Source organism: Microbacterium sp. NPDC078814, from assembly GCF_040702645.1.
Lineage (GTDB): Bacteria > Actinomycetota > Actinomycetes > Actinomycetales > Microbacteriaceae > Microbacterium.
Window position 1 is genome coordinate 1 of record NZ_JBFBLT010000002.1, and the last position, 57009, is coordinate 57009.

General features: G+C 69.5%; 52 protein-coding genes (1 of these 52 only partly in view). 35 read left to right on the plus strand and 17 right to left on the minus strand.

Translation table 11 applies throughout. The features are described 5' to 3' along the window. The first annotated feature begins 96 nt into the window (after positions 1-96). Positions 97-441: a hypothetical protein gene (locus AB0300_RS03230; protein WP_366215459.1), complete on the plus strand. Its 345-nt coding sequence runs from the start codon at positions 97-99 to the stop codon at positions 439-441. 267 nt (positions 442-708) lie between these two features. On the opposite strand, the gene AB0300_RS03235 is transcribed toward AB0300_RS03230, so the two are convergent. The 3 genes from AB0300_RS03235 to AB0300_RS03245 form a co-directional block, all read right to left on the minus strand. Further along, positions 709-1278 (minus strand): hypothetical protein, encoded by a 570-nt coding sequence (locus tag AB0300_RS03235; RefSeq protein ID WP_105950079.1) that lies wholly within the window; start codon positions 1276-1278, stop codon positions 709-711. A gap of 163 nt (positions 1279-1441) precedes the next feature. Continuing rightward, on the minus strand, positions 1442-1924 hold the full coding sequence (locus tag AB0300_RS03240; RefSeq protein WP_105950078.1) for a hypothetical protein: 483 nt from the start codon (positions 1922-1924) through the stop codon (positions 1442-1444). Continuing rightward, a complete protein-coding gene (locus AB0300_RS03245; RefSeq protein ID WP_105950077.1) occupies positions 1924-2433 on the minus strand; it encodes a hypothetical protein in 510 nt (169 codons plus the stop codon). The genes AB0300_RS03240 and AB0300_RS03245 overlap by 1 nt, the downstream gene beginning before the upstream one ends. A gap of 281 nt (positions 2434-2714) precedes the next feature. Here AB0300_RS03245 and AB0300_RS03250 point away from each other — a divergent pair, with 281 nt between their 5' ends. The 3 genes from AB0300_RS03250 to AB0300_RS03260 all read left to right on the plus strand — a co-directional run bounded on the left by AB0300_RS03250 (position 2715) and on the right by AB0300_RS03260 (position 9837). After that, positions 2715-8102 (plus strand): DUF3320 domain-containing protein, encoded by a 5388-nt coding sequence (locus tag AB0300_RS03250; protein ID WP_126892907.1) that lies wholly within the window; start codon positions 2715-2717, stop codon positions 8100-8102. Positions 8103-8188: 86 nt separating this feature from the next. Then, positions 8189-9190 (plus strand): CFI-box-CTERM domain-containing protein, encoded by a 1002-nt coding sequence (locus AB0300_RS03255; protein ID WP_126892908.1) that lies wholly within the window; start codon positions 8189-8191, stop codon positions 9188-9190. Positions 9191-9192: 2 nt separating this feature from the next. After that, complete coding sequence (locus tag AB0300_RS03260; protein WP_149085713.1) at positions 9193-9837, plus strand: hypothetical protein; 645 nt, start codon at positions 9193-9195, stop codon at positions 9835-9837. A gap of 319 nt (positions 9838-10156) precedes the next feature. Here AB0300_RS03260 and AB0300_RS03265 read toward each other — a convergent pair whose 3' ends face one another. Beyond that, complete coding sequence (locus AB0300_RS03265; RefSeq protein WP_366215460.1) at positions 10157-10795, minus strand: TetR family transcriptional regulator C-terminal domain-containing protein; 639 nt, start codon at positions 10793-10795, stop codon at positions 10157-10159. Positions 10796-10867: 72 nt separating this feature from the next. Here AB0300_RS03265 and AB0300_RS03270 point away from each other — a divergent pair, with 72 nt between their 5' ends. From AB0300_RS03270 to AB0300_RS03310, 9 genes are all read left to right on the plus strand, one after another. Continuing rightward, the gene (locus AB0300_RS03270) at positions 10868-11911 is read left to right on the plus strand and encodes an agmatine deiminase family protein (RefSeq protein ID WP_366215461.1); all 1044 of its coding nucleotides are present in this window, start codon (positions 10868-10870) and stop codon (positions 11909-11911) included. Beyond that, positions 11908-13629, plus strand: a complete 1722-nt coding sequence (locus tag AB0300_RS03275; protein WP_366215462.1) for an amidase — start codon at positions 11908-11910, stop codon at positions 13627-13629. The genes AB0300_RS03270 and AB0300_RS03275 overlap by 4 nt, the downstream gene beginning before the upstream one ends. Further along, positions 13626-14729: a C45 family peptidase gene (locus AB0300_RS03280; protein WP_366215463.1), complete on the plus strand. Its 1104-nt coding sequence runs from the start codon at positions 13626-13628 to the stop codon at positions 14727-14729. Before AB0300_RS03275 ends, AB0300_RS03280 begins: the two co-directional genes overlap by 4 nt. 19 nt (positions 14730-14748) lie before the next feature. Next, positions 14749-16392, plus strand: coding sequence for an amidohydrolase (locus tag AB0300_RS03285; protein ID WP_303708937.1), 1644 nt, complete (start codon positions 14749-14751; stop codon positions 16390-16392). 69 nt (positions 16393-16461) lie between these two features. Then, complete coding sequence (locus AB0300_RS03290) at positions 16462-17925, plus strand: cytosine permease (RefSeq protein WP_366215464.1); 1464 nt, start codon at positions 16462-16464, stop codon at positions 17923-17925. Between the two features lie 85 nt (positions 17926-18010). After that, positions 18011-18361 carry a hypothetical protein gene (locus AB0300_RS03295; RefSeq protein ID WP_303708935.1) on the plus strand — a complete coding sequence of 117 codons (351 nt, stop codon included), beginning with the start codon at positions 18011-18013 and terminating at the stop codon, positions 18359-18361. An 8-nt stretch (positions 18362-18369) separates the two neighbouring features. After that, positions 18370-18825, plus strand: coding sequence for a DUF6389 family protein (locus tag AB0300_RS03300; protein ID WP_366215465.1), 456 nt, complete (start codon positions 18370-18372; stop codon positions 18823-18825). Between the two features lie 120 nt (positions 18826-18945). Next, entirely contained in the window at positions 18946-19263 is a 318-nt protein-coding gene (locus AB0300_RS03305) for a hypothetical protein (RefSeq protein ID WP_062764545.1), read from the plus strand. Continuing rightward, positions 19263-19475, plus strand: coding sequence for a DUF2188 domain-containing protein (locus tag AB0300_RS03310; protein ID WP_029989879.1), 213 nt, complete (start codon positions 19263-19265; stop codon positions 19473-19475). The genes AB0300_RS03305 and AB0300_RS03310 overlap by 1 nt, the downstream gene beginning before the upstream one ends. 3 nt (positions 19476-19478) lie before the next feature. On the opposite strand, the gene AB0300_RS03315 is transcribed toward AB0300_RS03310, so the two are convergent. Together AB0300_RS03315 and helR are read right to left on the minus strand one after the other, a co-directional pair. Next, positions 19479-19637 carry a hypothetical protein gene (locus AB0300_RS03315; protein WP_153244972.1) on the minus strand — a complete coding sequence of 53 codons (159 nt, stop codon included), beginning with the start codon at positions 19635-19637 and terminating at the stop codon, positions 19479-19481. 43 nt (positions 19638-19680) lie between these two features. Beyond that, positions 19681-21810, minus strand: a complete 2130-nt coding sequence (gene helR, locus AB0300_RS03320) for an RNA polymerase recycling motor ATPase HelR (protein WP_366215466.1) — start codon at positions 21808-21810, stop codon at positions 19681-19683. Between the two features lie 128 nt (positions 21811-21938). Between helR and AB0300_RS03325 the strand changes: the two genes are divergently transcribed. Beyond that, entirely contained in the window at positions 21939-22520 is a 582-nt protein-coding gene (locus AB0300_RS03325; protein ID WP_338566346.1) for an NADPH-dependent FMN reductase, read from the plus strand. Between the two features lie 17 nt (positions 22521-22537). On the opposite strand, the gene AB0300_RS03330 is transcribed toward AB0300_RS03325, so the two are convergent. Next, a complete protein-coding gene (locus AB0300_RS03330) occupies positions 22538-23401 on the minus strand; it encodes a DUF72 domain-containing protein (RefSeq protein ID WP_366215467.1) in 864 nt (287 codons plus the stop codon). An 84-nt stretch (positions 23402-23485) separates the two neighbouring features. Here AB0300_RS03330 and AB0300_RS03335 point away from each other — a divergent pair, with 84 nt between their 5' ends. Both AB0300_RS03335 and AB0300_RS03340 read left to right on the plus strand, forming a co-directional pair. Further along, the gene (locus AB0300_RS03335) at positions 23486-23701 is read left to right on the plus strand and encodes a hypothetical protein (RefSeq protein ID WP_366215468.1); all 216 of its coding nucleotides are present in this window, start codon (positions 23486-23488) and stop codon (positions 23699-23701) included. 389 nt (positions 23702-24090) lie between these two features. Next, entirely contained in the window at positions 24091-24471 is a 381-nt protein-coding gene (locus AB0300_RS03340) for a hypothetical protein (protein WP_366215469.1), read from the plus strand. 33 nt (positions 24472-24504) lie between these two features. On the opposite strand, the gene AB0300_RS03345 is transcribed toward AB0300_RS03340, so the two are convergent. The 3 genes from AB0300_RS03345 to AB0300_RS03355 are packed head-to-tail and all read right to left on the minus strand — an operon-like array spanning position 24505 to position 30295. Next, positions 24505-27960 (minus strand): error-prone DNA polymerase, encoded by a 3456-nt coding sequence (locus tag AB0300_RS03345; protein WP_366215470.1) that lies wholly within the window; start codon positions 27958-27960, stop codon positions 24505-24507. Next, the gene (locus tag AB0300_RS03350; protein WP_025105118.1) at positions 27960-29495 is read right to left on the minus strand and encodes a DNA polymerase Y family protein; all 1536 of its coding nucleotides are present in this window, start codon (positions 29493-29495) and stop codon (positions 27960-27962) included. The genes AB0300_RS03345 and AB0300_RS03350 overlap by 1 nt, the downstream gene beginning before the upstream one ends. Next, a complete protein-coding gene (locus AB0300_RS03355) occupies positions 29492-30295 on the minus strand; it encodes a hypothetical protein (protein WP_062764527.1) in 804 nt (267 codons plus the stop codon). Before AB0300_RS03355 ends, AB0300_RS03350 begins: the two co-directional genes overlap by 4 nt. A gap of 130 nt (positions 30296-30425) precedes the next feature. Here AB0300_RS03355 and AB0300_RS03360 point away from each other — a divergent pair, with 130 nt between their 5' ends. The 6 genes from AB0300_RS03360 (at position 30426) to AB0300_RS03385 (ending at position 34813) form a co-directional block, all read left to right on the plus strand. Then, positions 30426-30896 (plus strand): A24 family peptidase, encoded by a 471-nt coding sequence (locus AB0300_RS03360; protein WP_025105116.1) that lies wholly within the window; start codon positions 30426-30428, stop codon positions 30894-30896. 47 nt (positions 30897-30943) lie between these two features. Next, positions 30944-31159 (plus strand): hypothetical protein, encoded by a 216-nt coding sequence (locus AB0300_RS03365; RefSeq protein WP_025105115.1) that lies wholly within the window; start codon positions 30944-30946, stop codon positions 31157-31159. Next, positions 31152-31763, plus strand: a complete 612-nt coding sequence (locus AB0300_RS03370) for a CYTH domain-containing protein (RefSeq protein ID WP_062764524.1) — start codon at positions 31152-31154, stop codon at positions 31761-31763. Before AB0300_RS03365 ends, AB0300_RS03370 begins: the two co-directional genes overlap by 8 nt. Positions 31764-31825: 62 nt before the next feature. Then, the gene (locus tag AB0300_RS03375) at positions 31826-32983 is read left to right on the plus strand and encodes a type III polyketide synthase (protein ID WP_062764521.1); all 1158 of its coding nucleotides are present in this window, start codon (positions 31826-31828) and stop codon (positions 32981-32983) included. After that, a complete protein-coding gene (locus AB0300_RS03380) occupies positions 32980-33705 on the plus strand; it encodes a methyltransferase domain-containing protein (protein ID WP_025105112.1) in 726 nt (241 codons plus the stop codon). The genes AB0300_RS03375 and AB0300_RS03380 overlap by 4 nt, the downstream gene beginning before the upstream one ends. Further along, entirely contained in the window at positions 33692-34813 is a 1122-nt protein-coding gene (locus AB0300_RS03385) for an NAD(P)/FAD-dependent oxidoreductase (protein WP_366215471.1), read from the plus strand. Before AB0300_RS03380 ends, AB0300_RS03385 begins: the two co-directional genes overlap by 14 nt. Positions 34814-34866: 53 nt before the next feature. Here the strand turns inward: AB0300_RS03385 and lpdA are convergent, their stop codons facing one another. Both lpdA and AB0300_RS03395 read right to left on the minus strand, forming a co-directional pair. Beyond that, positions 34867-36264 carry a dihydrolipoyl dehydrogenase gene (lpdA, locus tag AB0300_RS03390; protein WP_025105110.1) on the minus strand — a complete coding sequence of 466 codons (1398 nt, stop codon included), beginning with the start codon at positions 36262-36264 and terminating at the stop codon, positions 34867-34869. Positions 36265-36273: 9 nt separating this feature from the next. After that, a complete protein-coding gene (locus AB0300_RS03395) occupies positions 36274-36927 on the minus strand; it encodes a copper resistance CopC family protein (RefSeq protein WP_025105109.1) in 654 nt (217 codons plus the stop codon). 100 nt (positions 36928-37027) lie between these two features. Between AB0300_RS03395 and AB0300_RS03400 the strand changes: the two genes are divergently transcribed. From AB0300_RS03400 to AB0300_RS03410, 3 genes are all read left to right on the plus strand, one after another. Then, positions 37028-37510, plus strand: a complete 483-nt coding sequence (locus AB0300_RS03400; protein WP_025105108.1) for an FHA domain-containing protein — start codon at positions 37028-37030, stop codon at positions 37508-37510. Then, a complete protein-coding gene (locus tag AB0300_RS03405) occupies positions 37510-38196 on the plus strand; it encodes a MerR family transcriptional regulator (RefSeq protein ID WP_062633956.1) in 687 nt (228 codons plus the stop codon). The genes AB0300_RS03400 and AB0300_RS03405 overlap by 1 nt, the downstream gene beginning before the upstream one ends. A gap of 99 nt (positions 38197-38295) precedes the next feature. Continuing rightward, positions 38296-38841, plus strand: a complete 546-nt coding sequence (locus AB0300_RS03410; RefSeq protein WP_025105106.1) for a MerR family transcriptional regulator — start codon at positions 38296-38298, stop codon at positions 38839-38841. A gap of 69 nt (positions 38842-38910) precedes the next feature. Here the strand turns inward: AB0300_RS03410 and AB0300_RS03415 are convergent, their stop codons facing one another. Continuing rightward, positions 38911-39723 carry a ParA family protein gene (locus AB0300_RS03415; RefSeq protein ID WP_025105105.1) on the minus strand — a complete coding sequence of 271 codons (813 nt, stop codon included), beginning with the start codon at positions 39721-39723 and terminating at the stop codon, positions 38911-38913. 92 nt (positions 39724-39815) lie between these two features. On the opposite strand from AB0300_RS03415, the gene AB0300_RS03420 reads away from it, so the two are divergent. The 3 genes from AB0300_RS03420 to def all read left to right on the plus strand — a co-directional run bounded on the left by AB0300_RS03420 (position 39816) and on the right by def (position 45264). After that, a complete protein-coding gene (locus AB0300_RS03420) occupies positions 39816-43223 on the plus strand; it encodes a pyruvate carboxylase (RefSeq protein ID WP_062766917.1) in 3408 nt (1135 codons plus the stop codon). A 65-nt stretch (positions 43224-43288) separates the two neighbouring features. Continuing rightward, positions 43289-44773: a MinD/ParA family protein gene (locus tag AB0300_RS03425; protein WP_366215472.1), complete on the plus strand. Its 1485-nt coding sequence runs from the start codon at positions 43289-43291 to the stop codon at positions 44771-44773. After that, on the plus strand, positions 44773-45264 hold the full coding sequence (def, locus tag AB0300_RS03430) for a peptide deformylase (RefSeq protein WP_085607896.1): 492 nt from the start codon (positions 44773-44775) through the stop codon (positions 45262-45264). The genes AB0300_RS03425 and def overlap by 1 nt, the downstream gene beginning before the upstream one ends. A gap of 92 nt (positions 45265-45356) precedes the next feature. On the opposite strand, the gene AB0300_RS03435 is transcribed toward def, so the two are convergent. Further along, positions 45357-47189, minus strand: coding sequence for a long-chain fatty acid--CoA ligase (locus AB0300_RS03435; RefSeq protein WP_025105101.1), 1833 nt, complete (start codon positions 47187-47189; stop codon positions 45357-45359). A gap of 151 nt (positions 47190-47340) precedes the next feature. Between AB0300_RS03435 and AB0300_RS03440 the strand changes: the two genes are divergently transcribed. Together AB0300_RS03440 and AB0300_RS03445 are read left to right on the plus strand one after the other, a co-directional pair. Next, complete coding sequence (locus AB0300_RS03440; protein ID WP_029989867.1) at positions 47341-48030, plus strand: lysophospholipid acyltransferase family protein; 690 nt, start codon at positions 47341-47343, stop codon at positions 48028-48030. A 47-nt stretch (positions 48031-48077) separates the two neighbouring features. Beyond that, positions 48078-49418: a class II 3-deoxy-7-phosphoheptulonate synthase gene (locus AB0300_RS03445; RefSeq protein ID WP_029989865.1), complete on the plus strand. Its 1341-nt coding sequence runs from the start codon at positions 48078-48080 to the stop codon at positions 49416-49418. A 61-nt stretch (positions 49419-49479) separates the two neighbouring features. Here AB0300_RS03445 and pknB read toward each other — a convergent pair whose 3' ends face one another. After that, the gene (gene pknB / locus AB0300_RS03450; protein WP_366215473.1) at positions 49480-51435 is read right to left on the minus strand and encodes a Stk1 family PASTA domain-containing Ser/Thr kinase; all 1956 of its coding nucleotides are present in this window, start codon (positions 51433-51435) and stop codon (positions 49480-49482) included. A gap of 76 nt (positions 51436-51511) precedes the next feature. Further along, positions 51512-52648, minus strand: a complete 1137-nt coding sequence (locus AB0300_RS03455; RefSeq protein ID WP_366215474.1) for a LysM peptidoglycan-binding domain-containing protein — start codon at positions 52646-52648, stop codon at positions 51512-51514. 130 nt (positions 52649-52778) lie between these two features. On the opposite strand from AB0300_RS03455, the gene AB0300_RS03460 reads away from it, so the two are divergent. Then, positions 52779-53135, plus strand: a complete 357-nt coding sequence (locus tag AB0300_RS03460) for an Rv2175c family DNA-binding protein (protein WP_025105098.1) — start codon at positions 52779-52781, stop codon at positions 53133-53135. Between the two features lie 6 nt (positions 53136-53141). Here the strand turns inward: AB0300_RS03460 and AB0300_RS03465 are convergent, their stop codons facing one another. Further along, a complete protein-coding gene (locus AB0300_RS03465) occupies positions 53142-54245 on the minus strand; it encodes a polyprenyl synthetase family protein (protein ID WP_062766903.1) in 1104 nt (367 codons plus the stop codon). An 84-nt stretch (positions 54246-54329) separates the two neighbouring features. Between AB0300_RS03465 and AB0300_RS03470 the strand changes: the two genes are divergently transcribed. From AB0300_RS03470 to AB0300_RS03485, 4 genes are all read left to right on the plus strand, one after another. Beyond that, positions 54330-54704 carry a DUF3040 domain-containing protein gene (locus tag AB0300_RS03470; RefSeq protein ID WP_062766900.1) on the plus strand — a complete coding sequence of 125 codons (375 nt, stop codon included), beginning with the start codon at positions 54330-54332 and terminating at the stop codon, positions 54702-54704. A 263-nt stretch (positions 54705-54967) separates the two neighbouring features. Next, complete coding sequence (gene mraZ / locus AB0300_RS03475) at positions 54968-55399, plus strand: division/cell wall cluster transcriptional repressor MraZ (RefSeq protein WP_025105095.1); 432 nt, start codon at positions 54968-54970, stop codon at positions 55397-55399. Positions 55400-55502: 103 nt separating this feature from the next. Next, positions 55503-56441: a 16S rRNA (cytosine(1402)-N(4))-methyltransferase RsmH gene (gene rsmH, locus AB0300_RS03480; RefSeq protein ID WP_062766897.1), complete on the plus strand. Its 939-nt coding sequence runs from the start codon at positions 55503-55505 to the stop codon at positions 56439-56441. Further along, positions 56438-57009, plus strand: partial view of a hypothetical protein gene (locus tag AB0300_RS03485; protein WP_025105093.1) — the 5' portion only. It continues 1 nt past the right edge of the window; only the first 572 of its 573 coding nucleotides appear in the window; it begins with the start codon at positions 56438-56440; the stop codon is cut by the window's right edge — 2 of its three bases fall inside, at positions 57008-57009. The genes rsmH and AB0300_RS03485 overlap by 4 nt, the downstream gene beginning before the upstream one ends.

Genomic DNA, 57009 nt, shown 5'->3' on the forward strand with positions numbered 1-57009 from the left:
AGCTGCCCGAGGCCGCCTGGATCAACCAGCCCTCACAGGAGGCCCTCATACAGACCGCCTGACGGAATCTGTCTCACCCGCCTTGACACTTTCCGCATGGGCGCCGTGCTCGTGAAGCTGTCAGACTTCGGACTGCACAAGCATCGGGACTCTGAGTTCACGCGGACGGAGACGGAGATGAAGGGATCGATCATCGACCCGCTCCTGGAATCCTTCAGAGACTTCAAGCCCACAAACGACATCTACGCCGCAGGGGTAATCATCTCGTTCATCTTCACTGGCAAGACCCGACTGGGTGTCGCCAGCGGCCCGGTCGGTGACATTGTGAACCGCGCGACCAGTCTCGACGAGTCCGCGCGGTTTGGCTCCATCGCCGACATGATCTCAGCCGTTGAGGCTCTGGAGGCGCCTCTCTCTGCGTCCGCCGAAGCCAGCGTCTAGCATCGCCCGTCCGCAGTGCAGTGGGCTTTCGGAAGGGATGATCTCTGCCGGTCGGCGAAAAACGGTGACATCGCATCTCGGGTTCGCTTCGACTTCGCGCAGTGGCGGGAGAAGCGCACGTAAGTACGCGTTGCTCAGGGCGCGCGTCAGGCAGGCGAACAGACTGAAAGCCCGCCACCCGGAACAACCTTGATGATCTCCCGAACCTGGAGGTATCAGCGGGTGTGACGAGTTGGAGCTCGCCCGTCGACGCCTCCGGCCCGAACACTAACCCGTGGCGGCCTCTTGGATCGCCGCCGCGAGGCCGTCGTAACCGACGACCGCGGTAGCGAGCTGTTGCGCTCGCACCCAGGTGAGAGTTGACTGCCCAGTTGCCTCTAGCGCAACGCGCGAGACCACGGCGAATCGCCAATTCCCGATGTCGAGTTGATCGAACTGCTCTCGCCCGGCGAGATTCGCGGCGAGAACGTACACGTCGGCGTTGTAGGTCGACTCGGCGGCGTATGTGTTCGTCACAGGGTCGAGGAGCTTTCCACGAAGACCTGAGAATGCGAGCGTGGACGGTTGGCGCTGCGCCCACCGCTGCACGAATGCGCTGGACTTCACCTCGATGCGGATGTCGCCCCACAGGACGTCGAACGCGTCCCACTCGACGCGCACCGGCCGCTCGACCCCGGTGGCACGCCACACAAGGTACTCGGCCAGCCACCCACGGACATTGTTCGTCGTCACGTCGGGCAACGCGAACCGCCAGAAGTCAGACACCGACGCGTCAAGTCCGAGTAACTTCTCGTCTCCGGTCAGCGGATCCAGAGGAGGCGGCTCGACCATCGTCATGCCGTGAGCCTATCCGTCGTAGAGCTCCATCGGGACTGGGGTCGGAGCGCCCTCGTCAGTGAGGTGACGGCCACGTTCGACGACGACGACGAGCGCGGCGCTGCGCTATTTGCCGGGGGCATGCATGCGTGCTGTGGGGCCGTACGCGGCACCACCATCTGCTTCACATGTGCTGGTCCGACTCGGCGATTGCTTCGCCGATCTCGCGCATGCGCTCCTCGATCCGGAGTCGCGCGACGACCGATGTGGAGTGCTCGCTGCAAAGCCACTGGCCATCGAAGTTCTCGCCCGTCCGCGTCCGACACCGGTCCCCGAGGCTGACGTGCTCACACCGCGCACTTGGTGCTGGACGGAGACGGTCGGGGGCATTCGCGGCGTACGGCGAACTCTCCCATCTGTACGGGTGCTTTGAGCAACGCCATTCGAACCAGCCGCCATTGGCGAGCCCGTCGAGGTCGGGGGCCCAGACGCTGCGTTCACGCCAGCGACGGACCACGACGATGTCCTGCGTGCTGTGGTTCCGTCCCCACTCTTCGCGGCGACAGTAGGTGCATTCGCTTGTCAGTGGATCCTTGTCATCGCCGCGGTCTTCGATGTCGAGGATCGGGTAGGGCGTGTCGATGAGCATGTCTTTGAAGAGGACCATTAGGACTCCTTACCAGCGAAGAGGCTCGTTCTCTCGATTTCGCCGCGCAATCGCGTCCACTGCTCGGCGCATGCGGGGCTGATGCGGTAGTAGACCTCGCGTCCTCGGGCCGGGCGGAGGTCTTGGCCGGTTGCCCTCGTGAACGGCGCGAGTGTTCCCTCTGGCAGGTGCGCGTTGATGTAGCGGTAGAGGTGTGTGCGGAAAGTCGAGATCACCGATGGCGTCTGTCCGGTCCACTCCGCCAGTTCAGCGATGCTGAGCCACTGGCCCGCCGCGCCGTGCTCTACGACGGCATCCATGATCTTGACGTAAACACGCGCTGTCGTCGTGGGGGCTGATGCGAACCGCTCGACTTGTTCGTCAGGCCATAGCGGATAGTCGGGAATCCCGTCGTCCGGAACGGCTGTTCGTGGGAGGCGGTTCGGCTGGTCGGTGATGAGAAAAGCCGCGAACCTTCGCACTTCGTCGGCGATTTCCGACGGTACGTCGATGGTGATGAGGTTGCTCATGTTGCAGATCCTACTTCAAGTGCTGTACTCCACCAACATACAGTGCACCATACGGTGTGAAACCTTCGTGGGGTCGCTGCTTCGACGCTTGTTGCGCGTTGTGCGTGGGTGAGCTCAGCGCCTGGAGGTGGAATCTGGCATCACGCAGTGTGCGTCTGCCGGGCGACGGGGTGAGCGGAGAAGCTTCTTCTCCGGGTGAGGCGGCCGCGTCGATACGATGTGGGGAAGCATCGCGTCGGGTGAGGGTTCACCGTCGGCCGACGGCACACTGGAGGGGCGACATGGGCACTACCACCGAGACTCGTGCTGCGTTGAAGACATGGCGCGAGGGGCTCATCGGACTGGATCGACGAAGCCGTCTCCTTCGGTTCAAGGCTCCCAGGACATCCTCGCTGAGCTTCGATGCTCCCTCCGCGGACGCCATCCTCGAACTGCTCCGTTCCGGAAAGCTGCAGAGCTTCGTCGGCGACATCATCGACGCGAACAGCGGCGAAGCGCGCCCGGCACGCTCCGGGCCGCTTCTTCACGTTCCTCGCGCAGACGCGGAGATCGGTCCTGTGGTCCGCACTCTGATGCGCCGCGCGAACGAAGAGTTCCTCGACCGCGGCCTCTCCGTGCTCTACGTCGCTTTCGGCATGCTGAAGTGGCAAGACGTAGACAAGACGGACATGACCAGTCCGCTCTACCTGCTCCCCGTTGAGTTGGTCCCGGAAGGGCCTCGAGCTACCCCGAGGATCAAGGGCGGTGAGGACGACGCCGTCCTCAACCCTGCCCTTCCGCTGCGCCTCAACGAGTTCGGGATCACTCTTCCGACGTACGAAGAGGTCGAGGGGCTGACCGTCTCGGAGATCCTGTCCCGCTTCACCGCAGAACTCGGCAAGGCGAAGGATTTCAAGGACTGGAGCTTGGAGCCGGAAGTTCATCTCGCCACATTCTCCTTCGCCAAGGAGGCCATGTATAAGGACCTCCTCGACAACGAAGCGACCATCCTCGAACACCCGGTGGTCCGTGCACTGGCGAACGGCGGTCCCACGAGTCAGAGCGATGAGTTCCAGTTCGACCCTGTTGATCCCGCCGACATCGACGAGGTCGCCCCGCCGGAGCGCACACCGCTCGTGCTCGACGCGGACTCCTCTCAACGTGCCGCTGTCGCAGCCGCCTTGGCCGGACGCAGCTTCGTGATGGACGGACCGCCAGGAACGGGGAAGTCTCAAACCATCGCCAACATGATCGGCGCGCTCATGCACGCCGGCAAGTCGGTGCTCTTCGTCTCGGAGAAAATCGCCGCACTCGATGTGGTGAAGAACCGCCTCAAAGACAGCGGTCTCGAGAGTTACCTGCTCGAGCTGCACTCTCACAAGACAAACCGCAAAGACGTCGCATCCGAACTCCTTCGCACCCTCGACAACGTCGCCCAACCGCCCCACGCGATGAGCGCCCCATCTCGCTCAGCCCTTGAAGACCGTCGCCGCCGACTCAACTCCTACGCGCTGGCGATGAACGAGCTTCGCTCACCACTGCAGGCATCGCTTCACGATGTCCTTGGTGAACTCGCCGAGCTCGTCCACGTGCCCGTTGCTCCCGCTCCGGGTCGCCCACCTCTCCAACTGTCAGAAGAGGGGCGCGCAGCACTCGGCGACACTCTCAGTCGCCTTGAACGAACATGGCGCCCCGCTGCGCAAGGCTCGACTTTCCTTTGGCGCGCTGTCACGGATCCCTCCTCGCTCGAATCTCGCCTCTATTCCGCAGTCAGCGCCCTGGAAGAGCTCCAAGGCACGATTCGCCTCAATGACGATGTCGTCGATTCGTTCGGACTGCGCACGCCTCGCCAAACGACGACGTTGATGGAGTTGCTGGATCTCCAACACGTTCACCGTCCCGGCTTCGTCAACGATGCATGGCTGACCGCAGTCGACCAGACTTCCATCCACGCAGATCGTCAACGCCTAGGCGATCTGGTCACCACGTACCAGCGCGCTGCTGACCTCGTTCTCGAACTGGCGGGTGTCGGCCACGAGCAGCTGCCCATCGACTTCCCCGCGCACTCGGAGGCCATCGCCGTTCGCGGGGCAGTTGACCTCGCCGGGCTCACCGCGCAGACGCTGAGAGGCACCGCAGACTCCTTCGCAGCCAGGGCGGTATCGCTCACAGCCGCGATCAACGCCGTCGGCAACCTCGCGCACCTCGTCGGGGTGGGCACCCCTCTTTCCTTCGCTGACGCAGACCGTGTCGTGCGCATCACTGAAATACATCGCGAGTTCCCCGGCATCGAAGCCGCTTGGCTCACAGCCTCCGGTCTCCACGCAGCCCGCGAAGCCGCAAACACTCTTCGTCTCGAAGCTCTCGCGCTCGAGCGAAGCGAATCACAAGCGAGCGGACTTTTCACCCCGAGCGCTCTCACGGCACCGCTGCGGGATCTCCAGGAGCGCTTCGCCAACCTCCACACCGGACTCCGAAAACTGTCCGGCGCGTACCGTACCGACAAGAAGGCGCTCGGAGCGCTCCTCGCCGACGCGAAGGAGGTGAAGTCAGGCATCGCCCACCTTTCGGATGCCATCGCCTGGTCCGATGCCGTCGGAAAGTTCGAGGCCGCCGGCGTCGCCTCCGGGCATCTGCTCGGGCGATGGTGGCAGGGACGGTCCACCGACTGGGAAGCGGTCGACCGATACCTCGGAGCGGCCGAGGAAGCCATAACTCTCAGCGGTGACATGGTCTCTCGCTCGACGGTCGCCTACCTGGCTTCCGCGACGGTTGACCCCGCTGAGGCGGCAGTTGCGGAGTCCGTGCGTCTCGAGCTCGTCAACTGGCGAGCAACTGTTGCATCGCCTCCTGCTCTGGCCGGGCGACCGGAACTGCTCGTCGAGCAACCGGCGACTTCGGTCGCGTGGCTGTCCACGCACGTCGCCCCCATGAGGAGCGCCGCTGAGCGGATCGAGTCGGTGTCAGCCCACACCGGCAGAGAGCACACTCTTGAAGATGCTGACGCGGTCATCGCTGCAGTCCAGGATGTGCGCGCTTGTACGCGAGAGCTGGACTTGGCGACGACCGACCTGAGCGCCCAGTTCGGAGACCTTTACCAAGGCGCCCGCACCGACCTCACCGTCGTGGACGTGGCCCTGGGATGGGCGGGGAGAGTTCGCGAGCTTGCGGGCGCTGCGCTATCGCCCCACCAAGTTTCTGCTCTGGTCCAGTCCTCTCCCGTAGGCAGCCTTGAGTCTGTCCTCCGCAAGTGGGAGAGCGCGCGCGACGAGATCCTCAACGCGTTCGACTCGTCGCGGACGGACGAGCTGAGGGAGGACTTCGGCGACTTCGTGACTGCCTTCGAGCTTCTGAGCGACTTCCAGTCCGACACCATCGGTCAACAGGAGTGGTTCGACTATCAGGCAATCCGCGCCGAGCTTCGCGAACTCGACCTCGATGAGACCGTCAACTTCTGTATCGAGCAGCGCTTGCAGGCTGCGGACGTTCCGAAAGTCATCGAGCGTGCATTGCTGCGCGCGTGGGCGGACGAGCACATTCGAACTGACACCCGCTTGCATCCACTACTCGCCGCAGACCGAGAAGCCCTCGTCGCCGAGTTCCAGAAGCTCGACCGAGAGATCGTCGCAGCAGCCACCAGCGACATCATCCAGTCCGCGAACACGCGGCGGCCCGCGAACACCTCGCTGGGAGAGCCCGCCCTCATCCGGCGGGAGGGCATGAAGCAGAAACGCCACATGGCGGTTCGCAACCTCATCACCCAGGCGCGCACCGCGATTCAAGCCATCAAGCCCGTTTTCATGATGTCTCCACTGGCGGTCTCGCAGTACCTTCCGCACGACCTGAAGTTCGACGTCGTCATCTTCGACGAGGCATCCCAGGTCACCCCGGGCGACTCCATCAACTGCATCTACCGCGGCAGATCCTTCATCCTCGCCGGCGACGACAAGCAGCTTCCACCGTCGCAATTCTTCGAACGGGCGGTGGAATCCGACGACTCCGACGAAGAGGACTCGGACGTCAAAGACTTCACCTCGATCCTCGAACTCGCCAAGTCCTCCGGTGCCTTCCGAAACCTGGGCCTCAGATGGCACTACAGGTCACGTCACGAAGCCCTCATCGCCTTCTCGAACTACCGGTTCTACGAGGGGCACCTCGTCACCTACCCGTCCGCGCAGGACGAAGGACCAGACGTCGGAGTCGAGTTCTTCCACGTAGACGGGATGTATCGCCGAGGCGGGGGAGCAGACAACCCGAAGGAAGCCAAAGCCGTCGCCGAAAGAGTCATTCAGCACTACCGGACAAGACCCGGGCTCTCCCTCGGCGTCGTCACCTTCTCCGTCGCGCAGGCCGACGCCGTCGTGGCCGCGGTCGACGAGCTTCGTGGGCAGCACAGAGATCTCGATCCTCATTTCGACAAGAGCGACCGACTCAATGGATTCTTCGTCAGGTCGCTCGAGTCGGTTCAAGGTGACGAACGCGACGTCATCGTCTTCTCCATCGGGTACGGCCCAGACGAAGCGGGCAAGATCTCCACCAACTTCGGTGTCCTCAATAAAGACAGGGGATGGCGTCGCCTCAACGTGGGAGTCACACGCGCAAGGCAACGCATCGAGGTCGTCGCATCCATAGACGCAGGCGATATCCCACAATCCACGAATGAGAACGTTGAAGCCCTGCGCTCGTATCTAGACTTCGCACGCAGAGGCATCTCTGTACTCGGCACGCAAGCCTCAGTGACGGGGCTCATGCCGGACTCCCCGTTCGAAGAATCCGTAATCCGGGCGATACAGTCCTGGGGCTATGTCGTGGAGCCCCAAGTGGGGGCCGCAGGCTTCCGCATCGACATCGGTGTGCGACACCCCGCCAAGCCCGGCTCCTTCGCCCTCGGCGTCGAGTGCGACGGCTACCAGTACCACTCGGCACCCGCCGCACGTGACCGGGATCGGCTCAGGGACCAAGTGCTCTCAGGCCTCGGGTGGACCCTCCACCGGATCTGGGGCACCGGATGGTACCGAGACCGTCATCAGGAAGAAGAACGCCTCCGGGCGGCCATCGAAGCCGCGGTCACGGGAACTGCGACCCGTAAGCGGAACTTCACAATTCCGCGCGCGACGGTTGAGACGACCGCGGCGGAAGTCGAAGTGCCCTTCACCTGGGCTGTCGACTACATCGAGGCGGAACCGGTCGCGTTGCCCTACTGGGTTCAGCCAGCAGAGCCCGGCAACCATCTCCACCTGGTTGAACCCCTCAGGGCGCTCGTCCTGGTTGAAGGCCCTGTGCACCTCGACACCGTCAGCGAGCGGATCCGAGAATGGTGGTCCGTCGGGCGAGTCACCGCTCGACTCAAGGAAAACATCGACCTAGCCATCACCAAAGCGGGCCTCGCCCGAGAAGGCGATTTCGTCGATGTGAAAGACCGCGCGGTAACCAAGGTGCGGTCACGCGACCACAACCGCAAGCCAGACCAGGTCCACCTCGACGAGTTCGCGCTCGCCGCCGAGATGCTCGTACGAGACGTCGGTGGAGCGTCACGTTCAGAGGTGGTGAACGCCATCGCGCGCCAGTTCGGCTGGACGCGGACGGGCGCCATCGTAGACCAGCGCGTGAATGCAGCTGTCGACCGCGCCGTTGCCCGCGGGGTTCTCGCCGAATCCGGCGATACCTTGTCGGCACCACCAGCTAAGTGACGCAGTCGGCCATCGGCCTACGGACTTCGATGATGATGGCAGCAGCTCGAGGCAAAGTTCTCGCGCGAGTAGGAAAGGAATAGGCGATGGTGTACGACAGCACACAGGTCGAGAAGCTCAAGGCCCTCGTGAGTGCATTCGCAACTGAGCTGGATACAGCCGCAATGCCCTACATCAACGAAGGCTTGACTGAGACGGTCACGCTCACACAGATGTCCGATGCTGACAGAGCATCGGGAAAGCTCGGGTGGGGACTTGCGGCTTCGTCTGGCGCTGAGCCGAGCATGCTCTTCACTTACTCCGATCCTGCGGCTCTCCGGCTCGAAGCCACAGCTATGAAGCGCAGAGGTGAGTACCTCGCGTCCGCAGAGAAGCTCATCGAGTCCTTTCGGCTAGAAGGCCACTTTGACCTCGGCAACCTCAGGAACTTGTGGAAAACAACTCTCTGCGGCGGTGATGCCCGAGGGGCGGTCGCCCTCATTAGGGCCGCCGTTTCTGTCTACGAGCGTTACGACGCAGCGAGGCTGTACGAGCAGTTGCCATACCCGCCGCAAGACGATCTGGCAGACGTTCTCGGCGCTTTGCAGACAGAGGAGTCGTGCGCATCGCGGCTTCGCGACTTTTCAGGGAACCCCAACTACGTGCTTCCTAGGCCATATCGGCAAATCGTTGCCGACCTTCGCGCAACCAACGTGCGAGAAACAGTTGATACGTCTGCAGCGACCCCGAAGTCGACAGGCGGGTGCTACATCGCTACGGCCGTCTACGGAAGCTACGACGCGCCTGAGGTGATGGTGCTTCGTGAGTTCCGAGACGAACGCCTTCGGCGCACGGCGCTTGGCCGAACTTTCATCGCAACGTACTACGCGCTTAGCCCCTCGCTAGCTAGACGACTGCCAAGGCACAAGAGACTGAGTGCTCGGATTCGAGGAATGCTCGACTTTGTGGTGGACCGTCTTCGTTCCAATGACGGAGGCAGGGATGATGAGGTCACCCGCGCTACCGATGGACTCGCAGCACCGAGGAGAACATGCATTCGCTCAGGCGTCGAACGGACGTTCGCGAAGAATGGTGTTGGCAGACTGTGACCGTGATCTTCGGCCCTTTTCCTTCTCCTACTAGCGCTCCGTTCGCGATGGCGGCGCCGCCCGTTCAAGTGGAGGTGGTGGGCGACGAGTTCCTCGCAATACTGGGGCTGGCAGTGTCTGTAATTGCCGCCGTCGTCGGCCTCTTCGCCGCTGTCGCCGCGTGGCGTGCCGCTACCGCCGCTCGAGACGCAGCGCGGGTCGGCGAGAAATCGGCCGAGCATGCGGCCAACGCTGCCGACGCAGCACAGAAGACCGCGGAGTATGAGCGAGCGACCTTCGAACTAGCCCACCAGCGAGATGTCATGAGGCAGGCTCTCGCGGTAGTCGTGTCGTGGCGGGGTGAGTTCAGCGGTGGCTTGACCCACGGAGCGACGGTGGAAGTTCAGAACACCAGCGGGCTGCTCATCTCCCAGCTCGAGGTGTGGGCTGTCAAGAACGGTGAGCGTGTCACAGAGGTGAAGAGCATGCAGGACCTCGGAAGCGTGTCCCAGACTTTCTCGCTAGCGGCGACGGTTCCCTTCGTCGACTTCTTCGCTCCCGCCGAGAGTAAAGGTGTTGTCCGGTTCACTGACTCCGTAGGACTGCGCTGGGAGCGTCGAAGCTATGAGGCTCCCATCAGTGTGGACGAGATCTCGAAGCATTCCTAGCCAGCGGCATCCGTCGTCTGCGTGACCGCGTAGGCAGACCTATGGTCAACCGGCGCGGGAGCTGTGACCAGGCCGTAGTCTGACTGCCCAGGAGCGGGACTGGTCCCCGTGCCCGGACGATGCTGCGGAGGCTGGCGGCACCACAGGAAAATGGTGAGGGGTTCATGGGAAAGTGGCCTCACGTTCGACGTACGTAGCCTTGCCACAGCGGGTTGTGCCAACAGCCCACCATTTCGGGGCCGGAATCTCGCACGAGGTTCCGGCCCTTCTGCATTCCTGGGATCGCCGAGGGCACGAAGAGGGCACGCCTCCGCGACCGTCAGCGCGTGGGAAGGAGCTCCGCGATCGTCCCCTGGGGCGCGCCGACCAGCGTCTCGCAGGCCTGTGCCAGCCGAGCGGCGAACAGCGCCGCGTCGGTACGGCGCGTCAGCGCATGCGCTGCGATGCCGTCGATCATGGCGAGGATCTGCCAGGCCACGGCATCCGTGTCGTCGGTGCGGAACACGCCGGAGCGCCGGCCCTCCTCGATGAGCTGCGCGATGAACGACTGCCAGGCGCCCATTTGCTCGTCGATGGCCACCGACAGCGCCGCGCTGCCGCGGCCGAGGGACCAGGCATCCACCCACACGAGCGTGATGTCGTCGTGGTCGCTGCTGAGCACCGTGGAGATCATCCGCGCCATCCGTGCCGCCGGCTCGCTCTCGGTCTCGGCCTGGGTGCGGACGTCGTCCAGTTCGGATGCCGTCAGCTCGCGGAAGGTGCGCGCGACCAACTCGTCCATGCTGGATGCGTAGTGCGAGACGAGCCCCGGCGCCACCCCTGCCCTGCTGGCGACCGCCCGCAGCGTCAGTGCGGACAGTCCCTTCTCCCCGGCGATCGCGATCGCGGCGTCGTAGATCTCGCCGGCGCGCTGCTCCGGCGTCTTCCTGGTTCGTGGACGCGTATCGGATGTTGACATGGTGCCTCCAGTGTAGGAACATTCCTGTATTGGTCACGTGACCAACAACCCGTTGTCGGCAAAGGAGATGACATGGGCTGGCGGATGCCGCACGAGGGCGATCGGCACGAACGCACCTGGATGGCGTTTCCGCGCGTGGGCGTCACCCTGGGCGACGGTGCTGCTTGGCGCGACACCGCGTACCGCGCGTGGACCGACGTCGCCCTGGCGATCGCCGAGTTCGAACCGGTGACGATGGTCGTGGACCCGACCGAGATGGCGCGGGCGCGGGACATGCTCGGCTCGGCCGTCGAGATCGTCGAGTCGCCGCTGGACGAGTTCTGGGCGCGCGACTTCGGCCCCACCTTCGTCCTCGACGACGATCGGCCAGGCGTCCTCGGCGCGGTCGACTGGATCTTCAACGGCTGGGGCGCGCCCGCATGGGCCGAGTGGCAGGTGTCGGCCGGCATCGCACGCACTGTCGCCGCACACGTCGGAGCCGAGCACATCAGTTCGGTGCTCGTGAATGAGGGCGGCGGTATCCACGTCGACGGTGAGGGCACGGTGCTGCTCACCGAGACGGTGCAACTCGACCCGAACCGCAACCCCTACGCCGACAGAGGCCGCGTCGAGGCCGAACTCGCACGCACGATCGGCGCGACCACTGCCATCTGGCTGCCCCGAGGCCTCACGCGCGACTACGACGAGTTCGGCACCAACGGGCACGTCGACATCGTCGCCGCGTTCGCCGCTCCGGGCCGGGTGCTGCTGCACCGCCAGGACGACGCGGGACACCCCGACCACGTCGTCACGCGTGAGCTGAGGGCGTTCCTGCAGGACCAGACGGATGCCGCGGGCCGCCCGCTCGAGATCGTCGACGTCCCGGCACCCGAGACCCTCCGCGACGACGAGGGCTACGTGGACTGGAGCTACATCAACCACCTCGTGGTGAACGACGCCGTCATCGCCTGCGGGTTCGGCGAGGACGCCGCCGATGCCCGTGCGCGGGACATCCTCGGAGCCGCGTACCCCGGGCGACAGATCGTGACCGTCGACGCGCGCCCGATCTTCGCGCGCGGCGGCGGCATCCACTGCATCACCCAGCAGCAGCCGGCCACGAGCGAGGTGCCCGCATGATCGACGTGGTCGACGCATCCATCGCGGACCTGCGGCGAGCGCTCGAGACCGGTGCAGCGACGAGCGTCGCGCTGGTGCGGGCCTATCTCGCCCGCATCGACGCGTACGACGCACCCGGCACCGAGACCGCACTCAACGCGGTCGTCGTCCGCAACCCCGATGCACTCGCCGAAGCCGCGGCGTCCGATGCCCGCAGGGCGGCCCGGCACTCGCTCGGCCCGCTGGACGGCATCCCGTACACGGCGAAGGACAGCTACCTCGTTTCCGGGCTCACCGCGGCATGCGGATCCCCGGCGTTCGCGGATCTGGTCGCGCAGCGGGACGCGTTCACGATCGCACGGCTCAGGGCCGGCGGGGCGATCTGCCTCGGGCTGACCAACATGCCGCCGATGGCGAACGGCGGGATGCAGCGCGGTGTGTACGGACGGGCGGAGAGCCCGTACAGCGCCGACTGGCTGACCAGTGCATTCGGATCCGGCTCCTCCAACGGATCGGGCACCGCGACCGCCGCGAGCTTCGCGGCCTTCGGACTCGGCGAGGAGACCTGGTCGAGCGGTCGGGCACCGGCGTCGAACAACGCCCTCTGCGCATACACGCCCAGCCGCGGCGTCATCTCGGTGCGCGGCAACTGGCCGCTCGTGCCCACGATGGACGTCGTGGTGCCGCATACCCGTACGATGGCCGATCTCTTCGAGGTGCTCGACGTGATCGTCGCCGACGACGCCGACGTCCGCGGCGACTTCTGGCGCGCCCAGCCGTGGGTGCGTATTCCTGCGGCATCCGAGGTGCGTCCGGCGTCGTACCGCGACCTCGCCGCGGCCGACCCTCGTTCCGCTCTTGCAGGCCGGCGCTTCGGCGTGCCGCGCATGTACGTCAATGCCGATCCGGATGCCGGCACCGGCACCACCATCGGAGGCGCCACCGGGCAGCGCATCGTGACCAGGGCGTCCGTCATCGAGCTCTGGGAGCAGGCACGCCGAGACCTCGAAGACGCCGGCGCCCACGTGGTCGACGTCGACTTCCCGGTCGTCACCAACTACGAGGGCGACCGCGCCGGGGCGCCGACCGTGCGCACCAGGGGACTGGTGTCCGAGCGGTTCCTGCGCTCCGAGATCGAGGATCTCTCCGCCTGGGCGTGGGACGACTTCCTGCGCGCGAACGGCGACCCCGCGCTCGATCGGCTCGACCTCGTCGACGGCGCGCGCATCTTCCCGCATCCGGAAGGTGCCCTCCCGGGTCGCTACACCGGCTTCGACGACGAGATCGCCGAGTATCCGGCCTTCGTCCGCGAGCGCCCGTACGCGTCATTCACCGACATCCCGTATCTCGAGGAGGGTGTGCGCGGGCTCGAGGAGACCCGCCGCGTCGACCTCGAGGAGTGGATGGACGCGCTCGGCCTCGACGCCGTGATCTTCCCCGCCGTCGCCGACGTCGGCCCCGCCGACATGGACGTGAACCCGGCATCCGCCGACGCCGGCTGGCGCAACGGCGTGTGGGTCGCGAACGGGAATCTCGCGATCCGACATCTCGGCATCCCGACCGTCACGGTGCCGATGGGCACGACGGCAGACATCGGGATGCCGGTGGGTCTGACCATCGCGGGCCGCGGCTGGGACGATACCGCCCTGCTGCGCCTCGCCGCCGCGTTCGAGGCGACCGGCGAGCGCCGTACTGCACCGCCGCGCACTCCCGCTCTTCCCGGAGAGGAAATCTCGTGACGTCGCCCTTTCCGCGCCCGGAGCGGCGCTTGCAGATCACGGCCGATGCCTCGGATCCGCTCCAGCGCGGCGTCGAGCGCGGCAGGCAGCTGCGGGAGACTCTGCCCGGCACGATCGACGCGTATGATCGGCTCTTCCGCCTCGGCGCCGTCGACGAGAAGACCGTGCGCGACGACGCCGAGCGGCTGCTCGACGCAGTCGACGCCCACCGTCCGGCGCTGCGCGCGCAGATCGAGGGCATCGCCGCCGGTGCGGACGCCGAGATCTGGCGCGTCGCAGCCTTGAACGGGCGAACGGAGATCCTCTCCCGCAGCGTCGCCGTACCGCCGGGGGAGTGCTCGACCATCGTGCGCTCGATCCGCGATGCGGACGGCCGCGCGCGCACCCTCGGCGTGCAGACGTGGGACTGGCACATGGAGATCGCGCCGTACTGGCACACGATCATCTCGCGCGGCGGCGTCCACGACTACGCCGGGCTCACCGAATGCGGCATCCTCGGCAAGATCGGCCTGAACAGCGCCGGCGTCGCGCTGCACTTCAACATCCTGGGGCACCGGTCCGACCGGCCCGAGGGCATCCCGATGCACGTGCTCGCCGCTCTCGTGCTCGAGGAGGCCTCCAGTGTCGCGCACGCCGTCGAGCTGGTGCGCGAGGCGCCGGTCACGAGCTCGGGCTCGTTCGCGCTCTTCGACGCCGCGGGCGACGCGGTGCTGCTCGACATCAGCCCCGAAGGCGTGTTCTCCGCGCCTGCCATCACCGAGGGCACCTGGCTGCGCACGAATCACTTCCTCACCGAAGCGCCGGCGGCGCACGAGAAGACCTGGCTGTACCAGCCCGACTCCGGTCTGCGATGGGAGTTCCTGCGAGACCGACTGCCGTCCGTCGGCGCGCCGACGGATGCCGAGCAGCTGCGCGCGATGCTCGTGACCGGCGACGGCGAGCCTCCGGTGACCTGCGTACCCGACCTCGCGCTTCCGATGGGACAGCGGTGGGCCAGCCTGGCCACCGTCGTGCTCGACCCCGTCGGTCGTCGGGCCGACGTGCTCGACGGCACTCCGGCTGAAACCGCCACCCGCCCGCATCTGGCGCTCGCGCTCTGACCCGATCGAAGGGACCACCATGACCGACACCGCCACCGTCTATCGCAACGCCACCGTCTTCGACGGGCTCGCGGATGCTCCGGTGCAGTCCGCGTTCGCCGTGCGCGGCGATCGCATCCTCGCTGTCGGCACGGAGACGGAGGTCCGCTCCGCGGCAGGTGAGGGTGCCGCGGTCGTGGACCTTGACGGGGCCTTCGTGATGCCCGGTGTCATCGAGGCGCACGCGCATCTGGCGATGTTCGGCCACGCGCAGGGCAAGGTGCAACTCCGCGACTGCACCTCGGTGGCACAGATTCAGCAGCGGCTGCTCGAGGCGCGGGCGATGAACCCGGACGCGACGATCATCGAGGGCGTCAGCTGGCTGTTCGACGCTCTGCCTGACGGCGTCACCCAGCCGACCGCGGCGATGATCGACGAGGTGATCGACGACATCCCGGTCTTCCTCGACGCGAACGACCTCCACAGCACCTGGGTGAACACAGCCGCGCTGCGCGCTGCCGGAATCGACCGCGACACCGTCGACCCGATCGGCGGCCAGGTCGTGCGGGACGGCGACGGAGAGGCGACCGGGTTCCTGCTCGAGACCGCGGCCATGGATCTGCTCGCGGACTATCTCGACGGCATCCGGACCGAGGAGGAGGTCGACGGCCACCTGGAGCTCGCCTTCGCCGCGTATCTGGCGGCCGGCGTCACCGGTGCCGCCGACATGGGGATGACAGAGCAGTCGATGGCGGCGCTGCGGCGTCGGCTCGACCGCGACGGTCGGCTGCCGTTCCCGGTCACCGCGCACTGGTGGCTGAGCTCCACCGGCGACCCGGCAGCCGATCTCGCCCAGGTCGAGCGTGCGGTCCAGCTGCGTGACGAGCTCGAGGCCACGGGCACGCCATGGCTGAAGGTCGTCGGAGTGAAGTTCATCCTCGACGGCGTGATCGACGCGTGCACCGCCGCGATGGTGCGCCCGTACGCCGACGGCTCGAACGCCCACCCGATCTGGAGCCGCGAGGCCGCGACGCCGGTCGCGATCGCCGCCGACCGCGCCGGCCTGCAGCTCGCGATGCACGCGATCGGAGACGCGGCGAGCGCACTGGCCGTCGACCTCGTCGAGGCCTGTGAGCGGGCGAACGGCACCGGCACCGCCCGCCGCCCGCGCATCGAGCACCTGGAGTCGGTCGCGCCCGAGACGGTCGCACGGATGCGCGCGCACGGCATCGCGGCATCCATGCAGCCGGTGCACTGCGACCCCGCCATCCTGGACAACTGGATGGCGATGCTCGGAGATCAGCGCGCCGAGGACGGCTTCCCGTGGAACTGGTTCCGCGACGTCGATGTTCCCATCGCGCTGGGTACCGACGCCCCCACCGCACCCCACGAGGCTCTGCACAACCTGTTCATCGCGATGTCCGGGCGATCCTCGATCGACCGCGCGCTGCCGCCGTACCACCCCGAGCGTGCGTTCACCGCCGCGCAGGCACTCGCTGCGGCGACGTCCGGCGCGGCCCACGTCGGTGCGATCGACGACGCCTACGGCCGGATCGCGCCCGGTTTCTTCGCGAACGTCGCCGTGCTGGACATCGACCCGCTGTCCGCGCCGACCGACGACCTGCTCACCGGTGCCGTGCTGCTCACCCTCGTGCACGGCGAGGTCGCCTACCGGCGGCCATGAGCTCCCGCTCCTGAATCCCGAACGCCCCCTGCAGTGACGCAGGAGGGTGCCCGTCCTGGAAGGACCGTCATGTCCGACACATCCGCCATCCCCGCTCCTGGTGCCGTCGCGCCCGGATCCGAATCCGACTTCGTCGACTCCGCGAGCACCCCCGAGACGCGGGGCATCGAACTCATCACCGACGCCCAACGACACGGGAGAGCGCGCGATCTGTTCTTCGTCTGGAGCGCACCGGGCGTCAGCGTGCTGAACATCACGGTCGGCGCCTCGATGACGCTCGTGCTCGGCCTGGAGATCTGGCAGGCGCTGCTCGTGATTCTGGCATCGAGCGCGCTCGCTCTGCTGCCGGGTATCGTCGCCATCTCCGGACCGGCAGCCGGCACCTCCGGCTCGGTGGTCCAGCGAGCGATCTACGGCATCCACGGCAACAAGATCGTCATCGCGTTCTACGGCTGGTTCATCTCGGGCGTCTTCCTCGCGCTGAACTGGGTGGCGGCGTCATTCATCGGCGGCGAACTGCTCGTGCGGTGGGGCTTCCCCGATCCGATCGCGGCATCGATCCTGGTGGCGGTCGTGGTCTCGACGATCACCGTGGTCGTCGCCGTGTACGGTCACGCCCTCATCCTGAAGGCCTACCTGGCGATCTCGATCGGGCTGTTCGTGATCTTCGCACTCGTCATCGGCTTCATCGCCCCCGCGCTGGATTGGGGATTCGCGCAGTCCGCGCCGCTCAGCGGGCTGCCGCTGTGGGTGAGCATCACGATCGCGTTCGCGCTGATGGCATCGTCGCCGCTGTCGTTCAGCAACAGCGCCGACATGGCCCGGTATCTGCCACGCGACACCAAAGCGTCCGGCATCATCGGCGCGACCGCGCTGGGACAGCTCTTCCCCGCGGTGCTCATCACCGCCTTCGGCGTCGTGCTGGGCGGCTCCATCGGGCCGGACAGTCTCGCGAACGGCATCGAGTACTCCCTGCTCGAGAAGCTGCCGGTGTGGCTCGCCCCGCTGTTCGTGCTCGGCGTCCTGGTGAACTGCATCTCGCTCAACGGCATGACGACCTACACGGCGAGCATGGCCCTGCAGTCGATCGGCGTGCCGATCCGCCGCATCCCCTCCGCGATCCTCATCGGTGCGCTCGGCTGCGCGTTCACGATCGTGCTCGTCGTGGCATCCGACCTGATCAGCGCCGTCAACCTGATGCTGCAGTTCCTGCTGATCATCTCCGTGCCCACGATGGGCGTCTACGTCGCCGACATCGTCCTGCGCCGCAACCGGTACTCCGGGACCGACCTGTTCGACGAGCGGCCCGGCGGCAGGTTCTGGTACACCGGCGGCTTCGGCATCCCGGGTCTCGTCTCCGTGGTCGCCGGTGGCTTCGCCACCGCGATGTTCCTGTCGACGACCGTGTGGACCGGCCCGCTCGGCGCGGCGCTGGGCGGGCTCGACCTCTCGGTGCCGGTCGGGCTCCTGGTCTCGGTGGGCCTGTACGCCGTGCTCGCAGGACGGACAGTGCGCACGCAGATCGGCGATTGAGCCGGAGGCCGTCGCTTTCCGTCCGCCGCGGTGGAACGGGTCAAGGGGGTGCGACGCCACAGCCTCGCGTCCTAACGTCGGAGTCATGGCTATCGAACTGAACCGACCGGCGCTGAAGCTCGCGCGTTCCCTCGTCCGCGACGGCAAGGTCGTGCGGGACGAACGCGACGACTGGTCCGAGGCGGCGCCCAGCGCCGAAGAAGAGAACCGCTTCATCGACGAGCACGGGTGGACGGAGTTCGCCCACTGGCATCTCGGCATCGACAAGAGCGAGAACCTCGAGACGAAGAAGGCGTACAGCTTTCCGTTCGGCGACTTCCGGAAGGTGCGTCGTTCCGGCGTGATCTCGGGGGAGAGCCGCGCCGGGCAGTATGACCACACGGAGATCAGGGACGAGCTGCGGAAGCTCCTCGAGCTCCTCGACTCCGAGGCCTGACACCTTCCATGAGCGCTCCGGAGACAGCAGAGCAGGCGGACGGCACCGAGCCCTACGCCCGCGCCCTGCGAACCGTGCTCGACGGGGAGAGCGAGCGCGTCGCCGCCGCGCTCGGTGACCTACATCGGGCCGCCGTCGAAGCGGAGAGCGGTGTGGAAGCGATCCTCATCGACGTCTTCGTCGACCAGGACGGCGAGGGCCCCTTCGACGTCTGGGCGCGGTTCGACGGGGCCGACGCCTTCGACCTGGACCGGCTGTTCGACGACCAGCGCCACCTGTTCGGTGTGGAGTGGACCGCGGACGGCTGGGAGCCCGCGGTGCCCTCGCGCCCGCGCGGATGGACGCGGGATCGCCTGGAGGAAGCCGTCCTCGTGGTCGTCGCCGAATGGATAGAAGGCCTGCTCCCGGCCGGCGCGAGGGAGGGCCTCTTCTGGGTGGGTGCTCCCGATCTCGGCTACGCCTGACCCGCTCCTGACCGTCCCATCCGGCTCCGGAACCTAGCGGCTCGGCGAGGTCTCCTCAAGCCCCTCGGCGACTCAGAGTCCAGCCGGGAGACTGGGGGCAGCCCGATCGAAGGAGGAGACATGGAATCGACACCCGACGACGTCGGCGGTCAGCCGCTGCGCGACGGCGACGCGACCACCGAGGCCGACCCGAGCAACGATCCCGCGCAGGCGGAATGGGAGCGCACGGAAGCCCTCGACGACGGTGCGGCACCGGAGGATCTGGAGGCGTCGACCGCCACCGGCCGTGATCCCGACGAGATCCCGGACCCCGACGACGAGGTGCCGGCGGAGGACCTGCCGGGTTCCGCGCCGCAGCCGGAGAGCCAGGGAGAGGACCCGGTCCTCGCCGATCTCGGCGAAGAAGGACAGGGCGACCTGGGGCCGGGGGACGTCTGATGGCCATCACGGCAGTCGTCACCCGGTCGAAGAACGGGCAATGGGTCAACGAGGTGGACGGCGCCCCCGAACTCTCTCGCAGCTACACCAGCCGCGACGAGGCGATCGAGGAGGGGGAAGCCCTCGCGGCGGAGCACGGTGCCCGCCATGAGATCGAGCACAGTGAGCCGACGGGCACGATCACCGACGGCGGCGCACCCGACGACGCCTGATCGTCACCGCCGCGGCGTGAACTCGTCCGGAGCCTCCGGCTCCTCGACATCCTGCGGCTGCTGGAGGTGTCCGCATTCCGGACACCTCCAGCCGCCGTGGATGGCGAGCATCACGACATCGTCCTCCGGGCAATGCGGTGCCGCCCCCTCGCCGTTCGTCATCGCCCCAGGCTAGAGCTCCCGGTCCGTCGGGACCAGGGGGTGCTCACCGCAGGACCACGAGCTCCCGCGTCGTACGGGTCATGGCGACGTAGCGGTCGACCGCTCCCGTCCGGCCCTCGCCGAGCGCCTCCGGGCGCACCAGGACGACGAGATCGAACTCGAGTCCCTTCGCCCCTTCCGGCCTCAGCGTGCGCACCCGGGGCCGCGGAGCGAACCCCGGGTCGCCGATGACGGCGGCGACTCCCTCCGGGTTCGCTGCGAGCCATTCCGCCACCACCTCGTCGCGCTCGGCCACGGCCCCGTGCCGGACCGGGATGCCGCTCTCCCGCACGGACACCGGGACGTTGGCGTCGGGCAGAGCCTGGCGGATGGTCGGCGCGGCCACCGCCATCACCTCGGCAGGCGTCCGGTAGTTCACCCGGAGCGAGGCGACCCGCACGTTCCGCAGACCGAGGCGTTCGAGGCGATCCTCCCACGACTCCGTGAACGCCCTCCGTGCTTGGGCTCGGTCGCCCACCACCGTGAAGCTGCGTGACGGACACCGTGCGATCAAGGTGCGCCACTGCGCGTCGGTGAGCTCCTGTGCCTCATCCACGACGATGTGCCCGAACGGGCAGGCGAGCTCGTCCGGGGGGAGCGGAGGAGGAACGTCCGCTCCGGCGAGGACGTTCCGCGCATCCTCACCCCGCAGGATGGACATCACCTTCATCTCGCTGTCGTCGCCTGCGACGAGGTGGTCCACCACGGCGGACATCTGCTCCCGCGCCGCGGCGGCCGTGACCTGTCGGCGGTGCTGCTCGCGCACGAGGTCGGGGTCGCCCAGCCGACGGTGCGCGGCATCGAGCAGGGGAAGGTCGGCGTCCGTCCACGGCGCCCCCTCTGCGCGGTGCAGCAAGGCGAGCTCCTCCGCCGGGAGATCCGGCGCGCACCGGGCGAGCAGCGCCGGAGACGCCCACAGGGCGGCGACCACCGCCGCCGGAGAGAGCAGCGGCCACGCGCGTACGAACGTCGTCGTGAGATCGTCGTCCTGCCGCAGCCACCGACGGACGGAGGACTCCGGGACCTCGGGATCGCGAACCTGGTCCACCAGCATCTCCAGCACCTCCTCCCACACCTCGTCACGAGCCTCGTTGTGCGGCGACGCGGGATCCGCACGGGCGAACAGATCGGCCCAGTCCTCTCGGCTCACCCAGAGATCGGCCCACGGCGCCTCGAGGCGGAGCGCGTGCAGCGGCGGCCGGGTGAGCTCGGAGACCGCCGCCGCGATCACCAGCTCCGGGTCGAGGCTCTGCTTGAGCTCGGCCACGCGGGAATCCGTCTCCGCGATCGCGCCCGCACCCTCGGGAGTGAGATCACGCAGAGTGCACAACCGCACCGTGTCCTCGCCGAGGCTCGGCAGCACGTCCTCGACATACCCGAGGTACTGCGGGTTCGGTCCCACGAGCAGCATGCCCCCGGCGCCGGTGGTCAGCCGCGGCTCGGCGTACAGGAGGTGCGCCGCCCGGTGCAGCGCGACGACGGTCTTCCCGGTGCCGGGGCCGCCGTCCACGACCAGAGCGCCGGGCGAAGGGGCGCGCACGATGGCATCCTGATCCGCCTGGATCGTCGCCAGCACGTCCCGCATGCGCCCGGTCCGGTGTGCCTCGAGGCTCGCGAGAAAAGCGGACTGGTCGTCGAGTGAGGCGGCGCCGTCGAGGCCCTCCGGCGACAGCGCCTCGTCCCAGTAGTCCGTGATCCTGCCTCGGTTCCACCGGTACCGTCGTCGGGAGAGGAGGCCCCGGGGGTCTTCCCAGGTCGCGGCGAAGTACGGTTCCGCTGCCGGAGCCCGCCAGTCGACCAGCAGGCGGGTGCCGTCCGCATCGGACACCCCGGCGCGACCGATGTACACCGGCGGTCCGGCCGCGGGGGTCATCCGGCCCAGGCACATGTCGATGCCGTAGCGCTCCCGCAGGCGCAGCGTCGCGCTGAGGCGGCGGATCTCCAGGTCGCGATCGACCGCCGTGACGCCCGCGTCGGCGGCCTGCCGGCGCACGAGGGCGAGACGAGCGGTCAGGGCGTCCCGTTCCCGGGACAGAGCGGCGCCGAGGCGCCGGACGTGGGCGCGGTCGGCGGCGATGAGGTCGTCTGCGGATTTCGCCGCGTGGTCGTCGGACAGATCAAAGGGGTCGAGCACGGGACATCTCCTTCGCGAGGGCATGCGGGGGCACGCGAGCCGTCGATTCTGCCTCCCGAGGGGGGCCTTGTGGCAAGCCCCCACCCCGGCGATATCCTGGAGATGCACGGAGACGAGGGGACCTCACCATGACCCATCGGATCGGCTACCTCATCGGCAGCCTCGCATCGGACTCGATCAATCGCGTCCTGGCCACGGCGCTCGTACGGCTCGCCCCGCCGGACCTCGAACTCGTGGAGATCCCGATCCGTGACCTCCCCCTCTACAACCGCGACGACGAGCTCGAACCCGTCGCTGCGGTCACCGCGTTCAAGAGCGCGATCGAAGGGTCGGACGGTCTGCTTCTCGTCTCGCCGGAGTACAACCGCTCGATCCCCGGGGCACTGAAGAACGCCATCGACTGGGGCTCGCGACCCTGGGGTCACAACTCGTTCGCACGCAAACCCACCGGCATCATCGGCGCCTCGACGGGAGCCATCGGCACCGCGGTCATGCAGTCGTCGATGCGGAGCGTGCTGAGCTTCCTCAACGCGCCGCAGCTGAACGCCCCGGAGGCGTACATCACGTTCCGGCCCGAGGTCTTCGGCGCCGACGGTCAGGTGCACGACGCCGACACCGAGAAGTTCCTCGCGCACTACATGGAGGAGTACGCGGCGTTCGTCGAGCGGGTGCTGTCGCTCACCGCTCCGGGTCACGTCGGCGACCGGTAGCCGCCGCGCTCGCCGCGTCAGGAAGGCGCGTCCGCCACGAGCGCGCTCAACGCCAGGGCGTCGTGAGGCGCGTGCCCGCGGGCGTCGTTGTCGAAGTACACGAAGACGTCGCGTGGTTTCCCGTCGTCGGCGCCGGTCCCGTCGGCCCACCCGCGGATGAGCGCCGCCCACTCCCGCAGCTCGGTCTCGGTGTAGGCGCTGTGATAGAGCATCTGCGCGCCATGGAGACGGATGTAGACGAAGTCCGCGGTGAGCGCATCGAATCGCGGCCATTTGCCTGCGGTGTCGGCGATGACGAGGGAAACCCCGTGCTGCCGCAGGTGCCTCAGGCTCGAGGGGTCGGCGAAGGAATCGGAACGCGGTTCGAGGGCGTAGCGGAGCGGGCGGTCGGCATCGATCTCCAGCCACGCCCGGTCCTGCAGCCGCTCGTCATGCCGCCGGGCGAGCGCGAGAGCGTCGGCCGTCGTCCGCGGAAGCGCGTCGAAGAAGGACTCCAGGAGATCCGGGTCGAAGCGCTGGCGCTCGGGGAGCTGCCACAGGATCGGGCCGAGGCGGGGACCGAGGGCGAGGACGCCCGACGCGAAGAAGTTCGCCAGTGCCTGCTCGACGTTCCGCAGTCGCAGCATGTGGCTGACGTAGCGTGAGCCCTTGACCGCGAACACGAAGTCGTCGGGAACGCTCGCGGCCCACCGGCGGTAGCTCTCGGGCCGCTGCAGAGAGTAGAACGAGCCGTTGAGCTCGACGGTGGGGAACTGCGATCCGATGTGCTCCAGCTCTCGACGCTGCGGGAGGCCGCGCGGGTAGAAGTCGCCGCGCCACCGGGCGTACCGCCACCCGGAGACGCCGATGCGTACCCGGCCCTGCGTGCTCTTCCTCTTCATGGCCGGCTCCGTCGGGTCAAGCCCCTTGCCGCTGTCGTGCGGCCTCGGCAGGCTGGAGGCATCCACACCGAAGGAGGACGAGCCATGTCGCTCAATGACCATCCGATCGACGATGTGAAGCCCGAGGCCGACCTGCAGGAGCAGGAGCGGCTTGCCGAGGAGGTTCCCGAGGATCCGGAAGCGCCGACCCCCGCGGCGCCGGAGCCGCACCCCATCGAGGCGGACCCGGCGGACGCCGCGGAGCAGCGCATCGAAGTGCCGCTGGATGAGGACGGCCTCGACGAGCCCGCCGACGACTGACGGCCTCCGGCAGCATGTGCGCCCGGGCGGCGTTCGAGACAGGGGAGAGGCGTCATGACGAACGACCGTAGTCCGAGCGGTGCGTGCCCTCGCCGGGGTTGACGCTCAGCGGGACGATGGCTAGCCGCGGGGTATGCCCTCTCGACGGGACCGCCCCAACCCGGTGCTGCCGAGAGGGCTCACCGTCCTACCCGGACGGTTGGGGAGGCGGCGAAGTCTCGCTGTCTCTACGGCCGATCCCCCAGAGATTCAGCCGGTAGCCCCCGCTACGAAGAGCAGAATATCCCTTAATCCTCTTGTCCGCCATTTGGGGGACAAAAGTTTCTTCGAAAAATTCTGCGCGGCTCCCGGCCCTGTCGCCGATACGGACCGTTCCGTAGGGTGGGGACATGGACAGGATGCTCGTCTTCGCCGGTCAGGTCGCGCTCCCGGTCGGGCACCGGGTCGAGGTCTCCGAACTCGTCGACCCCCAGACGCAGGATCCCGTCGTCCTGTCGCTGCTCGACCTGGACACCGGTATCCGCTACCGCCGCGCCGAGGAGCCCCGAGCCGAGGTGACGCACTGGATCGGCCGTGTCCTCGACTGCACGGTGGCGGTGGGCGTCGCTCCGCGGACGTCGCTGCTCATCGATCCCATCGGGCCGTCGGCCAGCGGCGCGGGCATCGCTCTGCGCGGCGCGGATGCGGCAGTCAACGCGGCCAAGGCGGAGGCGGATCGCTGGGGTGGCTCGGACCGTCCCCCGCCGGAGGAGCCCGAACGCTTCTGGTGACCGCCGGAGGTCGGGCCCTCTCCCGCACCGGAGTCATCGGAAGTCCCGCGAGCGGTGCATGACCCCTGTGCGGAGGTCTTCGAAGGCGTCGGCGAGCACATTGACGACCCCCTCCGGGGAGCGCTCGAGGATGCCGCGGATGATGAGCGCCGGGGACTCCCGGGCGATGCGACCGAACCGGCCCCAGACCCCCGTCGAGCAGATCACGTTCACCAACCCGCTCTCGTCCTCGAGGTTGACGAAGGTGACGCCGGCGGCCGTGGCGGGGCGCTGTCGATGGGTGACGAGACCGGCCACCTCGACGCGTCGTCCGGTCTCGTGGCGCTGCAGGTCTGCGGCCGTCAGGACGCCGCGAGCCCGGAGGTCGTCGCGGAAGTGCGTCATCGGGTGGTCGTCGGTCGAGATGCCCGTGGCCCAGAGATCGGCCGAGAGGCGCTCGTAGCTGGTCTGGTCGGCGAACAGCGGCGGCTGCACCGCCACCGTGGTCCCCGGGAGGAATCGGGCGCGGTCTTCCGCAGCGGCCCCGGCGAGCCAGATGGCCTCCCGGCGCTCCAACCCGAGGCACGCGAAGGCTCCGGCGGTGGCGAGGGCCTCCAACTGCGCGGCCGTGGCGTCGGTCCGGCGCACGAGGTCGTGCAGATCGCGGTAAGGGCCGTGCGCTTCCCGCTCGGCGACGATGCGCTCTGCCATCGGCACTCCGATCCCGCGGATGCCGCTGAGCCCCAGGCGCACCGCGTACCGTCCGTCCCGCCGGTGCGCCGCGGACTCGTCCGGTGCGCTCCGGTCGAACCGATGCACGGGCGGCTGCGGGTCGGCCAGGCAGTCGTCCCTCCCGGTCGTCCCTGCGGCGTCGGGCGTGAGGGGTTCGAGGGTCTCGGTGGCGCCGGAGAGGTGGAGATCCGGGCGCCGGACCTCCACGCCGTGCCGACGGGCATCCGCCGTGAGGGTCGCGGGGGAGTAGAAGCCCATCGGCTGCGACCGCAGCAGGCCCGCGAGGAACGCGGCCGGATAGTGCAGCTTCAACCATGAGCTCGCGTAGACGAGCAGGGCGAAGGACAGCGAATGGGACTCCGCGAAGCCGAAGTTCGAGAACGCCTGGATCTGCGCGTAGATCCGGTCGGCGGCCTCGTCGACGAGCCCGCGGCGGGCCATCCCGGCGTACAGCTTGTCCCTGACCTTCTCGATCTTCTCCAGACCCCGCTTCGACCCCATCGCCCGGCGCAGCAGGTCGGCCTCGTCGGCCGTGCAGTCCCCGACGGCCGTGGCCATCTGGATGAGCTGCTCCTGGAAGATGGGGATGCCGAGTGTCCGCTCGAGGATGTCCTCGAGGTCGCTGTGCGGGTAGGGGATGGGGAACTCCTCCGGGGGCTCGCCCCTGGCCTCCCGTTCCCGGTTGGCCTCGTCCACCTTGTCCTTCGCCATCTTCCGACGGACGAACGGGTGCACGGCGCCGCCCTGGATGGGCCCGGGGCGGATGAGGGCGATCTGGATGGCGAGGTCGTAGAAGCGCCGCGGCTGCAGCCGCGGGAGCAGCCCGATCTGCGCGCGGGACTCCACCTGGAAGACGCCGATCGAATCGGCCCGACAGAGCATGTCATAGACGCCGGCCTCCTCCTTCGGCAGGGTCTCCAGCGTCCACTCCTCGCCCGTCGCCTCCCGGACCAGGTCGAAGCAGTGCTGCAGCGCCGCGAGCATGCCCAGGCCGAGGAGGTCGAACTTCACCAGCCCCATGAAGGCGGCGTCGTCCTTGTCCCACTGGATGACGGTGCGGTCCTCCATGCGGGCGTGCTCGACCGGCACCACCTCGCCGACCGGCCGGGCCGTGAGGACCATGCCGCCCGAGTGGATCCCCAGGTGCCGCGGAGCCTTCAGCAGCTCGGCTGCGTAGTCGAGCACGGTCTCGGGGATGTCGTGGCCCTCGACGGGTTCGAGTCCCGATCCCCAGCCGTCCACCTGCCGCGACCAGGAGTCCTGCTGCCCCGGGGAGTGCCCCAGGGCTCTGGCCATGTCGCGGACCGCGTTCTTCGGACGGTACTGGATGACGTTCGCCACCTGGGCCGCCCGCTCCCTGCCGTACTCCCGATAGACCCACTGGATGATCTCCTCCCGGCGCCGTGAGTCGAAGTCCACGTCGATGTCCGGCTCCTCCGTGCGGGTGGTGGCGAGGAAGCGCTCGAAGGGGAGACGGTAGAGGATCGGATCGACCGCGGTGATGCCCAGCAGGTAGCAGACCGCGCTCGCCGCCGCGGAACCCCGGCCCTGGCAGAGGATGCCGCGTCGCCGGGCTTCCGCCACGATGCCGTGCACGATGAGGAAGTATCCGGGGAAGTCCTTCTCCTCGATCACGTCGAGCTCGCGGGCGATGCGCCGACGGCCGTCCTCGTCCAGCCGCGGATACTTCGACGGAACCGCCTCCCAGACCAGGTGCCGCAGCCAACTCATCGGGGTGTGTCCCGTCGGCACGTCCTGGCGGGGGAGGGCCGGGCGCGCCATCCAAAGTGGGAAGGCCGAGGCCGCAGCCAGCTCTAGGCCGTGCGAGATCGCACCGGGGTACCGCCGGAAGCGCGCCGTCATCTCCGCGCCGCTGCGCAGGTGCGCGCCGCCATGGGCCGGGAGCCAGCCGTCGAGCTCGTCCATGCTCCGGACCGCGCGGACCGCGGCCACCGCCTCGGCGAGAGGGGCCTGATCCGGGCGGGCGTAGTGCACGTTGTTGGTCGCCACGACGGGCAGCCGCATCCGGCGGGCGAGGTCGGCCAGGTCGTCGTTGCGCCGGGTGTCCAGCGGATCGCCGTGGTCGAAGAGCTCGACGGCGATGTTGTCGCGTCCGAAGAGGTCGACGAGGTGGCGCAGCGGCGCGGCGGCGTCCCCGGCCTCCAGCCCCTGTCGTACCGCCCCCTTGCGGCAGCCGGTGAGGATCGTCCAGTGCCCGTCGGCGGTCGCCGCGAGCTCGTCGAGATCGTAGACCGGGCGTCCCTTCTCTCCGCCGCGGAGCTGGGCCGCAGTGATCGCCCCCGACAGGCGGTGGTACCCCTCGAGGCCCCGGGCGAGCACGAGCAGATGCGTGCCCGGCGGGTCGGCGGCCCCCTGCGGAGCGGAGGGGAGGTCGAGGGAGAGCTCGGCGCCGTAGACGGTCTGCAGCCGCAGCTCCATGAGCTCCGCCAGCTCGGCGAAGCGCGCGGCGCCGTAGAACCCGTCGTGGTCGGTGAGCGCGAGCGCGCTCAGGCCGAGACGCTCGGCCTCCGCGAGCAGATCCTCGGGGGAGGACGCCCCGTCGAGGAAGGAGTAGGACGAGTGCGCGTGCAGCTCGGCATAGGGCACCGCCTCCTCCGGGCGCTCCGGGAGGGTCGGGGGGACGAGCTTCCGCGGACGACTCACCGGTCCGGGATCCGGGCGGAGCCCCCGCGGTGCGGAGGTCGCTTCGGGAGTGGACTCGCCGCTGAGGGTGCGCTCGAGCTGATCCCAGGTCAACGGCGGATTGTGCCAGCCCATCAGCGGTACCTCCCCTCGGCCCACCAGCGCTCGCCGGCCAGGAAGACCAGCCAGGCGCGGTCGCGGTCGTCGACGATCTGGAGCCGGTGGCCTCGTTTGCCGCCGCCCGTGCTCCACCGCCGCTCGTGCACGGGCCACGGGCCGGCCCAGGCCTGCACGGTCGCCCCGTCGATGCGGGCGGGGTCATGCGTGAGGGCGCCGCGATCGTCGACGTCGATCGTGCTCCCGTCCGCGGCGACGACGCCGATGGGGCGCGGTGGGCGGAACACCTCGGAGGGGAGAGGGTCGGGGAGGCTCCCCGGCCAGGGGGACCGTGGATCACGAGGCGGGACCGGGCGCTCGCCCCACGGCGTGAGCACCTGACGATCGGCGAGCCAGCGCCCTCCGGAGAGGGCGGCGGTGACCACGCCCTGATGCCCCAGCATGGTCTGCACCCGGGAGACCGCGTGATGCAATCGCTCATCGGTACCCGAGCCGAAGAGCCCCGGTTGGTGGTGGGCCGCATCATCCACCGCGACGGGGAGGAGGCGGGCGGCCACGATGCCCCCGAATGCCCTGGCCTCGTCGACGGGCGCGCTCGCGGTCAGGGCGGCCAGCGCCTCCAGCTGCCAGCGCACGCGGTCCACGAGGTCGGCGGCGTCGAAGCTCGTCGGGTGCAGCCAGGTGCGGGAGTGGACGGCGCCGTCGTCGTCGGTCAGGTCGATCCGCACCTCGGTGCACACGAGCGACGCGTCCGCCAGGGCGAGCATCACGGCATCGGCGGTCTGCCGCACGGCGAAGGCCACCTGGTCGGTGCCCCCGAGAGGGGACTCGAACTCGATGGTCCTGGCCAGTTCGGGGTCGGGCGGCCGGGGAGCCAGGGGCCGGGAGTCGGCGCCGGCGGCGAGGGCCTGCAGGCGGGCACCATGCTCGCCGAAGCGGTCGCGGACGTCGAGAGGGGCGAGCGCGGTGAACTCGCCGAGAGTGCGCACGCCGAGGCGGAGGAGGAGATCGCTGATCTGCTCGTCGCGGAGCACCTGCACGGGGTAGGGGGCCAGGAACTCCCGGGAGCCGCCCGGGGGCACGACCGTGCAGGACGCCGTTCCTCGGGCCGCGATCTCGGCGGTGAAGGGTCCGTCGGCGACGCCGACACGCACTTCGGGGAAGCCTGCAGCGGCGAGGACCGCGGACAGGGCTGTCGCCGCCTCGGTCTCCCCGCCGTGATAGCGGGCGATGCCGCGGGCGCGCAGGATCGCGAGGCCGGGGCGCAGCAGCGTCACACCCGGGGCGTGCTTCTCGATGAGCTGCAGCACGGGGACGAAGGCGCGTTCGTCCTTCTCGGCGTCGTGGGGGAGGACCTGCAAGGAGGAGAGGAGGCCCTGGGCGACGCGGCGGCGCTGGCCGATGCGGACGCCGTGTGCGCGGGCCGATGCGGTGCAGGCGACGACCGTGTTCGCCTGCACCAGGGCCGTCGGCGGGTGCGGGCCTCCGCCCAGCACCGCTCGCAGCGGCCAGTCGGGGAACCAGAGCACGAGGACGCGGAGCGGGGCGTTCATCCTGCCTCCGCCCAGAAGAGGAGGTCGGACGACCCGGCCACAGCATCGTCTGTCGCCACGGCGCTGCCCGTCGCAGAGGGAGCGAGCGGTGGCAGAGCGGTCAGCTCCGCGGCCGCGGTCTCCACGGCTCCGTGTCCGCCGGGCAGTCGGACGCGCACGCTCGAGGCGCGAGGGCTGTGCCTGGTCCGCGCCGTGACCGTCACCGTGCAGTCCGAGAGCAGCCCCCACCCCTCGCCGAGCCCATGCCAGTCCGGGTCGTGGAGCCGGATGGTCCCCTCGCTCTGCGCCCAGCGCCCCGCACCCGGTTCCTCCGCCACGAGCAGCGTGGACCCGCGGTCGCGCAGACGGGCACTGAGCCGGGACACATCGGCGTCGCGTGCCCTCGTCGTGGGCTGCACGACGATCAGGGGCACCACCTCGGCCAGCGCGGATGCGACGGCGAGCCAGCGGTTTCCCGGGTCGGGGACGAGGATCAGGCGGCTCAGATCGATGCCGTAGGCGGCGGCGGCCTCGACCCCCAGGGTGGGCATGCCGATCACCGCGCACCAGTGCCCGCGGCCGGAGGAGGCGCTGAGCAGGGCGAGCACGAGGGCGGGCGAGGGGGAGACGGTGTACGAGGTTCCCGTCTGCAGTCCCTCGTCCGGCAGCAGCGCGGCGAAGGCGGGATCGAGGGGGAGGAGGGTGTGCTCGCTGCGCCGCCGCTGCATCCGGCTGATCTCGCGGCGCAGTCGCAGGACCTCTCCGGCGCGGGTATCGCTGGTCGGAGAGAGCGCGGTCATCGCATCGAGCCCGATCCCCATGTGTCCATCCTCGAAGATATGTACGAATAAAGCAAGTGACGCGACTGACGCTAGTTCGTACATCCGACATCGCCCTCCGGGTTGTCCACAGGGCGCTCCGCGCCGTCCCGGATCTCCCTACCCTGCCGGGATGGACATCCGTCTCGCCCTCCTCGGCCTCGTGCACGGCGGCCTCCTCGCGATCGGCATCCTGCTGACCGTGATCGATGCGCGCACACACCGGCTCCCGAACCGCATCGTGCTGCCGACCCTGTTCCTGCTGCTCCTGGCGGCGGTCGCCGACGCCGTCGTCACCACCGACGCCGCCGCTCTGGGGCGGGGCCTGCTCGGAGCCCTCGTGCTCGGCGGCTTCTATGCGGCCCTGCGGCTGCTCAGCCGGGCGGGCATGGGCGGAGGCGATGTGAAGCTCGCCCTGGTGATCGGGCTCGTCCTCGCGTGGCACGGCTGGGGGGCCTTCCTCCTCGGCGCGGTGTCCGCCTTCGTGCTCGGAGCGGTCTACGCGCTCGTGCTCCTCGCCGCGGGCCGGGCCGATCGGAGGACCCGCATCGCCTTCGGGCCGTGGATGATCGCGGGGGCCGTCCTCGGCGTCCTCGGCGGCTGACCGCGCAGGTCGCCCCGAATGGGGGAGGGCGGCGCTACCCTGGGCACATGGCACTCGCGCGACTTCACGGCGGCCCGCTGGACGGGCAGATCATCCCCCTCGACGACGATGCGGACGACAAGCTGATCGTCCCCTACAGCGAGACGCAGGTGGTCTACAACCGCCGCGGCGAGCCGCAGAACACGGGAGAGGGCGACGGCCCCACCGAGATCGACTACTGGTTCGAGGAAGCCCTCGAAGACCTCACGCTCGAGGATGACTGAGCCCTCTCGCACCGTCGAGGTCGAGCGCAAGTACGACGTCGACGACGGGACGCCCCTGCCCGACTGGACGGCGATCCCCGGCGTCGATGCGGTCTCGCCCGGTGAGCATCGCGCTCTCGACGCCCGCTACCTGGACACCGCGGACGGAACGCTGGCCCGTGCCGGCGTCGCGGTGCGCCGTCGTTCCGGGGGACCGGACGAAGGCTGGCACATCAAGGGCCCGCGGCAGGGCGACGGCCGGGTCGAGCAGGGCTGGCCCCTCGGCGGCGAGGATGTCCCGACGGCGGTGCGCGCGGTGATCGCCGCCTGGACCACTGCGCCGCTGGAGCCTCTCGCACGCATCGAGAACGACCGAACGGCCTACCTCCTCACCGGACCGGACGGCGTCGTGGCGGAGTTCGTGGACGACCACGTGCGCGCGACCGACCTGCGCAGCGGGACTCGCCGAGCCTGGCGGGAGTGGGAGGTCGAGCTCGGCCCCGCAGGCCCCTCCGACGACGCCGGTCGTGCGGCGTTCTTCGCGGCGATCGAGCGTGCGGTGCACGCCGCCGGCGGCCGTGAGGCGGGCTCCGATTCGAAGCTCGCCCGGGCTCTCGGCTTCTAGGCCGCCGACTCCTCGGATGCAACCCCTTTCCGCGTGCGGTCGCAGGGTGGTTGAGTGACCACATGAGTCGACCGCCCGTGCTCCGATCGCTGCAGACGATCGTCCCCGAGACCGTCCTCGTGCAGGAGCAGGTGCGCGACGTCTTCGCCGCCCAGCCCGGCCTGGGACGGCTGGCGCAGCGCATCGTGGCGACGTCGTTCAACGTCTCCGGCATCGACACGCGCCACACCGTGATCGCGGAGCTGGCCGACGACGCCTCCCCGGACGACCCGTTGTTCTACGATCGCGTCTCCGGGCAGCTGCTGGCGCCGGGTACGAGGGCACGCAACGACGTCTACACGCGCGAGGCCTCCCGTCTCTTCGTCGAGGTCGCGCGCCGCGCCCTCGAGGCGGACCCCGACCTGAGCCCGGCGGACGTGACGCACGTCATCACGGTCTCCTGCACGGGCTTCCACGCCCCGGGCCCCGAGTACGAGATCGTGCGCGAGCTCGGCCTGTCCGACGCCGTCCAGCGCTATCACTTCGGCTTCATGGGGTGCTACGCCTCGATGCCGGCCCTCCGCGCCGCCGGCCAGTTCTGCGCGGCCGACGAGAACGCCGTCGTCCTCGTCGTCAGCGTCGAGCTGTGCACCCTGCACCTGCGCTCCTCCGAGGACCCGGACACCATCGTCGCCTCCTCCCTGTTCGCCGACGGGGCGGCCGCCGGGATCGTGACGGCACGGGACCTTCCCACGACCGTCCCCGCGCTCCGGCTCGACGGCTTCCACACGGCGATCGTGCCGGAGGGCGTGGACGACATGGCCTGGACGATCGGCGACTCCGGCTTCGAGATGATCCTCTCCACCGCCGTCCCGCAGATCATCGGCGAGTCGATCATCGGGGCACTCGCGCCGCTCTACGGGCGGGAGGACGGCTTGGCGGAGGCCTTCGCCGCCGGGCGGGTGGGCGACCGGGTGCGCCACTGGGCGATCCACCCCGGCGGGCGGAGCATCCTCGATCGCGTGCAGGAGCGGATGGCGCTGAGTGACGGGCAGTTGCGACCGGCGCGGGAGACGCTCCGGGAGTACGGGAACATGTCGAGTGCGACCGTGCTGTTCGTGCTGAAGCGCATCCTCGAGCAGGAGGATGCGGAACCCGGCGACCGCGTGGCGGCGATGGCCTTCGGCCCGGGGCTCACCGCCGAGAGCGCGCTGCTGACCGTCGTCGCGCCCGCACCGTGAGCGTGGATCTGTCGGCGCGCGCCGTCGACCTCGTCGAGCTCATGGACGACCCCGCCGCCGACGAGGAGGCACTCGGTCGCACGTACCGGCGCTTCAGCGCCGTGAACGCGGTCGTCTCGCGCCCCGGGCGGCTGTATCGGCGGGACATCCGCCCGCGGGCGGTCGCCGGGCGTCCGCTGCGCATCCTCGACATCGGCGCCGGCGGGGGAGACCTGTGCCGCGACCTCGTCCGGAGACTGCGACGCGACGGCCTCCGCGCCGACATCACCGCTCTGGACGCCGACGAGCGTGCGATCCGCTGGGCCTCGGCGCACGACGACGGCGCAGGCATCCACTATCGCCATGCGCTCTCCGGCGACCTCGTGGCGGCGGGCGACACCTATGACGTCGTGCTCTCCAACCACGTCCTCCACCACCTCGACGCCGCAGCACTGCACGCGGTGCTCGACGACTCCCGTGCGCTGGTGGGTGACCGTGGACTCATCTCCCACCACGACATCGCCCGCAGCCGCCTGGCCTACGGGGCGTTCGCGGCAGGAACCTGGCCGTTCGCGCGGAACCTCCTCGCCGGGTCCTTCATCCGGGTCGACGGTCTCCTGAGCATCCGCCGCTCGTACACTCCGCAGGAGCTCGCGGCCGTCGCCCCGCCGGGCTGGGAGGTGCGCTCGCACCTGCCCGCTCGTCTGGAGCTGCGCTGGGAGGGTGCGGATGGTCGACCATGACGTCCTCGTGGTCGGGGGCGGTCCGGTCGGGCTGCTCCTCGCCTGTCTCGTCGCGCAGGACGGTCGTCGGGTGCGCGTATGCGAGCGTCGCGCCGAGCCGGGCCTGCAGACGCGGGCGATCGGGATCCATCGTCCGGGGCTCGATGCCCTCGACGCCGCCGGAGTGGGCGCCGACGTCCGCTCCGCAGCGCTCCGCCTGTCGAGCGGCGAGGTCCGCAGCCGCGGGCGACGGCTCGCCGCCCTGACCTTCCCTCCCGAGCGTCCCATCCTCACGCTGGCGCAGCCCCGCACCGAGGAGCTGCTGCGCGACCGCCTGCGGACGCTGCGACCCGATGCGCTGCAGTTCGGCTCCGCCGTCCGGTCCGTCCAGGACGAGGGTCCGCTCGTCCGGGTCGGGATCGACGGTGAGCACGGGCCCGTCGAGGAGACGGCATCGGTCGTGGTGGTCGCCGACGGCGTGCGGAGTGCTCTGCGGGCGGCGTTCGGCGCCGGCTGGGGTCGGCGGTCGGGGAGTGCCGGCTACGCGATGCTCGACGTCGACGATCCGCAGGCCGACGATCGCGCCGTGCTGTACTTCGAGCCGGACGGTCTCGTCGAGTCCTTCCCGCTGCCGGGTGGACGGCGCCGCTGGGTGGTGCGCGAAGACGGCGACCGGGCGGTGGCGTCCGCCGGCGAGCTGGCGGACATCGTCGGGCGCCGGACGGGGAACCTCCTCGACGTGGACCCCGCGGCGGCGGTGTCGTCGTTCCGCGCCGCTCAGCACGCGGCTCGGCGGCTGCACCGCGGACGGATCGTCCTGCTCGGGGACGCCGCGCACGAGGTGAGCCCCATCGGCGGCCAGGGCATGAACCTCGGCTGGGCGGATGCGCTCCGGCTGGCGGCCGCGTTGCGCCGGACCGACCGGGGCGCCGTCCCGGTCCTGGACGGCTTCGCCCGGGAGGTCCAGCGGACCGCGCGGAAGGCGCATCGTCGTTCTGCGTTCTTCATGGCGATGGGGGCTCCGGCGATCGCGCCGGTCGTCGCTGCGCGGGAGGGCCTGGTCGGCGTGCTCGGCTCCTCGACGCTGCGCGGGTGGACCACCGGCCTCATCACCATGCGCGGTCTGTGACGCGAGAAGGCCCGATCCGCGATGCGCGGACCGGGCCTTCTCGAGGCGTCGGATCAGAAGTTGATCATGTGGCCGGCGAGGCCGTGGAAGCCCTCCTGCAGCGCCTCCGACAGCGTCGGGTGCGTGTGCACGTTGCGGGCCAGCTCGAGAGCCGTGAGGTCCCACTTCTGTGCGAGCGTGAGCTCGGGAAGCAGCTCCGACACGTCGGGGCCGATCATGTGCGCGCCGATGAGCTCCAGGTGCTCGGCGTCGGCGATGAGCTTGACGAAGCCGACCGGCTCGCCGAGGCCGTGGGCCTTGCCGTTGGCCATGAACGGGAAGGTCGCGACCTTGATCTCGCGCCCCTCGTCCTTGGCCTGCTGCTCGGTGAGTCCGAACGAGGCCACCTGCGGCGAGCAGAACGTCGCCCGCGGCATCATGCGGTAGTCGCCCAGCGTCATGGTCTCGGCGCCGCCGATGGTCTCGGCCGCGACGACGCCCTGCGCCTCGGCGACGTGGGCGAGCTGCAGCTTGGCGGTGACGTCGCCGATGGCGTAGATGCCCTCGACGTTCGTGCGCATGTGGTCGTCGATGTCGATCGCGCCGCGCTCCGTGAGCTTCACACCCGTCTTGTCGAGTCCGAAGCCCTCGACGTTCGGGGCGAACCCGACCGACATGAGCACCTTGTCGGCCTCGATCGACGCCTGCTGGCCGTCCTTGCCCGTGTACGAGACGGTCACCGAGGAGCCGTTGTCGACGACCGACTCGACCTTGGTGGAGGTGAGGATGTCGACGCCGTAGTTCTTGTACTGCTTGGTGATCTCCTTCGACACGTCGGCGTCCTCGTTGGGGAGGGCACGGTCGAGGAACTCGATGATCGTGACCTTCACGCCGTAGTTCGTCATCACGTAGGCGAACTCCATGCCGATGGCGCCGGCGCCGACGATCACGATGGACTTCGGCAGCTCACGGGAGAGGATCTGCTCCTCGTAGGTCACGACGTTGTCGCTGAGCTGCACTCCCGGGAGCAGGCGCACCTTGGAGCCGGTCGCGATGATCACGTTGTCGAACGTGACCTCTTCGGTGGAGCCGTCCGCCTTCGCGACGGAGATGGCCTTGGGGCCGGTGAAGGTGCCGCGGCCGTCGTACTCGGTCACCTTGTTCTTCTTCATGAGGAAGTGGATGCCCTTGACCCGGCCGTCCGCGACGACGCGGCTGCGGTCGAACGCCTTGCCGTAGTCGATCGTGAACTCTCCGGAGATCCCGAAGAAGTCGGCCTTGTGGTTCAGGGTGTGCGCGATCTCCGCGTTCTTCAGGAGCGCCTTGGAAGGGATGCAGCCGACGTTGAGGCAGACACCACCCCAGTACTTCTCCTCGATGATCGCGGTGGACAGGCCGAGCTGTGCGCTGCGAACCGCAGCGACGTATCCGCCAGGACCTGCACCAAGGATGACGACGTCGTAGTGTGGCATGCCTTAAGCCTATCGCTCCGAGGGGGCGTCGGAATCGGTCGGAGCGGGGCGCCGACGACCGCGCAGGGTGAGCCAGATGACGAGGGCGAGCACCGCGAGCGCGCCGAGGATCACGAGCACCCAAATCCACGCCGGAGCGGCTCCGGCGTCTTCTCCGGCGTCCGGCGTCGTCGTCGCGGTCGCCTCGGGGGTGGCGGTCTGCTCCGTCGTCGGTGCTGCCGTCGGGGGAGCGGTGGTGGGCTCGTCCGTCGCGGCGCCCTCGTCGCCGACGGTGACGGTGAAGGAGAACTTGCCGGACGTGGGGTGGCCGTCGCTCGAGACGACCCTCCACACGACGCGGTACTCGCCGGCGGGCCCCGAACCGGTCAGGGGCTGGGTCACGATCGCGCCGTCGACCGTCGGGGCGCCGTCGATCACGGACTCGCCGGCCGGATCGGTGACGGTGAGCTCCGTCGCACCCTCCCCGTCGATGAGCTTGGCGCTGAACGTCAGGGTCAGCTCCGCCGGCAGGGTCTCCACGCTGCTGTCCGCCGCGGGCGACGACGACACGAGGGCGTCGTGGGCCGAGGCCGACAGCGGGGAGAAGAGGACGAGGAACGCGGCGAGGAGGGTGGCCGCGAGGGCGATCGGGGCCGCCGTGCGGCGCAGGGCTGTGGTCTTCACGAGTCCAGCCTATGAATCCCCGGTATGGGACCGCTGAGTGCGAAAGCGGCCTCCCGCGCACCCCTTCGGATCGGATAGTCTGGACGACCAGGAGGGCACAGTGACAGACAGCGACAGCCGACCGGCCGGTGAAGCCGCCATCCATCGCTCCGGCGAGCCGAGACACGATGTGACGCAGACGTTCGGACACGATTCCGATCTGTCGTTCGTGCCGTTCGGCGTGGAGTTGACCGATGTCGAGCAGTCGGCCATCGCGGCGCTGCCCTCGGGCTCCGCGCTGCTGCTCGTCCGCTCCGGCGCCCTCGCCGGCGCCCGATACCTCCTCGACACCGACGTCACCACCGTCGGTCGTCACCCGGAGGCCGACATCTTCTTCGACGACGTCACGGTGTCCCGTCGTCACGCGGAGATCACCCGTACCGGGACGACGTTCGAGATCATCGACCAGCGCTCCCTCAACGGCACCTACGTGAATGGGGAGCGCGTCGATCGCAGCGCCCTCGCGGACGGCTCCGAGCTGCGCGTCGGCAAGTTCCGTCTGAACTTCTTCGCTTCTCCGCTCGACCGCGCGGCGAACGCCTGATGGCGGCGACTCCCGCCCGCGAACGCTCGGCGTCCGCGGGCCTGCTGAGTATCGGTCAGGTGCTCGCCCGCCTCACCCCGGAGTTCCCCGACCTGACCTCCAGCAAGCTGCGGTTCCTCGAGGTGCAGGGCATCGTCCGCCCCTCCCGCACCGAATCCGGCTACCGCAAGTTCTCCGCGTCCGACATCGAGCGGCTGCGCCTGGGCCTCACGCTGCAGCGGGATCACTACCTTCCGCTCAGCGTGATCCGCGAGCAGCTCGATGAGGCGGAGGCGTCCGGCGAGACCGCCGCGCTCGCGCCGCCGCCCTCCATCGCCCCTGCGCCGCGTCGGTACCGCCGTGAGGAGCTGCTCGCCGCGGCGGGCGCGGGACCACAGCTGCTCAACGACGCGATCAGCACGGGTGTCATCACCGCCCAGGAGACGTACCCGGAATCCACCGTCGCGCTGCTCCGCGGGCTCGTCGCCCTCGATCGGCATGGCATCGAGCCTCGGCACCTGCGCTCCCTGCGGCAGGGCGCCGAGCGCGAGGTGTCGCTCATCGAGTCGGCGCTCTCCACGCTGCTGCGCCGCACGGACGCGGCGTCCCGTGCTCGTGCCAACGAATTGGCCCCGGAGCTGGCCACGCGGATCGACGATGTGCGGACGCTCTTCGTGAAGGACGCGCTCACCCGGATCCTTTCGTAACGAACTGATTGCGACACACCTTCGGCGTCGCACGGATGTCGTTGCCGGTGCCGGGACCCTGCTCTACCGTGGAGATAACCGTTCCAGGGAGGATTTCAGATGAATGCGGATGAGCTCGCAGGCGACCCGCGGTTCGTGACCGAACTCCTCTTCACGGACGGTCTGCCCGCGATGGACGACGAGGTCGGCTACCGCGGCGCCGTGGCGGCCCGTGCCGCCGGCATCACCTACCGTCAGCTGGACTACTGGGCCCGCACCGAGCTCGTGGAGCCCACCGTGCGCGGTGCGAACGGCTCCGGATCGCAGCGCCTCTACGGCTTCCGCGACATCCTCGTGCTCAAGCTCGTCAAGAGCCTGCTCGACACCGGCATCTCCCTGCAGCAGATCCGCACCGCGGTGGACGAGCTCCGCCGTGCGGGTATCCGCGACCTCGCCGGCACGACCCTCATGAGCGACGGCGCTTCCGTCTACCTCTGCACGTCGAACGACGAGGTGATCGACCTCGTCAGCCGCGGCCAGGGCGTGTTCGGCATCGCGGTGGGAAAGGTCCTCCGCGAGGTGGAGTCGACGCTCGTCGCGTTCGATCCGACCGCACCGGACCCCGTCGACGAGCTGTCGGCACGTCGCGCCAAGCGCACCGCCTGACGCGTCCCCTCCCGCTTCACGAAGAACGGCCACCCTCGAAGAGGATGGCCGTTTCGTCATTCCGCGGGGTCAGCTCTGCGGTCCGTTCTCCGGCACCGGGACGCGGCCCGTGCGGATGATGCGGTCGAGGAGCTGGTCGAAGTCGGCGGCGAGCTCCTGTGCGGAGTCGCCGGGCCAGATGTGCAGAGGCTTCGCGGCGCCCTGGGCCTGCTGGAGCGAGGTGCGCTCGGGCAGCTGGGGCGAGAGCACGAGGGGACCGAACATGTCCCGCAGCTCCTTGATGCGGAACTGGTGCTCGATCGACTGCGGACGGACGCGGTTGACCACGATGCCCAGCGGCTGGAGGCGCGGGGAGAGGCCCCGGCGGATCTCCTCGATCGCGCGGAGCGCACGGTCCGCCGCGGCCACGGAGAAGAGGCCGGGCTCGGTGACGACCATGACGCGGTCGCTGGCGGCCCACGCCGTTCGCGTCAGGGCGTTCAGCGACGGGGCGCAGTCGATGAGCACGAGGTCGTAGTCGGCCTCAACTGCCGCGAGGGCCTCCTCGAGCTTCCACACGTCGCGGACGCTCGGGTGCGGGCCGTCGAAGTTGATGGCGGACGGACTGCCGATCAGCACGTCGATCGTGCCGGGGTGGACCTTTGCCCAGCCGCTGGAGGTGATCGCCTGACGGACGGTCTTCTCCTTCGGGTTCGCCAGCACATCGGCGATGTTGAGTCGTCCCGCGACCTGGATGTCCATCCCGGTGGAGACGTCGGACTGCGGGTCGAGGTCGACGACGAGCGTCCGGACACCCCGGGCGAAAGCCGCGGAGGCCAGCCCGAGTGTCACGGTCGTCTTGCCGACGCCTCCCTTGAGAGAGCTGACGCTGAGTACGTGCACGGACTCCACGTTACCTTCCCCTAGGCTGGGGGAACACTCAGCCCCGCCCCATGTGCGTGCTTCGGCCGTGCATCGAGCTCTCAGAGGTGTGCATGTTCCAGAAGATCCTTGTGGCGAATCGTGGCGAGATCGCGATCCGGGCATTCCGAGCGGCCGTGGAGGTGGGGGCGCGCACCGTCGCCGTCTTCCCGCACGAGGACCGCGGCTCGGTCCACAGGCTCAAGGCCGACGAGGCCTACGAGATCGGCGAGCGCGGCCATCCGGTCCGCGCCTACCTCGATGTCGACGAGATCATCCGCGTCGCGACCGAGGCCGGCGCCGACGCCATTTACCCCGGTTACGGCTTCCTCTCGGAGAACCCCGAGCTGGCGGAGAAGGCCGCGGCGAACGGCATCGTGTTCATCGGGCCGCCGGCGAAGGTCCTCGAGATGGCCGGCAACAAGGTGGAGGCGAAGCGCCACGCCGTCGAAGCGGGCGTCCCCGTGCTCCGGTCCACCGAGGCCTCGGACGACGTCGACGCCCTGGTCGCCCAGGCGGAGGAGATCGGGTTCCCCCTCTTCGCCAAGGCGGTGGCCGGGGGAGGCGGCCGCGGCATGCGGCGCGTCGAGACGATGGGCGATCTCGGCCCTGCCCTCGCCGAGGCCATGCGGGAGGCCGGCAGCGCCTTCGGCGACCCCCGCATGTTCCTCGAGCAGGCCGTCGTGCGGCCCCGGCACATCGAGGTGCAGATCCTCGCGGACAAGACCGGTGAGACGGTGCACCTGTTCGAGCGGGACTGCTCGGTGCAGCGGCGGCATCAGAAGGTCGTCGAGATCGCTCCCGCCCCCAACCTCGACGACGACGTGCGCCAGGCCCTGCACGGCTACGCCGTCGCGTTCGCCCGCTCGATCGGCTACGAGAACGCGGGGACCGTCGAGTTCCTCCTGGAGACGGCGGGGGAGCGCGCCGGCGAGGTCGTGTTCATCGAGATGAACCCGCGCATCCAGGTCGAGCACACGGTGACCGAGGAGGTCACCGATGTCGACCTCGTGCAGAGCCAGATGCGCATCGCCGCGGGGCAGAGCCTCGCCGAGCTGGGACTGCAGCAGGAGAACCTGCACCTGCGCGGTGCCGCACTGCAGTGCCGCATCACCACGGAGGACCCGACGCAGGGCTTCCGTCCCGACACCGGGAAGATCACGACCTACCGCTCGCCCGGCGGCGCGGGGATCCGCCTGGACGGCGGCACCGTGCACCAGGGCGCTCAGATCAGCCCGCACTTCGACTCGATGCTTGCGAAGCTCACGTGCCGCGGACGCGACTTCCCGGCCGCCGTCGCCCGCGCGCGCCGTGCCCTCGCCGAGTTCCGCATCCGCGGCGTCTCCACGAACATCCCCTTCCTCCAGGCGCTGCTCGACGACGAGGCGTTCATCCGGGGCGACGTCAGCACGTCCTTCATCGACGAGCGCCCGGAGCTGCTCCGCGGCCGCGAGTCGAAGGACCGCGGGACCAAGATCCTCAACTGGCTCGTCGACGTGACGGTGAACAAGCCGCACGGTGCGCATCCCGGCGTCATCGACCCCGCGACCAAACTGCCGCCGATCGACCTGGCCGCCGCACCGGCGCCCGGTTCCCGGCAGCGGCTGCTCGAGGTCGGGCCGGAGGAGTTCGCGCGCGGTCTGCGTGCGCAGAGCGCGCTCGCGATCACGGACACGACGTTCCGCGACGCGCACCAGTCGCTGCTCGCGACCCGCGTCCGCACGAAGGACCTCGTCGCCGCCGCTCCGTACCTCGCCCGGCTGACACCGGAGCTGCTGTCGGTCGAGGCCTGGGGCGGCGCCACCTACGACGTGGCGCTCCGCTTCCTGGGCGAGGACCCGTGGGAGCGGCTCGACAAGCTGCGCGCGGCCCTTCCGAACGTCGCGATCCAGATGCTGCTGCGCGGCCGGAACACGGTCGGCTACACGCCGTACCCGACGGCGGTGACCGAGGCCTTCGTCGCGGAGGCGGCGGCGAGCGGCGTCGACATCTTCCGCATCTTCGACGCGCTCAACGACGTGGAGCAGATGCGCCCCGCGATCGAGGCGGTCCGCGCCACGGGGACGGCCGTCGCGGAGGTCGCGCTCTGCTACACCGGCGATCTGCTGGATCCGGCCGAGGAGCTCTACACCCTCGACTACTACCTGGGCCTCGCGGATCAGATCGTCGCCGCGGGTGCGCACATCCTCGCGATCAAGGACATGGCGGGACTGCTCCGTCCCGCCGCCGCCGCGAAGCTCGTCTCGGCGCTCCGGGAGCGCTTCGACCTGCCCGTGCACCTGCACACCCACGACACTCCGGGCGGACAGCTCGCCACCCTCCTCGCGGCCAGCGCCGCCGGCGTCGATGCGGTGGACGCCGCGTCGGCCCCGCTGTCCGGCACGACCAGTCAGCCGTCGCTGTCGTCGCTCGTGGCCGCCCTCGCCCACACGGAGCGGGACAGCGGGATCTCCCTCGCCGCGGTCTCCGACCTGGAACCGTACTGGGAGGCGGTGCGTCGCCAGTACGCGCCGTTCGAGTCCGGGCTGCCGGGGCCCACGGGGCGCGTGTACCACCACGAGATCCCCGGCGGACAGCTGTCGAACCTCCGGCAGCAGGCGAAGGCTCTCGGCCTCGCGGACGACTTCGAGCTCATCGAGGACATGTACGCCGCCGCGGACCGCATCCTCGGACGCGTGCCGAAGGTCACCCCGTCGTCGAAGGTCGTGGGCGATCTCGCCCTGCACCTCGCCGCGGTGAAGGCCGACCCCGCAGACTTCGAGGCGAACCCCGGGAAGTACGACGTGCCGGACTCCGTGGTCGGGTTCATGGCCGGAGAGCTCGGCGACCTCCCCGGTGGCTGGCCGGAGCCCTTCCGCTCCAAGGTGCTCGCGGGGCGTTCCGTGCGCACGGGGCTCACGGCGCTGACGGAGCAGGACGAGGCGGAGCTGGCCGGGACGAGCGCGCAGCGCCGTTCACGCCTGAACACGCTGCTCTTCCCCGCCCCCACGGCCGAGTTCGCGGAGCGGCGCGAGCAGTACGGCGATCTGTCCGTGCTCGACACGAGCGACTACCTCTACGGGCTGGTCCCCGGCCAGGAGCACCTCATCGAGATCGACCGAGGGGTACAGCTCTACGTCGGTCTCGAAGCCATCGGCGAGGCGGACGACAAGGGCATGCGCACCGTGATGACGACTCTGAACGGTCAACTCCGGCCCGTGTTCGTGCGCGATCGCTCGATCGCTGTCGACGCGCACGAGGTGGAGAAGGCCGACACGTCGGTGCCCGGCCAGGTGGCCGCGCCGTTCTCCGGCGTGGTCACGCTCAAGGCCGAGGTGGGCGCGACCGTGCGGGCCGGCGAGCCGGTCGCGTCGATCGAGGCGATGAAGATGGAGGCCGCCATCACCGCCCCGGTGGACGGGGTCGTGGAGCGGCATGCCATCGCCGAGACGCAGCAGGTGGACGCGGGTGATCTTTTGGTCGTGATCCGACCGGCGCACTAATCTTGTGCGGGCGAGGCCGCGCACCCTGGGCGCATCCCGAGGCCCGCACAGGTTGGGAGTGACACGTGACCGCGAAGAAGAACGCCGACCCCGAGGACAGTCCGCTGGGAGTGCTCGACGACGCCGCGTCCGTCGACACCGCCGGCATCGGTATCCTCGGCGGGACCGCGCAGGTGCGGGTGACCCTGCCGGCGGAGGAGGACGACGACCTCGCTGACGACGGCGTGGTGGAGGGAGAGGTCGGCATCGATCTCGTCGTCGACGACCTCACCCTCCCCTCCGCGCCGACGCCCGTCCTCGACCCGCCGCGCATCCACGAGGTGATCGACGCGGTCGTGGTGGAGGAGCCGGTGCCGGCCGTGGTTGCCGCGCCGGAGCGGGCCGCAGAAGAGAAGGCGGCCGCCCTCTTCCTCGCGAAGGCCGATGCCGACCGTGCGGAGGTCCCGGCCGCGAAACCGGCGCGGGCCCCGCAGGTCCCCGTGCAGAAGGAGACCACGATGCCCGAAGCCGACGACACACCCGCCACCTCCGCGCCCGCACGTCCGGCGCCCCGGACGGATGTGACCCTCACCGCGAAGCGTCTGGGGGAGCTGGGGGAGTCCGCTCGCGAGTCCGCGGACCTCCTCACGACCGATCGCCTCCTCGACCCGCACCGGGTGGCCAAGCCCGAACCCGAGGGCGGGTGGAGTCACTTGCTCTACACGTTGTCCGGTCGGCGGCTGAACATCGGCGACGGGCGCCGTGCGCGCGAGCGCAAGGAGCTGACCGCGCGCATCGCGGCCCCGCTCGCCGGCGGCGCCCGCTTCGTGCCGGTGCTCTCCCGCAAGGGCGGGGTGGGCAAGACCACCGTCACGGCGCTCCTGGGCATGGCCCTCGCGGACGCGCGGGAGGACCGCGTCATCGCGGTGGATGCGAACCCCGATCGGGGAACTCTCGCCGACCGGGTGCAGCGCGCCGCGCACGGCAAGTCCGTGCGCGACCTCGTCCGCATCCGTGACGACGTGCGCGGCTACCACGACATCTCCGCGATCGTGGCTCGGGATGCGACGCGCCTCGACGTGCTCGCGTCGGACGCCGATCCCCGTGTCGCCGAAGCCTTCAGCGACAGCGACTACCGCGATGTCGCCGACGTCGCCGCGCACTACTACTCGCTCGTGCTCACCGACACCGGCACCGGGATCGTCCACTCGGTGATGTCGGCGACCCTCGATCTCGCCGACCAGATCGTCATCGTCTCCGGTCTCAGCGTCGACGAGGCACGGCTGGCCTCCGAGACGCTCACGTGGCTGGAGACCAACGGGTATGCGCAGCAGGCGCGCGACGCCATCGTGGTTCTCAATCAGTCGACCCCGGGCACGCCGCTCGTCCGCCTCGGAGAGCTGCAGGCGCACTTCGCGTCGCGGGCCCGCAGCGTCGTGCGCGTGCCGTACGACCCGCAGATCGCCGCGGGCGGGACGATCGTCTTCGCGAACCTCCTCCCCGAGACCCGGAAGGCGGCGCGGGAACTCGCCGCGCTCCTCGTCGAGGGCCTCCGGACGAAGGCCGCCTGATGACGGTTCGCGAGATCCGCATCTTCGGCGACCCGGTCCTGCGGACGGTGTGCGCGCCCATCGAGGAGATCGACGACGGCGTGCGCGCCCTGGTCGCCGATCTCCTGGAGACCGTCGAGCTTCCGGGGCGCGCCGGCGTGGCGGCCCCGCAGATCGGCGTCGCGCTCCGCGCCTTCAGCTACAACGTCGACGGCGAGATCGGGTACGTCCTCAACCCCGTGCTGACGGAGGTGCGCGGCGAGCCGGAGCCCACGGGGGAGGGCTGCCTCTCCGTCCCCGGACTCTGGCACGACGCCCAGCGCCATCCCTGGGCCCGCGTCGAGGGGATCGACCTCGACGGACAGCCCGTGGTGCTCGAGGGCGACGGCTTGCTCGCGCAGGCGCTCCAACACGAGACCGACCACCTCGACGGCACGCTCTTCCTCTCCCGGCTCGACCCGGAGACGCGGAAGGTCGCGATGCGCGAGGTGCGCGAGAGCTCCTGGTTCTAGCTGTCGACCCACCCCTTCTCGTACGAACCGGCCCCTTGCGCGCGAGCGCAAGGGGCCGGTTCGGTCAGAAGGGGGTGGGCCGACGAGGGGCGTCAGCCGCCGATCGCGACGTTGGTGGTGGCGACGGGCTCGTCGTAGATCGCGGAGATCTCGTCGGCGAAGTCGTTCATGATGATGTTCCGCTTGATCGACAGCTTCGGGGTGAGGTGGCCCGAGGCCTCCGTCCACTCCGAGTCGAGGATCGTGAACTTGCGGATGGACTCCGCACGCGACACCCGCTCGTTCGCCGCGTCGACCGCGCGCTGCACCTCGGCGCGGACCTGCGGGTTGGTCGAGGCCTCCGCCAGCGTCATCTTCTCGTCGAGACCGTTGTTCGCGAGCCACGTCGGCAGCATCTCGGGGTCGAGCGTGACGAGCGCCGAGATGAACGGACGCTGGTCGCCGACGACGACGACCTGCCCGACGATCGGGTTCGCGCGGATCGGGTCCTCCAGGGCCGCGGGGGCGACGTTCTTGCCGCCCGCCGTGACGATGATCTCCTTCTTGCGTCCGGTGATCGTGAGGAACCCGTCGGCGTCGAAGCTGCCGATGTCGCCGGTGTGGAACCAGCCGCCGTCGCTGAACGCCTCGGCGGTGGCCTCCGGGTTGTTCCAGTACTCCTTGAAGACGTTGATGCCGCGCACCTCGATCTCGCCGTCGTCGGCGAGACGCACCCCGACGCCGGGAAGGGCCGGACCGACCGTGCCGATCTTCGACTTCGAGGCGAGGTTCACGGTCGCGGGGGCGGTCGTCTCGGTCAGACCGTAGCCCTCGAGGATGACAACGCCGAGGCTGTGGAAGAAGTGACCGAGGCGGGCGCCCAGGGGAGCGGAGCCGGACACCGCGTAGACGACCTTGCCGCCCATGGCCTCGCGGAGCTTGGAGTAGACGAGCTTGTTGAACAGCGCGAACTTGAGCTTCGTCCCGAACGGGATCTTCTTGCCCTCCTCCAGCAGCCGGGAGTGCTCGATCGCGACGTCGGCGGCGGCGCGGAAGATCTTGCCCTTGCCGCCCGCCTCGGCCTTCTGCTCGGCGGAGTTGTAGACCTTCTCGAACACGCGGGGGACTGCGAGGAGGAAGGTCGGCTGGAACGAGCCGAGGGCCGGGAGCAGCTGGCGCGTGTCCGGCTGGTGACCGGTGCGCACCCCCGCGTGCACATTGAGGATGGAGATGAAGCGGGCGAAGACGTGTGCCGTCGTGATGAAGAGGAGGGTGGAGGACCCCGGCGTCTGCACGACCTCGTCGAGGGCCTTCGCGGAGTTGCGGGACAGCTCGACGAAGTTGCTGTGGGTGAGCACGCAGCCCTTCGGCCGCCCGGTGGACCCCGAGGTGTAGATGAGGGTGGCGATGTCGGAGCCGACGGCGAGGTTCCGGCGGCGCTGGATCTCCTCGTCCGAAACCGATGCCCCCTGGGCGGTGAGCGTGTCGATCGCGCCCAGGTGCAGCTGCCAGACCTCCCGGAGCAGCGGCAGGTCGCCGCGCACCTCGTCGACGCGGGCGAAGTGCTCCGGCGACTCGACCAGGAGGGCGATGGCGCCGGAGTCCTCGAGGATCCATTGGATCTGCGACGGCGAGCTCGTCTCGTAGATCGGCACCATCACCGCACCGGCGTAGAAGAGGGCGAAGTCGACGAGGCTCCACTCGTAGGTGGTGCGGGCGAGGAAGCCCACCTTCTCGCCGGGCTGGATGCCCGCGGCGGCGAAGCCCTTCGCGAGCGCGATCACCGCGGTCTCGAAGTCGGCGGCGGTGATGTCGCGCCATCCGTCGCCCTGCGGGACGGAGAACAGCGCCCGGTCGGGAGTCGCCTCGACGCGCTTCGCAAGCAGGTCGGCGACGTTCGCGTCGGGATCGGCGGGGACGATCGCGGGGACTTCAAACTGGACCACGGCAGCTCCTTCGGTACCGGTCGGGCACGGGCGTTGGTCCGAGTCTAGGGCATGGCACCGGGTCGCGGTCAGGGTGAAACTGAGTCGCTTTCCCGAGGTGGCGAGGGGGAACAGCGGGACGATCCGCGACACGGCGCTAGACTTCACCTCGATGTTCTACTGGCTGATGAAGTACGTCGTGATCGGCCCCGTGGTCAAGGCCGTGTTCCGCCCCTGGATCGTGGGGCGGAAGAACGTGCCCGCGACCGGAGCGGCGATCCTCGCCAGCAATCATCTCTCCTTCGCGGACTCGATCTTCCTCCCGCTCGTGATCGACCGGCCCATGTCGTTCCTCGCGAAGAGCGACTACTTCACCGGGCGGGGCCTCAAGGGGTGGTCTACCCGCTTCTTCATGAAGGCGACCGGGCAGCTCCCCATCGACCGCTCGGGCGGAAAGGCCTCGGAGGCATCGCTCAACACGGGTCTCCAGGTGCTCGGCGGGGGCGACCTCCTCGGCATCTATCCGGAGGGCACCCGCAGCCCTGACGGCAAGCTCTACCGCGGCCGCACCGGCATCGCCCGGATGGCACTCGAAGCCAAGGTCCCCGTGATCCCGGTCATCATGGTCGACACCGACACGGCCATGCCCATCGGCCGGCGGATCCCGCGCGTCATGCGGGTCGGGATCGTCATCGGCGAGCCCCTCGACTTCTCCCGGTACGCCGGGATGGAGAACGACCGCTACATCCTCCGCTCGGTCACGGACGAGATCATGGTGGCGCTCCAGCGGCTCGGTCAGCAGGAGTACGAGGACGTCTACGCATCGACCGTCAAGGACCGCCTCCCGAGCCGCGTCACATAGGCTCCAGGGCGCGTCTCGGCGGTGTCGCCGCCCACTAGGCTGGACGCATGCTCCCGCACCACATCGAAGCCCTTGATGCCTGGCGCTCGCTTCCCATCAAGCAGCAGCCGCAGTGGCCAGACGCCGACCGCGTCGCCGACGTCTCCCGGCAGATCTCGAGCCTTCCGCCGCTGGTCTTCGCCGGTGAGGTCGACAACCTCCGCGACCGTCTCGCCCGGGCCGCCTCGGGGCAGGCCTTCCTACTGCAGGGCGGCGACTGCGCCGAGACGTTCGCCGGCGCGACCGCCGAGCAGATCCGCAACCGCATCAAGACGGTGCTGCAGATGGCCGTGGTGCTCACGTACGGCGCCTCGATGCCGGTCGTCAAGATGGGACGCATGGCCGGGCAGTTCGCCAAGCCGCGCTCCAGCGACACGGAGACCCGCGGCGAGGTCACGCTCCCGGCGTACCGCGGCGACATCGTCAACGGCTACGACTTCACCGAGGGCTCGCGTCAGGCCGACCCCGGTCGTCTGCTGCAGGGCTACCACACCGCGGCGTCGACGCTGAACCTCATCCGGGCGTTCACGCAGGGTGGATTCGCCGACCTCCGCGAGGTGCACTCCTGGAACAAGGGCTTCGCCCAGAACCCCGCCAACCAGCGCTACGAGCGCATGGCCGCGGAGATCGACCGGGCGATCAAGTTCATGGAGGCCGCCGGCGCCGACTTCGACGAGCTCAAGCGCGTCGAGTTCTTCACCGGGCACGAGGGCCTGCTCATGGACTACGAGCGCCCGATGACGCGCATCGACTCCCGGACGGACACCCCGTACAACACCTCGGCCCACTTCCTGTGGATCGGGGAGCGCACGCGCGAGCTCGACGGCGCGCACGTCGACTACTTCTCCAAGATCCGGAACCCGATCGGCGTGAAGCTGGGTCCCACCACGACGCCGGAGACGGCGCTGGCGCTCATCGACAAGCTCGACCCGGAGCGCGAGCCCGGACGCCTGACCTTCATCACGCGCATGGGCGCCGGACGCATCCGCGACGCGCTGCCCCCGCTGCTGGAGGCCGTCCGGGAATCCGGCGCGCAGCCGCTGTGGGTCACCGACCCCATGCACGGCAACGGCATCACCACGCCGACCGGCTACAAGACGCGGCGCTTCGACGACGTCGTCGACGAGGTCCGCGGCTTCTTCGAGGCGCACCGTGCGGTGGGCACGTTCCCCGGCGGCATCCACGTCGAGCTCACGGGAGACGACGTCACCGAGTGCCTGGGCGGGTCTGAGCAGATCGACGAGGCCGCGCTCGCGACCCGCTACGAGAGCCTGTGCGACCCGCGCCTGAACCACATGCAGTCGCTGGAGCTGGCGTTCCTCGTGGCCGAGGAGCTTGAGAAGCGCTGATCCGCGAGGCGGATGCACGAAGGGGCCGGAACGATGTTCCGGCCCCTTCGTCGTCTCGGTCTCAGCCGGCGAAGCCCATGGTGAGCGTGATGCTCGTGCCCTTGCGCTGCGGTTCGGACGGGCTGTACGACTCCACCCGCGTGTTCTCGTTCGCGAGGAGGTCCCAGACGGAGTCGGGGAGTCCGGTGCTGCTCGTGTAGCTCCACGTGAAGCCGGCGTCACGCAGGGCGGCGGTGGCCTCGTTGCGCGTCATGCCCGACACATCGGGGACGTCGAAGAGCGGCGGCCCCTGCGAGATGATGAGCTGGATGGTCTCGCCCGGTCGCCAGGCTCCCTCCTCGGCGCGGTCCGCGTACCCGATGACGCGGTCCTTGCCGATGGAGTCGCTCGGGCGGTAGATGCTCTCCTCGGCGACCTTGAGTCCCTTGCCGGTCAGCGCCTCGGTGGCCTGAGCGACGGTCATGTCCGTGACGTCGGGCACGGCGCCGCGGGAGACCTGCATGGTCGCGGTGTCCTTCTCATGCACCGTGCAGCCCTCTTCGCAGCCGAAGACGTCTCCGCCGTCCCGAGGCGTGATGCGCACGTTGATCACCGAGCCGTTCGCCGCGTCCGTGAAGAACTCCTCGTCGTCGGTGATCTCCAGGTTCGCCGCCTCCAGCGCCGCGCGGACGTCGTCGGCCGCCTGCCCGGCGACGGCGGCGAGCTCGTGCGAGGCCGGGCCGGCGGAGACGACGACGGCGACCGTGGTGCCCTTGTCGACCCTGGCGCCGGTACCGGGATCGGTCTCGATGACGATGCCCTTGTCGACGTCGACGGAGAACTCGTCGCGCTGCGTCGGTTCGAAGCCTGCCTCCGTGAGGTCGGCCGCCGCCTCGTCGTACGTCTGTCCCGCGACGTCGGGGACCGCGATGAGCGAACCGGGGCCGGAGCCGAACCACCAGCCCACGCCGCCGGCGAGGACCGCCAGCAGGAGCACGAGGGACAGCAGGAAGGTGCCGCGGGCGCGGCGCTTCGAGGCCCGCCGACGGAGGATGGTGGCGTTGTCGATCCCCGGGGAGGTCGCTGTCGCCGGCTCCGGGAGCACCATCGTGCCCGGCATGACCTTGGTGAGGTCGCCGGAGTCCGCCTGGTCGCGGGCGGAGCCGGTCGTTCGGGTCACCGCGGGGGCGACGCCGATCTCGCGCTCGATCTCGCGCAGGCGCTCCAGCATCTGCTGTGCGTCGTCGGGCCGCTCGTCCGGCGACTTCTCCGTCGCCCAGAGCACGAGCTCGTCGAGCTGCTCCGGGACCGCGGGGTTGCGCACACTGGGGCGGGGGACCGACTCGGTGGCGTGCTGGAAGGCGATCTGCATCGGCTGCTCGCCCTTGTAGGGCTGCTCGCCGACGAGCATCTCGTAGAGCATGATGCCGAGCGCGTAGATGTCGCTGCGGGCGTCGGCCGTGCCGCGCGTGACGAGCTCGGGGGCGAGGTACGCGATCGTCCCGAGCAGTTGCTGACCGGTCGCGGTGTTCGCCGTGGTGGCCCTGGCGAGACCGAAGTCGCCGATCTTGATGCGGCCGTCCTCCGCGAGCAGCACGTTCTCCGGCTTGACGTCGCGGTGGACGATCCCGGCGCGGTGCGCCGCGGACAGTCCGGCGAGGACGGCGTCCATGATCGTGATCGTCTGGGCGACGGTCAGGCGCTTCTGCTCGCGGAGGAGTTCGCGCAGGGTGATGCCCGGCAGATACTCCATGACGAGGTAGGCGAGTTCGCCGTCCTGCCCCTGGTCGAAGACGTTGACGACGTGCGGGTCGGCCAGACGGGCGGCCGCGCGGGCCTCCTGGATGAACCTGCTCTGGAACGCCGAGTCGTCGCTGAGGTGCGCGTGCATCACCTTCAGGGCGATGCGGCGCTCGAGGCGCAGGTCGGTGGCGACGTAGACGGTGGCCATCCCGCCGCGGGCGATCCGCGCGCGGACGCGGTAGCGACCGTCGACAAGCCGCCCGATGAGGGGGTCGGCCTGATGGTTGGTCGTCACGACAGAAGTCTATGGACGATTGGCTGAAAGCCCCGGGAACGCCTCACCCCTCGACGCATCCGGATTTCCGGAATCGTCACCCGTGCTGGGCGAGCCACGCGTACGCCTGCGTCTCCCACTGCCCGTAGCGCTCGGGGTAGGCGGAGATCTGCACGGCCTGCGCCGCGTCGGTGAAGGACAGCGACTCCCACCCGGGGATGTCGAACAGACCGCGGGTGACGTCGCCGTTGGGATCGCCGGTTCCGCCGTAGAAGACCCGCGTGCTCCGTTCCGCATCCATGATCTGCTCCGGCGTGCCCCAGCCCGTGCTGGGGCGCTGCTGGAACAGGCCGAGCGAATCGCGGTCTCCCCAGTCGAGGTTCCGCAGACCCGACTCCACCATTCCCGTCGCGAGCGCGGTGGCGATCGCGCGGTCGGAGGCGCCCAGCTCACGGCCGATGCGGATGATGAGGGAGGCATTGGCCACCTGCTCCGCATTCAGGGCGGCGGTGCGCTGGCCGCTCGGGGCGGCGGCGGGCGTCGGCGCCGGAGCACCCTGGACGGCGAGCTTCTGACCGGGATAGATGATCGACGAGGCTTCGAGGCCGTTCCAGGCGAAGAGGGACTGCGTCGTGGTGCCGTACTTCTGCGCGATCGAGAACAGCGTCTCACCGGCGGCCACGGTGTGCGTGGCGGCGGCCGGTGCGGGGGCGGGCGTCGACGGCGCTGCGGCCGGCGCGGCCGCGGGGGCGGCGGGTGCACCCGCGGAGACGACGAGCTTCTGGCCCGGGTAGATGATCGCACCCTGGGGCAGGCCGTTCGCGGCGAGGACGGCGCTCACCGAGGTCCCGTACGTCCGGGCGATGGCGAACACCGTGTCGCCGGCCGCGACGACGTGCGTCTTCGCCGCGGCAGGGGCGGGCGTCGCGGCCGGGGCCGGAGCCGCCGCAGGTGCCCGCAGGGAGAGAGTCTGCCCGGGGTAGATCACGGAGCGCATCGAGAGCCCGTTCCAGCTGAGGACGTCGGCGGTCCGGAGCCCGTACCGACCGGCGATGCCGGCGACCGTGTCGCCCGGCTGCACGACGTGCCCCGGCGGCACGTTCTGCGTGGGGACGACGCGCGTCGGAGCGACGCGCTGGCGTTCGTGCGGTGCGAGCGGTGGTGCGGGTGCGGCGGCGGGTGTCGCCGTCAGGGTGGCGGCGAGAGCGCCGGCCACGGCTGTCTGCAGGATCACGTCGGGCCCCCTTTTCGAGCACTTCACGCTGACACGGATGTATAGAGATGTCAACAGAAGTGACGGGTGTGACGAATGGGACGGAAGTGACGAACATGCGACCGGGCCGTGGAGGTGAGATAGTGGCACCGTGTCTGAGAACGTCGCTGCAACCCCTGATTCCGCGCTCGAGTGGCTGACCATGCCCGACCTCGTCGAGGTCCTCGGCGAGCCGTTGGGTCGCGTGCGACGCCTGATCGACGAGCACTACCTCGTCGGCTCGCGCCGCAGCGGTGTCTTCGCGGTCCCCTCCGTGTTCATCGTGGACGGACAGCCGCTGAGCTCGCTGCGCGGAACGATCATCGTGCTGCAGGACGCCGGGTTCTCCGACGACGAGCTCATCGACTGGCTGCTCGCCGAGGACGAGACCCTCGGGCGTTCGCCGATCGCCTCTCTCCTCGCGGGGCACAAGAGCGAGGTGCGCCGGCTCGCGCGCACGCTCGCCTGAGCCTGCTCAGGAGGAGCGCACGGTGGCGGCCCTGGCGAGGTCGCGCAGCTCGCCGACCGCTGCGTCGTCGAGGCGCGCGCCGGTCAGTGCGCGGTCGGCGTCCCTGGCGTAGTCGGCGATCATCGTCTCGACGCGGTCCAGAGCCCCGGTCCCGGCGATCGTCTCCTGCAGGAAGGAGACTTGGGACGCCGACAGGTCGGGATCGCCGAGCATCTCGTCGAGCACCCGGCGGGCGGAGGTGTCCAGGCGCTCCCTGGTGAAGGCGATGAGCACGGTCCGCTTGCCCTCCCGCAGGTCGTCGCCCGCGGGCTTCCCGGTGACGGCGGCGTCGCCGAACACGCCGAGCACATCGTCGCGCAGCTGGAAAGCGAGACCGAGCGGATGTCCGAAGCGGCGCAGCGCCCGCGTCTGCTCGGCATCGGCGCCGGCCAGGCTCGCTCCGAGGACCAGCGGCTGCTCGATGCTGTAGCGCGCCGATTTCAGCGAGGCGACGCGGAGCGCCCGCTCGGCGTGCTCGCGGTCGTCGCTCACGCTCCACGCCGACTCCTCGGCGATGTCGAGGAACTGCCCGGTCGTGACGTCGCGACGCATCCGGGCATACTCCGCCCGCACGGTCCTCGCCTCGGCGTGCCCGTCGAGCGCCGACTCCAGGAGGTCGTCGCTCCAGGCCACGAGGAGATCGCCGAGCAGGACGGATCCGGCGCGCCCGAAGGCGGCGGCGTCGCCCCACCATCCGGCGGCGCGGTGCGAGGACTCGAGTGCGCGGTGGGCGGCGGGGCGTCCTCGACGGGTGTCCGAGTTGTCGATCAGGTCGTCATGGACGAGAGCGGCGGACTGGAAGATCTCGAGGGCGGCGCAGGCGTCCCACAGGTGGTCGTCCTCGACCGCGCGACGATCGCGGAACCGGGCGACCGCACGCCACCCGGCGTGACAGAACCGGGCGCGCAGGCGCTTGCCGCCGGAGAGGGTGTCCGCCGCCGCGGCGAGGAAGGCGGCGGCGTCCTCGCCGTACTCGGCCGACTCGGCTCGCATGCGGTCGAGGAAGAGGTCCAGTCGCGCGGCTACGGCCTCAGCGACGGAGGGGGAGGGGGACGGCACGACTCCCAGCATACGTAAAGGATGTGAGGCGGGAACCGCTAGCCCCGGACGCTGCTCGCGCGTAGACTGGAGGGCACGATACCCGAGGGGGATGAGATGCCACTCTCCGAACAGGAGCAACGTCTGCTCGACGAGATGGAACGCCATCTCCTGCACAATGACGCCGACGTCGTGAGCGCGCCGTCGGGTGATCGCACGCTGAGCTATCGCAACCTCGTCTACGGGGCCCTCCTCCTGCTCGCCGGCATCGGCGGACTGGTCGTGGGTGTCATCCTCGGCGACGTCTGGGGCATCGTGGTCGGCGTCATCGGATTCGCGGCCATGCTCGGCGGAGTGATGCTGGCCGTCACCCCGGTCCGGCGCAGCGGTCCGGCAGAGACCCGCACGCGCACCGCCCCGAAGCGGCAGGACTCCTCCTCCTTCATGGATCGCATGAACGACCGGTGGGATCGGCGCCAGGACGGTTACTGAGCCCCCTCCCTTCTCCTCCACCACGAAGCCCGGATGCTGAGCATCCGGGCTTTTTCGTGTCTTCGGTCCGTTGACGCCGTCTGACTCCTCCACTGGCCCTCCACTGGCCCTCCACCTTGCTCCACCGCGGAATCTCGCGGGTCGTGAGCGTGCGGGTTGCGAACCGCGGCGCGATACGCGGGATTCATCGTAGGAATGTGGAGGAAAGTGGAGTAAAGTGGGGCGCACCTCGAGTTGGCCGGACGGAGAGGGGGTGATGGCCGATGCTGCTGGGCACGCACTCACCGAAGCTGGACGACAAGGGACGGGTCATCCTTCCCGCGAAGTTCCGCGAGGACCTGGGCGGCGGCATCGTCGTCACCCGGGGTCAGGAGCGGTGCCTCTACGTCTTCAGCACGGCCGAGTTCGAGGCGATGCACGAGCGGATCCGTCAGGCCCCGCTCGCCAACAAGCAGGCGCGTGACTTCATGCGCATGTTCCTCTCCGGTGCCAGTGCGGAGATGCCCGACAGCCAGAACCGCATCACCATCCCCGCCCACCTGCGTCAGTACGCGGGTCTTCAGAAGGAGCTCATCGTGACCGGAGTCGGCGCCCACGCCGAGATCTGGGATGCGGAGAGCTGGAACGCCTACCTCGCCGCCGGCGAGGAGTCCTACGCCGAGCTGGAGCAGGAGGTGATTCCCGGACTGTTCTGACCACGGCTGTGATGCCCCGCCGCTCCCGCCCCGACACACTTCCCCGGTGCCGGGTCGAGAAGCGGAGGGGGATCAGAGCCGAAGGTCGGACCCGAGAGAGATCATGAACCTCCGCGACATCCACACCCCCGTCCTGCTCGACCGCTGCGTCGAGCTCCTCGCGCCGGCCCTCCGGGAGGACGGCGCCGTGCTCGTCGATGCCACCCTCGGCATGGGCGGGCACTCTGAGGCGCTGCTCGAGCGCTTCCCCGGCATCCGCCTGATCGGCCTGGACCGCGACACTGACGCGCTGAAGATCGCGGGGGAGCGGCTCGCCCGGTTCCGCGACCGCGTCACGCTCGTCCACACGGTCTACGACGAGATCGGTCTGCACGCCCAGGGCGCCGCCGGGATACTCTTCGACCTCGGCGTCTCGTCGCTGCAGCTGGACGAGGCCGAACGCGGCTTCGCGTACTCCAAGGACGCTCCGCTCGACATGCGGATGGACCAGACGAAGGGCATCACCGCCGCCGACGTCATCGCGACGTACAGCGAGGGGAATCTGCGCCGCATCTTCGAGCGGTACGGCGAGGAGAAGCTCGCCGCACGGTACGCCCGCTTCATCATCGACGCCCGCCAGAAGCAGCCGATCACCCGCTCCGGGGAGCTCGTGGACATCCTCGTGGCGGCGACGCCCGCCGCGGCACAGCGTGCGGGGCACCCCGCGAAGCGCGTGTTCCAGGCGCTGCGCATCGAGGTCAACGCGGAGCTGAACGTGCTCGCGGACGCCATCCCCTCCGCGATGGACGCTCTCGCCGTCGGCGGTCGCATCGTCGTGATGTCGTACCAGTCCCTCGAGGACCGGCTGGTGAAGCAGGCCTTCGCCGCCGCGTCCTCCTCGACGGCGCCCGCCGGTCTCCCTGTCGAGCTGCCGGAGCACGCCCCCCGATTCCGCATCCTGACCAAGGGGGCGGAACTCGCCGACGACGAAGAACGCGCACGCAACCCGCGTGCGATACCGGTGCGCCTGCGCGCCGCCGAGAAGGTGCGGGAGAGCGCATGAGCATGAACGCAGTCCGCAAGCCGACCCTGCCGCTGCAGCCAGTCGTCCCGGAGAAGACCCCGGAGCGCCGCCTCCAGCCCGTGACGGCACCGGCGCGGCGGCGGAAGCCGAAGCTCGCCTACGCGCTCGTGGCCCTCGGCGGAGCCCTCGCGATCGGTGCCGCGCAGGTCGGACTCTCCCTGGCCATCACGCAGGACTCGTTCACCCTCGCCGGGCTGACCTCCCAGCAGCGCGAGCTCGATCTCCGCACGGATGCACTGAAGGAGGAGCTCACGGGTCTGAGCTCTCCGCAGGTGCTCGCCGGCAATGCGGCCGACCTCGGCATGGTCGTCGCGGGAGCGCCCTCGTATCTGCGTCTCAGCGACGGCGCGGTCTTCGGCGCCGGTGCCGGCGCGGAGGGGATCTCGACGGTCGACCCCCACGGACCGGCGGCCGTCGGCAACGTCCTCGTCACCGAGGAGACGCCCGCGGCGGAGCAGACCGCGGAGGAGTCCACAGGCGGCACTCCGCCCGCGACGGATCTGCCGCCCGCCCTCACCGACGGCCTCCCCAGCCCCACGACCCACTG

Bases quoted from the DNA above. Each gene is read 5' to 3' on its own strand.
- AB0300_RS03270 (WP_366215461.1), top strand. From the start codon at position 10,868: ATGGGCTGGCGGATGCCGCACGAGGGCGATCGGCACGAACGCACCTGG.
- AB0300_RS03300 (WP_366215465.1), top strand. From the start codon at position 18,370: ATGAGCGCTCCGGAGACAGCAGAGCAGGCGGACGGCACCGAGCCCTAC.
- AB0300_RS03360 (WP_025105116.1), top strand. From the start codon at position 30,426: ATGGACATCCGTCTCGCCCTCCTCGGCCTCGTGCACGGCGGCCTCCTC.
- AB0300_RS03385 (WP_366215471.1), top strand. From the start codon at position 33,692: ATGGTCGACCATGACGTCCTCGTGGTCGGGGGCGGTCCGGTCGGGCTG.
- mraZ (WP_025105095.1), top strand. From the start codon at position 54,968: ATGCTGCTGGGCACGCACTCACCGAAGCTGGACGACAAGGGACGGGTC.
- AB0300_RS03325 (WP_338566346.1), top strand. From the start codon at position 21,939: ATGACCCATCGGATCGGCTACCTCATCGGCAGCCTCGCATCGGACTCG.
- AB0300_RS03230 (WP_366215459.1), top strand. From the start codon at position 97: ATGGGCGCCGTGCTCGTGAAGCTGTCAGACTTCGGACTGCACAAGCAT.
- AB0300_RS03470 (WP_062766900.1), top strand. From the start codon at position 54,330: ATGCCACTCTCCGAACAGGAGCAACGTCTGCTCGACGAGATGGAACGC.
- AB0300_RS03370 (WP_062764524.1), top strand. From the start codon at position 31,152: ATGACTGAGCCCTCTCGCACCGTCGAGGTCGAGCGCAAGTACGACGTC.
- AB0300_RS03275 (WP_366215462.1), top strand. From the start codon at position 11,908: ATGATCGACGTGGTCGACGCATCCATCGCGGACCTGCGGCGAGCGCTC.
- AB0300_RS03445 (WP_029989865.1), top strand. From the start codon at position 48,078: ATGCTCCCGCACCACATCGAAGCCCTTGATGCCTGGCGCTCGCTTCCC.
- AB0300_RS03420 (WP_062766917.1), top strand. From the start codon at position 39,816: ATGTTCCAGAAGATCCTTGTGGCGAATCGTGGCGAGATCGCGATCCGG.
- AB0300_RS03315 (WP_153244972.1), bottom strand. From the start codon at position 19,637: ATGACGAACGGCGAGGGGGCGGCACCGCATTGCCCGGAGGACGATGTC.
- AB0300_RS03410 (WP_025105106.1), top strand. From the start codon at position 38,296: ATGAATGCGGATGAGCTCGCAGGCGACCCGCGGTTCGTGACCGAACTC.
- AB0300_RS03255 (WP_126892908.1), top strand. From the start codon at position 8,189: ATGGTGTACGACAGCACACAGGTCGAGAAGCTCAAGGCCCTCGTGAGT.
- AB0300_RS03265 (WP_366215460.1), bottom strand. From the start codon at position 10,795: ATGTCAACATCCGATACGCGTCCACGAACCAGGAAGACGCCGGAGCAG.
- AB0300_RS03295 (WP_303708935.1), top strand. From the start codon at position 18,011: ATGGCTATCGAACTGAACCGACCGGCGCTGAAGCTCGCGCGTTCCCTC.
- AB0300_RS03240 (WP_105950078.1), bottom strand. From the start codon at position 1,924: ATGGTCCTCTTCAAAGACATGCTCATCGACACGCCCTACCCGATCCTC.
- rsmH (WP_062766897.1), top strand. From the start codon at position 55,503: ATGAACCTCCGCGACATCCACACCCCCGTCCTGCTCGACCGCTGCGTC.
- AB0300_RS03330 (WP_366215467.1), bottom strand. From the start codon at position 23,401: ATGAAGAGGAAGAGCACGCAGGGCCGGGTACGCATCGGCGTCTCCGGG.
- AB0300_RS03310 (WP_029989879.1), top strand. From the start codon at position 19,263: ATGGCCATCACGGCAGTCGTCACCCGGTCGAAGAACGGGCAATGGGTC.
- AB0300_RS03375 (WP_062764521.1), top strand. From the start codon at position 31,826: ATGAGTCGACCGCCCGTGCTCCGATCGCTGCAGACGATCGTCCCCGAG.
- lpdA (WP_025105110.1), bottom strand. From the start codon at position 36,264: ATGCCACACTACGACGTCGTCATCCTTGGTGCAGGTCCTGGCGGATAC.
- def (WP_085607896.1), top strand. From the start codon at position 44,773: ATGACGGTTCGCGAGATCCGCATCTTCGGCGACCCGGTCCTGCGGACG.
- AB0300_RS03245 (WP_105950077.1), bottom strand. From the start codon at position 2,433: ATGAGCAACCTCATCACCATCGACGTACCGTCGGAAATCGCCGACGAA.
- AB0300_RS03335 (WP_366215468.1), top strand. From the start codon at position 23,486: ATGTCGCTCAATGACCATCCGATCGACGATGTGAAGCCCGAGGCCGAC.
- AB0300_RS03465 (WP_062766903.1), bottom strand. From the start codon at position 54,245: ATGCTGGGAGTCGTGCCGTCCCCCTCCCCCTCCGTCGCTGAGGCCGTA.
- AB0300_RS03365 (WP_025105115.1), top strand. From the start codon at position 30,944: ATGGCACTCGCGCGACTTCACGGCGGCCCGCTGGACGGGCAGATCATC.
- AB0300_RS03440 (WP_029989867.1), top strand. From the start codon at position 47,341: ATGTTCTACTGGCTGATGAAGTACGTCGTGATCGGCCCCGTGGTCAAG.
- AB0300_RS03305 (WP_062764545.1), top strand. From the start codon at position 18,946: ATGGAATCGACACCCGACGACGTCGGCGGTCAGCCGCTGCGCGACGGC.
- AB0300_RS03355 (WP_062764527.1), bottom strand. From the start codon at position 30,295: ATGGGGATCGGGCTCGATGCGATGACCGCGCTCTCTCCGACCAGCGAT.
- AB0300_RS03235 (WP_105950079.1), bottom strand. From the start codon at position 1,278: ATGACGATGGTCGAGCCGCCTCCTCTGGATCCGCTGACCGGAGACGAG.
- AB0300_RS03250 (WP_126892907.1), top strand. From the start codon at position 2,715: ATGGGCACTACCACCGAGACTCGTGCTGCGTTGAAGACATGGCGCGAG.
- AB0300_RS03340 (WP_366215469.1), top strand. From the start codon at position 24,091: ATGGACAGGATGCTCGTCTTCGCCGGTCAGGTCGCGCTCCCGGTCGGG.
- AB0300_RS03345 (WP_366215470.1), bottom strand. From the start codon at position 27,960: ATGGGCTGGCACAATCCGCCGTTGACCTGGGATCAGCTCGAGCGCACC.
- AB0300_RS03285 (WP_303708937.1), top strand. From the start codon at position 14,749: ATGACCGACACCGCCACCGTCTATCGCAACGCCACCGTCTTCGACGGG.
- AB0300_RS03290 (WP_366215464.1), top strand. From the start codon at position 16,462: ATGTCCGACACATCCGCCATCCCCGCTCCTGGTGCCGTCGCGCCCGGA.
- AB0300_RS03350 (WP_025105118.1), bottom strand. From the start codon at position 29,495: ATGAACGCCCCGCTCCGCGTCCTCGTGCTCTGGTTCCCCGACTGGCCG.
- AB0300_RS03405 (WP_062633956.1), top strand. From the start codon at position 37,510: ATGGCGGCGACTCCCGCCCGCGAACGCTCGGCGTCCGCGGGCCTGCTG.